The sequence below is a fragment of the Halomonas sp. LMYGS-3 genome (assembly GCF_059509875.1).
Map to the genome: position 1 here is coordinate 224,394 of NZ_JCAKFQ010000002.1, position 56,788 is coordinate 281,181.

At 68.5% G+C, this 56,788-nt stretch carries 48 protein-coding genes (2 of these 48 only partly in view); 32 read left to right on the plus strand and 16 right to left on the minus strand.

The window, feature by feature from the left end:
• From AC5W54_RS03255 to AC5W54_RS03265, 3 genes are all read right to left on the minus strand, one after another.
• Positions 1-882 carry the 5' portion of an MDR family MFS transporter gene (locus tag AC5W54_RS03255; protein WP_495960628.1) on the minus strand. It extends 600 nt beyond the left edge of the window, so 882 of the gene's 1,482 nt are visible here — the first part of the coding sequence; the start codon lies at positions 880-882; its stop codon lies off the left edge, out of view.
• Positions 883-1,107: 225 nt separating this feature from the next.
• The gene (locus AC5W54_RS03260) at positions 1,108-3,246 is read right to left on the minus strand and encodes a TonB-dependent receptor (RefSeq protein ID WP_495960629.1); all 2,139 of its coding nucleotides are present in this window, start codon (positions 3,244-3,246) and stop codon (positions 1,108-1,110) included.
• A gap of 202 nt (positions 3,247-3,448) precedes the next feature.
• Entirely contained in the window at positions 3,449-5,545 is a 2,097-nt protein-coding gene (locus tag AC5W54_RS03265; RefSeq protein ID WP_495960630.1) for a TonB-dependent receptor, read from the minus strand.
• A 263-nt stretch (positions 5,546-5,808) separates the two neighbouring features.
• Here AC5W54_RS03265 and AC5W54_RS03270 point away from each other — a divergent pair, with 263 nt between their 5' ends.
• From AC5W54_RS03270 to AC5W54_RS03295, 6 genes are read left to right on the plus strand one after another with little or no spacing between them, the layout of a single operon-like run.
• Entirely contained in the window at positions 5,809-6,594 is a 786-nt protein-coding gene (locus AC5W54_RS03270; RefSeq protein ID WP_495960631.1) for a DUF3450 domain-containing protein, read from the plus strand.
• The gene (locus AC5W54_RS03275; RefSeq protein WP_495960632.1) at positions 6,591-7,964 is read left to right on the plus strand and encodes a MotA/TolQ/ExbB proton channel family protein; all 1,374 of its coding nucleotides are present in this window, start codon (positions 6,591-6,593) and stop codon (positions 7,962-7,964) included. The genes AC5W54_RS03270 and AC5W54_RS03275 overlap by 4 nt, the downstream gene beginning before the upstream one ends.
• Entirely contained in the window at positions 7,939-8,481 is a 543-nt protein-coding gene (locus AC5W54_RS03280; RefSeq protein WP_495960633.1) for a MotA/TolQ/ExbB proton channel family protein, read from the plus strand. Before AC5W54_RS03275 ends, AC5W54_RS03280 begins: the two co-directional genes overlap by 26 nt.
• Positions 8,474-8,881, plus strand: a complete 408-nt coding sequence (locus AC5W54_RS03285) for an ExbD/TolR family protein (protein ID WP_495960634.1) — start codon at positions 8,474-8,476, stop codon at positions 8,879-8,881. The genes AC5W54_RS03280 and AC5W54_RS03285 overlap by 8 nt, the downstream gene beginning before the upstream one ends.
• Entirely contained in the window at positions 8,878-9,624 is a 747-nt protein-coding gene (locus tag AC5W54_RS03290) for an energy transducer TonB (protein WP_495960635.1), read from the plus strand. Before AC5W54_RS03285 ends, AC5W54_RS03290 begins: the two co-directional genes overlap by 4 nt.
• A 21-nt stretch (positions 9,625-9,645) precedes the next feature.
• Complete coding sequence (locus AC5W54_RS03295; RefSeq protein WP_495960636.1) at positions 9,646-10,737, plus strand: hypothetical protein; 1,092 nt, start codon at positions 9,646-9,648, stop codon at positions 10,735-10,737.
• Here AC5W54_RS03295 and xthA read toward each other — a convergent pair.
• Together xthA and AC5W54_RS03305 are read right to left on the minus strand one after the other, a co-directional pair.
• Positions 10,727-11,554 carry an exodeoxyribonuclease III gene (gene xthA, locus AC5W54_RS03300; protein WP_495960637.1) on the minus strand — a complete coding sequence of 276 codons (828 nt, stop codon included), beginning with the start codon at positions 11,552-11,554 and terminating at the stop codon, positions 10,727-10,729. The genes AC5W54_RS03295 and xthA overlap by 11 nt on opposite strands.
• Entirely contained in the window at positions 11,554-11,808 is a 255-nt protein-coding gene (locus AC5W54_RS03305; protein ID WP_495960638.1) for a hypothetical protein, read from the minus strand. Before AC5W54_RS03305 ends, xthA begins: the two co-directional genes overlap by 1 nt.
• A 170-nt stretch (positions 11,809-11,978) precedes the next feature.
• Here AC5W54_RS03305 and rhlB point away from each other — a divergent pair, with 170 nt between their 5' ends.
• A complete protein-coding gene (gene rhlB, locus AC5W54_RS03310; RefSeq protein ID WP_495960639.1) occupies positions 11,979-13,262 on the plus strand; it encodes an ATP-dependent RNA helicase RhlB in 1,284 nt (427 codons plus the stop codon).
• A gap of 270 nt (positions 13,263-13,532) precedes the next feature.
• Complete coding sequence (dinG, locus tag AC5W54_RS03315; protein WP_495960640.1) at positions 13,533-15,677, plus strand: ATP-dependent DNA helicase DinG; 2,145 nt, start codon at positions 13,533-13,535, stop codon at positions 15,675-15,677.
• Positions 15,678-15,752: 75 nt separating this feature from the next.
• On the opposite strand, the gene AC5W54_RS03320 is transcribed toward dinG, so the two are convergent.
• Positions 15,753-16,832: a 3-deoxy-7-phosphoheptulonate synthase gene (locus tag AC5W54_RS03320; protein WP_495960641.1), complete on the minus strand. Its 1,080-nt coding sequence runs from the start codon at positions 16,830-16,832 to the stop codon at positions 15,753-15,755.
• A gap of 308 nt (positions 16,833-17,140) precedes the next feature.
• On the opposite strand from AC5W54_RS03320, the gene rpoE reads away from it, so the two are divergent.
• The 11 genes from rpoE (at position 17,141) to acpS (ending at position 27,926) form a co-directional block, all read left to right on the plus strand.
• Positions 17,141-17,746: an RNA polymerase sigma factor RpoE gene (rpoE, locus tag AC5W54_RS03325; RefSeq protein WP_495960642.1), complete on the plus strand. Its 606-nt coding sequence runs from the start codon at positions 17,141-17,143 to the stop codon at positions 17,744-17,746.
• 187 nt (positions 17,747-17,933) lie between these two features.
• Entirely contained in the window at positions 17,934-18,632 is a 699-nt protein-coding gene (locus AC5W54_RS03330) for a sigma-E factor negative regulatory protein (RefSeq protein WP_495960643.1), read from the plus strand.
• A 103-nt stretch (positions 18,633-18,735) separates the two neighbouring features.
• On the plus strand, positions 18,736-19,722 hold the full coding sequence (locus AC5W54_RS03335) for a MucB/RseB C-terminal domain-containing protein (RefSeq protein WP_495960644.1): 987 nt from the start codon (positions 18,736-18,738) through the stop codon (positions 19,720-19,722).
• A 214-nt stretch (positions 19,723-19,936) separates the two neighbouring features.
• Entirely contained in the window at positions 19,937-21,367 is a 1,431-nt protein-coding gene (locus AC5W54_RS03340) for a DegQ family serine endoprotease (protein ID WP_495960645.1), read from the plus strand.
• 165 nt (positions 21,368-21,532) lie between these two features.
• Complete coding sequence (gene lepA / locus AC5W54_RS03345; protein ID WP_495960646.1) at positions 21,533-23,350, plus strand: translation elongation factor 4; 1,818 nt, start codon at positions 21,533-21,535, stop codon at positions 23,348-23,350.
• 14 nt (positions 23,351-23,364) lie between these two features.
• Complete coding sequence (lepB, locus tag AC5W54_RS03350) at positions 23,365-24,168, plus strand: signal peptidase I (RefSeq protein ID WP_495960647.1); 804 nt, start codon at positions 23,365-23,367, stop codon at positions 24,166-24,168.
• 98 nt (positions 24,169-24,266) lie between these two features.
• Positions 24,267-24,956: a ribonuclease III gene (gene rnc / locus AC5W54_RS03355; protein ID WP_495960648.1), complete on the plus strand. Its 690-nt coding sequence runs from the start codon at positions 24,267-24,269 to the stop codon at positions 24,954-24,956.
• Positions 24,953-25,852 carry a GTPase Era gene (era, locus tag AC5W54_RS03360; protein WP_495960649.1) on the plus strand — a complete coding sequence of 300 codons (900 nt, stop codon included), beginning with the start codon at positions 24,953-24,955 and terminating at the stop codon, positions 25,850-25,852. Before rnc ends, era begins: the two co-directional genes overlap by 4 nt.
• Before the next feature lie 161 nt (positions 25,853-26,013).
• Positions 26,014-26,715 (plus strand): DNA repair protein RecO, encoded by a 702-nt coding sequence (gene recO, locus AC5W54_RS03365; protein ID WP_495960650.1) that lies wholly within the window; start codon positions 26,014-26,016, stop codon positions 26,713-26,715.
• Between the two features lie 36 nt (positions 26,716-26,751).
• Positions 26,752-27,552 carry a pyridoxine 5'-phosphate synthase gene (pdxJ, locus tag AC5W54_RS03370; protein WP_495960651.1) on the plus strand — a complete coding sequence of 267 codons (801 nt, stop codon included), beginning with the start codon at positions 26,752-26,754 and terminating at the stop codon, positions 27,550-27,552.
• Positions 27,549-27,926 carry a holo-ACP synthase gene (acpS, locus tag AC5W54_RS03375; protein ID WP_495960652.1) on the plus strand — a complete coding sequence of 126 codons (378 nt, stop codon included), beginning with the start codon at positions 27,549-27,551 and terminating at the stop codon, positions 27,924-27,926. Before pdxJ ends, acpS begins: the two co-directional genes overlap by 4 nt.
• On the opposite strand, the gene AC5W54_RS03380 is transcribed toward acpS, so the two are convergent.
• On the minus strand, positions 27,866-30,595 hold the full coding sequence (locus tag AC5W54_RS03380; RefSeq protein WP_495960653.1) for an ATP-binding protein: 2,730 nt from the start codon (positions 30,593-30,595) through the stop codon (positions 27,866-27,868). The genes acpS and AC5W54_RS03380 overlap by 61 nt on opposite strands.
• Positions 30,596-30,711: 116 nt before the next feature.
• Between AC5W54_RS03380 and cysM the strand changes: the two genes are divergently transcribed.
• From cysM to ppc, 5 genes are read left to right on the plus strand one after another with little or no spacing between them, the layout of a single operon-like run.
• The gene (gene cysM / locus AC5W54_RS03385) at positions 30,712-31,608 is read left to right on the plus strand and encodes a cysteine synthase CysM (RefSeq protein WP_495960654.1); all 897 of its coding nucleotides are present in this window, start codon (positions 30,712-30,714) and stop codon (positions 31,606-31,608) included.
• A gap of 1 nt (position 31,609) precedes the next feature.
• Positions 31,610-33,058, plus strand: a complete 1,449-nt coding sequence (locus tag AC5W54_RS03390) for a TRAM domain-containing protein (RefSeq protein WP_495960655.1) — start codon at positions 31,610-31,612, stop codon at positions 33,056-33,058.
• Positions 33,051-35,327 (plus strand): GTP diphosphokinase, encoded by a 2,277-nt coding sequence (gene relA / locus AC5W54_RS03395; protein ID WP_495960656.1) that lies wholly within the window; start codon positions 33,051-33,053, stop codon positions 35,325-35,327. The genes AC5W54_RS03390 and relA overlap by 8 nt, the downstream gene beginning before the upstream one ends.
• Entirely contained in the window at positions 35,324-36,262 is a 939-nt protein-coding gene (gene mazG, locus AC5W54_RS03400; RefSeq protein ID WP_495960657.1) for a nucleoside triphosphate pyrophosphohydrolase, read from the plus strand. The genes relA and mazG overlap by 4 nt, the downstream gene beginning before the upstream one ends.
• A complete protein-coding gene (gene ppc, locus AC5W54_RS03405) occupies positions 36,259-38,907 on the plus strand; it encodes a phosphoenolpyruvate carboxylase (protein ID WP_495960658.1) in 2,649 nt (882 codons plus the stop codon). Before mazG ends, ppc begins: the two co-directional genes overlap by 4 nt.
• A 68-nt stretch (positions 38,908-38,975) precedes the next feature.
• On the opposite strand, the gene AC5W54_RS03410 is transcribed toward ppc, so the two are convergent.
• From AC5W54_RS03410 to AC5W54_RS03425, 4 genes are all read right to left on the minus strand, one after another.
• Complete coding sequence (locus tag AC5W54_RS03410) at positions 38,976-39,635, minus strand: peroxiredoxin (RefSeq protein WP_495960659.1); 660 nt, start codon at positions 39,633-39,635, stop codon at positions 38,976-38,978.
• A gap of 155 nt (positions 39,636-39,790) precedes the next feature.
• The gene (locus AC5W54_RS03415) at positions 39,791-40,366 is read right to left on the minus strand and encodes a hypothetical protein (RefSeq protein ID WP_495960660.1); all 576 of its coding nucleotides are present in this window, start codon (positions 40,364-40,366) and stop codon (positions 39,791-39,793) included.
• 104 nt (positions 40,367-40,470) lie between these two features.
• On the minus strand, positions 40,471-40,689 hold the full coding sequence (locus AC5W54_RS03420; protein WP_495960661.1) for a ketopantoate reductase C-terminal domain-containing protein: 219 nt from the start codon (positions 40,687-40,689) through the stop codon (positions 40,471-40,473).
• Complete coding sequence (locus AC5W54_RS03425; RefSeq protein ID WP_495960662.1) at positions 40,689-42,626, minus strand: DNA topoisomerase III; 1,938 nt, start codon at positions 42,624-42,626, stop codon at positions 40,689-40,691. Before AC5W54_RS03425 ends, AC5W54_RS03420 begins: the two co-directional genes overlap by 1 nt.
• A 133-nt stretch (positions 42,627-42,759) precedes the next feature.
• On the opposite strand from AC5W54_RS03425, the gene AC5W54_RS03430 reads away from it, so the two are divergent.
• Both AC5W54_RS03430 and AC5W54_RS03435 read left to right on the plus strand, forming a co-directional pair.
• A complete protein-coding gene (locus tag AC5W54_RS03430; protein WP_495960663.1) occupies positions 42,760-44,004 on the plus strand; it encodes an ABC1 kinase family protein in 1,245 nt (414 codons plus the stop codon).
• A gap of 62 nt (positions 44,005-44,066) precedes the next feature.
• Positions 44,067-45,899, plus strand: a complete 1,833-nt coding sequence (locus tag AC5W54_RS03435; protein ID WP_495960664.1) for an SEC-C metal-binding domain-containing protein — start codon at positions 44,067-44,069, stop codon at positions 45,897-45,899.
• Positions 45,900-45,929: 30 nt separating this feature from the next.
• Here the strand turns inward: AC5W54_RS03435 and AC5W54_RS03440 are convergent, their stop codons facing one another.
• On the minus strand, positions 45,930-47,297 hold the full coding sequence (locus AC5W54_RS03440; RefSeq protein WP_495960665.1) for an AmpG family muropeptide MFS transporter: 1,368 nt from the start codon (positions 47,295-47,297) through the stop codon (positions 45,930-45,932).
• Between the two features lie 155 nt (positions 47,298-47,452).
• Here AC5W54_RS03440 and rfaH point away from each other — a divergent pair, with 155 nt between their 5' ends.
• The 5 genes from rfaH to AC5W54_RS03465 all read left to right on the plus strand — a co-directional run bounded on the left by rfaH (position 47,453) and on the right by AC5W54_RS03465 (position 50,547).
• Positions 47,453-47,989, plus strand: coding sequence for a transcription/translation regulatory transformer protein RfaH (gene rfaH, locus AC5W54_RS03445; protein ID WP_495960666.1), 537 nt, complete (start codon positions 47,453-47,455; stop codon positions 47,987-47,989).
• A gap of 43 nt (positions 47,990-48,032) precedes the next feature.
• The gene (locus AC5W54_RS03450; protein ID WP_495960667.1) at positions 48,033-48,536 is read left to right on the plus strand and encodes an FKBP-type peptidyl-prolyl cis-trans isomerase; all 504 of its coding nucleotides are present in this window, start codon (positions 48,033-48,035) and stop codon (positions 48,534-48,536) included.
• A gap of 128 nt (positions 48,537-48,664) precedes the next feature.
• Complete coding sequence (gene ccoM, locus AC5W54_RS03455; RefSeq protein ID WP_276316473.1) at positions 48,665-48,778, plus strand: cytochrome c oxidase subunit CcoM; 114 nt, start codon at positions 48,665-48,667, stop codon at positions 48,776-48,778.
• Between the two features lie 201 nt (positions 48,779-48,979).
• Positions 48,980-49,318, plus strand: coding sequence for a hypothetical protein (locus AC5W54_RS03460; protein WP_495960668.1), 339 nt, complete (start codon positions 48,980-48,982; stop codon positions 49,316-49,318).
• Positions 49,318-50,547: a PqqD family protein gene (locus AC5W54_RS03465; RefSeq protein WP_495960669.1), complete on the plus strand. Its 1,230-nt coding sequence runs from the start codon at positions 49,318-49,320 to the stop codon at positions 50,545-50,547. Before AC5W54_RS03460 ends, AC5W54_RS03465 begins: the two co-directional genes overlap by 1 nt.
• 24 nt (positions 50,548-50,571) lie before the next feature.
• Here AC5W54_RS03465 and AC5W54_RS03470 read toward each other — a convergent pair whose 3' ends face one another.
• The 4 genes from AC5W54_RS03470 to AC5W54_RS03485 all read right to left on the minus strand — a co-directional run bounded on the left by AC5W54_RS03470 (position 50,572) and on the right by AC5W54_RS03485 (position 56,390).
• Complete coding sequence (locus tag AC5W54_RS03470; protein WP_495960670.1) at positions 50,572-53,253, minus strand: bifunctional diguanylate cyclase/phosphodiesterase; 2,682 nt, start codon at positions 53,251-53,253, stop codon at positions 50,572-50,574.
• Between the two features lie 34 nt (positions 53,254-53,287).
• Positions 53,288-53,947, minus strand: a complete 660-nt coding sequence (locus tag AC5W54_RS03475; protein ID WP_495960671.1) for a transglycosylase SLT domain-containing protein — start codon at positions 53,945-53,947, stop codon at positions 53,288-53,290.
• 7 nt (positions 53,948-53,954) lie between these two features.
• Positions 53,955-55,676, minus strand: coding sequence for a proline--tRNA ligase (locus AC5W54_RS03480; protein ID WP_495960672.1), 1,722 nt, complete (start codon positions 55,674-55,676; stop codon positions 53,955-53,957).
• Between the two features lie 120 nt (positions 55,677-55,796).
• Positions 55,797-56,390 carry a GNAT family N-acetyltransferase gene (locus AC5W54_RS03485; RefSeq protein ID WP_495960673.1) on the minus strand — a complete coding sequence of 198 codons (594 nt, stop codon included), beginning with the start codon at positions 56,388-56,390 and terminating at the stop codon, positions 55,797-55,799.
• Positions 56,391-56,517: 127 nt separating this feature from the next.
• Here AC5W54_RS03485 and AC5W54_RS03490 point away from each other — a divergent pair, with 127 nt between their 5' ends.
• Positions 56,518-56,788, plus strand: the 5' portion of a protein-coding gene (locus AC5W54_RS03490) for a hypothetical protein (RefSeq protein WP_495960674.1). The gene runs 167 nt beyond the window's last position; 271 of the gene's 438 nt are visible here — the first part of the coding sequence; its start codon is at positions 56,518-56,520; the stop codon falls past the right edge of the window.

The window sequence follows — 56,788 nt, forward strand, 5'->3', positions numbered from 1 at the left end:
CAGCGCATTCTGCATCCAGAGTGGCACTAGAAGAACACAGCCGAACAGGATGATCGACTGCAAGCAGGCGAGGATGACGCTGAGGCGATACCCCTGGTGGGAAAACAGGGAGAGGTCGAGCAGGGGCGTGTTGGCGCGTCGCTCGATGCGCACGAAGAGTGAAAGCGCCAGGAGACCGGCCGTGAGCGGGAGAAGGGCCTGGAAGCCCAGGAGGTTCGTCAGCGTTTCCACCTGGCTGAGAGAGAACAGCACCGCGCCCATGCCCAGGGTGATCAGCGCAAAGCCAGGCAGGTCGAACCGACGTTGCTGATTGGAGGGCTCAGCCGAAAGATAGCGATAGCCACACACCAGTCCCAGCAGCGCAATCGGTATGTTCATCAGAAACAGCGCCCGCCAGTGGCTGACTTCGAGCAACAGCCCGCCGACACTCGGGCCAATGGCCGGTGCGATCATCACGGCGAAGCCCCAGATCCCGCTGGCCCGGCCTCTCTGGTCGCTGGGATAGGCAGAGAAGATCAGTGACAGGGACAGGGGAATCATCAGCCCCGCCGCAACGCCCTGCAGCCCACGCGCGAGGATGATGCCGGCGAGCCCCTGGGCCATGGCGCCGAGCGCGGAGCCTGCCAGAAATCCCCACAGGCCCAGTAGATAGATGCGCTTGCGGTCAAACCTATCGGCCAGGTATCCGGTGAGTGGCATGGTCATGGCCATGGTGATCATGAACAGCGTCACCACCCAACTGACATCCGTGGCACTGACCTGGAAGGTTACCATCAGTTCGGCGACGGCAAGGTTCAGGGCGCTGTTGTTGAGGCTGACGGTAAAGGTACCCAGCAGGACACTGATCAGCACCTTTCCGCCATGCGCGGAAGCATTCGTCATGGACACTCACTCAGCGGGGCACCGAAGGCGTTTGCCTGGCAGAACGCCGCAGGGAAACGCGCCATGGGGGCAGGATGATGACATGATGCAAAAGGTAATGCAAAGCGTTATCAATTGCGAGCGAGTCAGGATGACCCTGGCGCCCCTGCAAAGTCCGATACACCCAAAAAACGGCGCCCGCAGGCGCCGCCAAGCAACGAGCTAATCAGTGGAAAGCGTGCACGCTCAGAAGTCCAGTTGGTAGCCCAGGGTGAGGGTGCGCCCGCGGCCGGTGAAGTAGTAGTCGTCGCTGACCCGGCCCGATTGGGAGTAGTAGGTGACGTAGTCCTCGTCGGTCAGGTTCTCTATCCCCAAACTGGCGCGGCCCACCGGCAGACGATAGGCCAGGGAGGCATCGACCAGGCCGTAGCCGTCGAACTCGAGTTCCGGATCGTCGACGCTGCGGTCGAAGTAGTAGCGGGTCTGCAGGTGGCTGGACAGCTTGTCGTTCCAGTTGGCGCTCCAGGCCAGCTTGAGGGTATCCGGGGCGATGTTGAGTCCGGTCAGCTTGGTGTCGACGCTGCCGTCGCCATCGGTATCCGATTTCCCTTCGGCATGGGTGTAGGAGAGCCGCAGGTCGTGGGCATCGCCGAGGCGCATCTCGCCGGTGACCTCGATGCCGCGGATCTCGGTCTTCTCGCGATTGCCGACCCAGATACCCTTGTCGCTGTCAAAGGCGAGACGCTCGCCGAAATCGGAATCCGATTCGTAGTAGCTCAGTTCGAGGCCATAGCGGTCCCAGTCGAAGCGGGCGCCGATCTCGCGGTTATCGGTGACGATCGGTTGCAGCTGCAGCAGGGTGTCGATGTCCTGGCCGGGCTCGCCGATACCACGCAGCACCCGGCCCACATCGGGCATGCCGAAGCCTTCCGAGTAGTTGGCGTAGAGCTGGGCCCAGTCGGTGACCTGGTAGACCAGTCCCAGGTTGTACAGCGTCTCGTTGAAGCTCGGGCTGCCACCATCGACGGTCACGTTGTCCTGGGTGACATTGCTGCGATCGATGGTCGAGAAATCGTCGACGCTGAGCTCGGCGTATTCGTGGCGGACGCCGGCGTGCAGAGTCAGCGGGTCGGCCAGCTGGAACTCGCCCTGGACGAAGGGCGCCAGGTTGCGGTAGCGGCTCTCCGGTACATAGGTGCGATCGGTATGCACCAGCATCTGGCGGGTCTCGTCCTGCAGCAGGTCCAGGCCGGTGGTCAGGGCGAGGCGGTCGTCGAGCAGGCCGCGGCGGTTCAGGGTGAACTTGGCGCCGACCTTGTCGGACTCGTTGCGGGTCTGGTCGAACTGCGTTTCGTCATTGTCATCCAGGTAGGGGAAGAAGGGCGTGGTGGCGAAGCGGGCGCGGAAGCGCTGACGGTACACCTGGGCATCCAGCTCGTTGCCGAGCCAGTCGGCATGCGAGTAGGCCAGCCGTGCCGTGGTGACATTGTTGAAGCCGGGCTCGCCCTCCGGGTCTCCCTTGCGGGCCGTGGTCGGGATGCCCGCGTCGCGATCACCGGGCACCGGTACATAGTCGTCGCCTTCTTCCAGGTCGAAATGGTTGAGGGAGACCTCGAGGTTCTGGTTATCGTCGAGCCAGTAGCCGAGTTTGCCGAAGAGATCGTAGCTGGTGGAGTTCTGCAGTTCACCAGGATAAGCGATGCCGATGATCTCGTCGTTGCCGTCGTAGAAGACACCGCGCTGCTGGCGAGTGGCGGCGGCGACGTAGTCCCAGTCGCCACTCTGGCCGCTGAGCCGGTAATTCAGCTTGTGGCCCAGGCCCTCGGATTTGAAGTCGTCGTCGCTGGTCAGGCTCACCCCGAGGTGCTGGTTGAACTCACCGGCCTCGGCACGCTTGGTGACGTAGTTGATGATGCCGCCGGTGGCCCCCAGGCCGTGCTCGGCGCTGGCGCCATGAATGACCTCGATGCGCTCGACCATGCTGAGATCGATGGTATAGCTGTCGCGGGCGCTGTCGCGCAGCGGATTGGACTGCGGCACGCCATCGATCATGAATAGGGCCTGGCGGCCGCGGAAGGTCTCGCCGGCGTTGGAGAGCTTCTGGCGGCTGGGCGAGTAGGAGGGAATCAGGTTGCTCAGCACCTGGCCGGGATCGTCGGTGATGGCCAGCTGCTGCTCGATCTGCTCACGGCTGATCACGGTGACCTTCTGGGGCGTCTGGCCGACCCGGCTCTTGTTGCGGGTGGCAGTCACCACCAGCGGTGAGAGGTCGCGGGAGGTCGCGGTCGCGTCGTCGGAGGCCTGGGCGATGGCCAGGGACGGCAGAGTAGCGCCGAGCATTGCCGGAATGAGCCCGGCGATACGCGTCTTGGCGGGATGGGGCATCTCGAGTGGTTCCCTTGCTTGGAGTTCGCTGTCTACGTTGGAGGCTTCGACAAGGCAACGGGACCGGTCAGTCGAAGCGAGGCTAATGATAATGCTTATTATTATCAGTATCAATAATGTTGCCTCTGGCGTTCTCCGCTCATTGGGCCGCCAGGGAGCCGACATGGCGGCGATCCAGGGGCGATGGCATCGCACGAGCCCGTCAGTAGTCCATTGACCAGGTCAGGGTGAAGGTGCGCCCGCGGCCCTGATAGTCGTAGAGGTACTCCGGACCGTAGTAGGGCGAATAGAACATCGCCGCGCGCTGGCCCCACACCGTGGAGTAGCGCTCGTCCAGCAGGTTCTGCACGCCGAGGCTGAACTTGCCGACGTCGGTCTGCTGGCTGAGCGCCAGGTCCAGGGTGGTATTGCCGTCGATCTCGCGATCGGCGTCATCCTTCAGGTCGAAGGTGTGGTTGGCCTGCAGGCGCGCCGAGCGGACATGGTCTCGCCAGCCGACGAAGGCGGTGGCCGAGGAGAGCGAGGCATAGCGGGCATCGCGTTTCTCCCAGTTGCCGTCATCGTTCTCCTGCTCGGAGCGGACCAGGTGCAGGGTGCCGCCGGCCTCGATGCCGCCCGCGAAATAGCGGGTCAGGGCGCCCTCGAGGCCGTAGTCGCGCTTCCTTTCGTCGATCACGTCGACGCTGAGGTCGCCGCTGTTGATCTCGAGTGCCTTGTCGGACCAGGCGTAGTAGGCCGCTGCCTGGGCCACCCAGTCGCCACCGCGGTAGCGCCAGCCGAGTTCGACCTGGTCGGTCTCGATGGCCGACAGCGGGTTCTCGTCGACGCTGATGCCGGGGCGGCCGTAATACTTGGCCGGGTCGGGGAGTTCGAACCCCTGGCTGTAGCGCAACCAGTTCTGGTGGCCGTTGCCGTAGTCGTAGAGCGCGCTGGCGTTGAGCAGGGTGGCATCGTAGTCGTTCTCGCCACCGGGGATGCCGTTGAAGTCGTCAACCTCGACATCGGAGTGCTGGCGGCGGGCACCGGCCGAGAGCTTGAAGGCGTCGGTCGCCTGCCAGTCGGCCTGGGCGAAGGCGGCGAGGCTGTCGACCCGGTAGCCGGGGTAGCGTGGCGCGATGCCGGCCTGCTCCTGGACCAGGCCGCCGGTCGCATCGGACACGGTCTTGGCGAAGGTCATCTGGCTGGCATCGAAGCGTTCACGGTCGAAGTCCAGGCCGTAGGTCAGGCCGACGTGGTCGGTCAAGCGGGCATCGAACAGCGCCTTGATTCCGCTGAGGTCGGTGTTCTGCTTGGAGGCGCGGAATTCGGAGCCGCCGGTGACCGGGTAGGGGAAGGCCTGGAAGCTGGCTTCCTCTTCGCGATGGAAGGCCTGCAGGTAGAAGTTCTGGCCCAGCAAGTCACCATGATGGTACTGCAGGTTGACCATCCGCCGGTCGGTGGTCGGGTCACGATCGGAGCGATAGCCGTCGCGGATTTCGGCGTCGTTCAGGTCGGGCGTGTCGGCATCCAGGTTCGGGAAGTAGACGCCACGGTCGCCCTCGTAGCCGGAGCGGTAGAGCTGGGCGCCGAGTTCGAGGGTCTGGTCTTCTGCCAGGTTGACGGTCAGGTTGCCCAGCACGTCGATGCTGCGGTTATCCTGCAGGTCGGTCTGGGCGATATCCGGGAAGATCTCGTCGCCGCTGGCGTCGAAGTGGCGGCCGTTGTCCTGGAAGGCGGTGCCCAGATAGGCCTGCACCCGCTCGTTGCCGCCGCTGACCGACTGGGCGATGCGCTTGTCGAGATCGTCGCTGTCATTGAAGCCGGTGGTGACGCCGGCCTCGGTACGCCAAGCGGGGCCGCCGGCGCGGCCCTTGCGGGTGATGATGTTGATGATGCCGCCGGTGGCGCCGCCGCCGTAGAGGCTGCTGGCGCCGGAAATCACCTCGATGCGCTCGATGTTGAAGGGATCGATGGCGTCGAACTGGCGCGACAGGCCCCGGGAGCTGTTCATCGACACCCCGTCGATCAGCACCTGCACGGTGCGCCCCCGCAGGTTCTGGCCATAGTTGGTGCGGCCCTGGGGGGCCATGTCGAGGCCCGGCACGAGCTTGCCCAGCGCGGTCTTGAGATCGGTGCCGGTTTCGACCTGCTGCTGCAGTTCCTCCTTCTCGATCACCCAGACCGCGCCGGGAATCTGGCTGATCTGGGTGGGGGTGCGTGACCCCACCACCACCATGGTGTCCTGCACGTCCTGGGCCTGCAGGGCCATGGCGGCCGAGCCGGCGACCATGGCGAGACCTAGGGTGACTCGCTTCTTCATCGTGGGTTTCCCTTGCTGTAAGGCTTGATCGGTTCTGGCCGAAGCGGGGCAAGGATAGCACCATGAAAAATAATCTCAATGAGACTGATTTGTATTCATGTGCATAGGCCGCCAGCCTTGCCACACCAGGCGAGTATTCCGAGGGGGCGTCACTCCATCATGATTGATAATTGTTTTCATCGATGGCATCGTTTGGCCGCTTGCCTTCCGGGCCAGCCACTCGTCCCATCAACGCATCGTGTGAACATCAAGGGAGTCCGGTCGTGGTGACGTTTCGATATCCACTCTTGCGTGGCACGGCCCTCTGGTGGCTCATGGGGTTGCTCGCGGTCGCCCCGGCGATATCCGCCGAGACGCTGCTGGAGGAAGCGAGCCAGGCACAGCGTGCCCAGGCCGAGCTCCAGGCACGCATCGACGCCACCGATGACGAGGCGCGCGAGCGACTGCGGGAGCTGCGCGAGCTCGAGGCCGAGACGCGGCGCCTCGCGGCGCGTAACGCCGAACTCGAACCCCAGCTGGAGCAACGGGCCGAGAGCCTCGCGCGCCGCGAGGCGGCGCTGGACTCCCTGGCGGGCACCCGCGAGGCGCTGCCGTCGATCACCCGGGGGCTGGAGGAGCGCCTGGCGCGGTGGATCGAGCACGACCTGCCGTTCCTGGTGGAGGAGCGCCGGGCGCGCGTCGCCGGCCTGGGCGATCCCGCGCTGTCGGAGGCCGAGCGCCTGGAGCGCCTGCTGGCGGCCTGGCGTACCGAGCTCGACTACGGTCGCGAGCTGGACGCCTGGCGCGGCTACCTGACCCGGGACGAGACCCGGCGCGAGGTGGACTACCTGCGTCTCGGGCGGATCGGACTCTACTACCTGACGCCGGATGGGCGTGGCGGCGGGGTCTGGCTGGCCGACGAGCGGCGTTGGCGATCCCTGGACGATGACGAACGCGGCGAGGTGCGCAAGGGGCTACGCATCGCCCGTGATCAGCGGGCGCCGGAGCTGCTCGAGCTGCCGGTGTCGCAGCCGCTGATATCGGCCGAGACCCGGGAGGAGCGTTCATGAACACACGGCGATTGGCCGGTGGGTTGCTGTGCGGCGTGCTGCTGTGCCTGGCGAGCCTGGCTCAGGCCCAGTCCGAGCCACTGTCCACGCTGCGCGCCGAGCGCGAGGCGGCCGAGGTGCGGGACCAGGCCCGCCTGGTCGGGCTGCTCGAGGATCGGGAGGCGCTGGAGGCCGCCCTGGACGAGGCGCGCGAGGCACACGAGGCGGCCCGGCGGCAACACCGCGAGCTGGAGGCGCGGCAGGCCGAGCAGGAGGCGTGGCAGGTCGAGCTCGACGCCCGCCAGCGAGAGCAGGGGGGCGACCTGGAGGGCATCCTGGCGACACTGGCCCGGCACAGCGGAGACCTGCGCGACGCCCTGGCCGACAGTTGGTTGACGGTGGCGGGGGGCGAGCTTCCTCCCCGGCTCGACGATGCCGAGGTGCTCGAGCGCGAGCACCTCGAAGGGATCGCCGACGGCCTGATGGCGCTGACCGCCGAGACCGGTCGGGTGGTCCGCTTCGAGGCCCCGGTGGCCGGGGCGGACGGCGAGGTCGCGCCGCACCGGGTGATACGCCTGGGCGACCTGGCCGCCTTCACCGAGGGCGAGCTGCTGCGCCGCGGCGCCGACGACGCGGTGCTGTCGGTGGTCGAGCGTACCCCGCGCGAGGTGGCGAAGACCCTGGCCGGTTTCCATGCCGGCGAGGCGCGATCGCTGGCCCTGGATCCGACCGGTGGCCGGGTCGTGGCGGCCCTGGCCCAGCGTCCGGATCTCGTCGAGCGCTTTCACCAGGGCGGTGCCGTCGGCTACGTGGTGGTCGCGCTCGGGGCCTTCGGCCTGCTGGTGGCGCTGGCCCAGTACGGCTACCTGCTGCGGGTCAGCCTGGCCGTGCGGCGGCAACGGCGTGACCTGAGTCGGTTGCGTGGCGACAACCCGCTGGGGCGAGTGCTGGGCCGCTTCCGCGCCCTCGAGGGGCACCAGACGCCGGAGGCCCTGGAGGCCCGGCTCGATGAAGCGGTGCTGGCCGAGCAGCCGCGGCTCGAACGCGGCCAGGCGCTGGTCAAGCTGCTCGCCGCTGTGGCGCCGCTGCTCGGTCTGCTGGGGACGGTAACCGGCATGATCGTGACCTTCCAGGCGATCACGGTATTCGGCACCGGCGACCCGCAGCTGATGGCCGGCGGGATCAGCCAGGCGCTGGTCACCACCGTGCTGGGGCTGATCACCGCCGTGCCGCTGCTGTTCGCCCACACCGCCCTGGCGGGGCGCAGCCGCCACCTGGCCGGCGTCGTCGAGGGAGAGGCGAGTGCCGCCCTGGCGGATCATCTGGAGAATCGCACAGCCGGCAAGCCGGCGGCCATGGGGAGCGATGCCCGTGATGCCGCTCTGGCTTGACCCCCTGCAGCGCCTGGTCGAGGCGGGCGGTGCGGTCCTGGTGGTGATTGCCCTGGTGGCCATGCTGCTGTTCAGCCTGGCGCTGGAGCGCGTCTGGTACTTCCGCATCACCTATCGGCGGGCCCGCCGTGGCCTGATTCGCCGCTGGACGGCGCGTGACGATCACCTGACCTGGAGCGCGCGGACCCTGCGCGAAGTCTGGACCCGTGAGCTGATCGCCCGCCTGCGCCGTCCGCTGCCCTGGCTCAAGCTGCTGGTGGGGCTCTGTCCCCTGCTGGGGCTGCTCGGCACCGTGACCGGGATGATCGCCGTCTTCGACGGCCTGGCCATGAGCGAGACCAGCCAGGCCCGGGCCATGGCCGACGGCGTGGCGCGGGCGACCCTGCCGACCCTGACCGGCATGGCGGTGGCGGTGGTGGGGCTGCTCTTCACCAGCCGCCTGGAGCACATCATCCGGCGCGAGGACCAGCGGCTGCACGACCGCCTGGCCCGCGCCGTGGAGGAAACCGATGCGTAGACGCCGGCTCACCGCCGACACTGGCGAGGCCAGCGAGGTCAACCTGACCCCGATGCTGGACGTCGTCTTCATCATGCTGATCTTCTTCATCGTTACCACCAGCTTCATCAAGGAGAGCGGGGTGGAGATCGAGCGCCCCGAGTCGAGTGCCGCCACACCCCGGCCGGATGCCCAGGTAATGGTGGCGCTGACCCCCGAGGGGGCGGTGTGGGTCGACGGCGAGGCGGTGGACGCCCACCGCGTGGGCGAGCGCGTTGCCGGCCTGGTCAGCGAGGGCGGCGGCGTGGTCATCCAGGCCGACCGCGCCGCCACCACGGGGTTGCTGATCGAGGTCATGGACCGCATCCGCCAGGCCGGGGTGGAAGACGTGGCCGTCGCGGCGACCCGGAGCGGTTCATGATTCGCAGGGGGCTGTCGGCACTCGGCGGCATCTCCCTGGCGCTGCTGCTGTTCTGGCTGCTGGCGCTGCTGGTCACGCCGCCCGAGCAGGAAATCGAGGTGCTCGCGATGCCCATGACCCTGAGCACCATCGAAGCCCCCGAGCCGGTGGAGGAAGAGGTCGCCGAACCATCGGCGGAAGCCGCCGCCCCGCCCGAGGCGGCACCACCGCCGCCCCTGCCGGAGCCTGCGCCTCCCATGGAGAGCCCCATCGCGCTTCCCGAGCCCGAGCTGCCGCCGGAGGCGTTCGCGCCGCTGGAACTCGACACGTCCCTGCCGGAGCTGACCGAGACGGCGCCCGACCCCCAGCCGCAGCCCGCTCCCGAACCCGAGCCGCAGCCCGCTCCCGACCCCTCGCCGGAGCCCGCCCCCGAATCCCGGTCGGCCGCGACTGTGGCGTCTGCCGAGCCGAGCGCTGAACCCGTGAACCAGGCGCCGGTGGACGTGGGCCGGATCGCACCTACCAGTCGGGTGCCGCCCGACTATCCGGCCCGGGCCCAGCGTCGCGGCCTGGAGGGACATGTCGAACTCGAGTTCGTGATTCGTCCCGACGGGCGCGTCGACGCCTCGACGATTCGCGTCACCGACTCCCGGCCGCGCAATGTCTTCGACGCCGCCGCCCGCCAGGCGGTGGCCCGCTGGCGCTTCGAGTCGGCCGAGGGGCTGCGGCGTGCCCGCCAGCGCCTGGAATTCCAGTTGAGATGAGAGCCAGCTGAGGTGAGTGCCATGATCCCGACGCGATTCGCTGCCCTGTGCACCGCCGGTTGGCTGCTGGTCACCGCGCCAGTGGCCGCCTCTCCAGCGCTGCCCGGCGAATTCATCGCCGACCTCGAGGCCCTGCAGCAGCGCCTCGAGCGGGGCGACGTCGACGCCGTGAGCGAGCGTGCCCTGGCCCAGGCGGCACGGCTCGAGGGCGGTAACGCCGCCGACCGCTGGGCACGCGCCCTCTACCTGCAACTGGCGGCCGGGGCGGAGGCGCGACAGGGGCGGGCCGCGGTCGCCGCCGACCTGCTGAGGGAAGCCCGAGGCAGCGAGGCGGCGCCGGCCGACTGGCGGGCGGCGCGTCTACATGACGAAGCCGGCCTGCGCCAGGCGGTGGGGCAGCGCGAGCGCGCCGTGGCGCTGCTCGGCGAATGGCTGACGCAGCATGGCGGCACGCCGGAGGATCACTGGCGCATGGCGCGCGTGCTGGCCGAACTGGAGCGCTGGGAGGGCGCGGCCGAGTGGGTTGCGCGGGCGCTGGACGCCGGCGGTGCGCCGGATGCTTCCCGGCAGGCGTTGGCGGCGGCGGTCTACCAGCGGTCGGGGCGTGGAGAGCAGGCGCTGGCCCTGCTCGAGGCGGAGCTCGACGCGGCTCCCTCGGCGGCAGCGTGGCGTCGGGCCGCGGCCCTGGCCCAGCGACTCGGCGAGCCCGGACGCGCCGCCGCGATCTGGGAGGCCGGCTGGCGCCGGGGCGTGCTGGCGGGGGAGGAGGACCTGCGGCAGTTGATCGAGCTGCACCTGGCCGGGGGCACCCCGGCGCGGGCCGCCGAGCGGCTGGCCGAGGCGCTGGAGGGTGGCGAGCTGGCCGACGGCCTGGAGCATCGCCGGCTGCTGGCCCAGGCCTGGGAAGCGGCCCGGGATCGCCAGCGGGCGCTGTCCGCCTGGGAGGCGGTGGCTGCCCACAGCGACAGTGGCGACGACTGGCTGCGTCTGGGCCAGCTGGCCCACGCCTGGGGCGAGTCGGGCCTGGCAGAGCGGGCGCTGCGGATGGCCAGCGAGCGGGGCAGAGAGGAGGCCGCGCGCTGGCTCGAGGGGCTGGCGGCGATCAGAGACTGAAGTCCGTCCACACCGGGGCGTGGTCCGAGGGTCTCTCCATGCCGCGCAGGTCGTAGTCGATGCCGGCATCGACCACCCGTTCGGCGAGCGGCGCGGTGACCAGGATATGGTCGATGCGCAGCCCGCGCCTGGGGTCGCGTTCGAAGCCCCGGGAGCGGTAGTCGAACCAGCTGAAGCGGTCGTCGACCGCGGGGTGGCGCACGCGATAGCTGTCGGTCAGGCCCCAGGCCTTGATGCCGTCGAGCCACTCGCGCTCCACCGGCTGGAAGCTGGTCTTGCCCTCGCGCAGCCAGCGCCGGCGGTTGGCCTCGCCGATGCCGATGTCGATGTCCTCGGGGGAGATGTTGAAGTCGCCCATCACCGCCAGCCGCTCGTCGGGGCGGTGGTCTTCCTCGAGCAGGCGCTGGAGCTGGGCATAGAACTCGCGCTTGTGGGGAAACTTGACGGGGTGGTCGACGTTCTCGCCCTGGGGAAAGTAGCCGTTCCATACCGTCAAGGGGTCGCCACCGCCGGGCCGCAGGCGCACGCCGATCATGCGGCGCTGGGCCTCCTCGCCGTCGTCGGGAAAGCCGAAGCGTACCGCCTCGGGCTCGCCGCATTGGGTCGTGTCGACCATCAGCGCCACGCCGTAGTGCCCCTTCTGGCCGTGGAAGTCGACCCGGTAGCCCAGTGCCTCCACCGCCGCGACGGGAAATTCGCTGTCCTGGACCTTGGTCTCCTGCAGGCCGATCAGCGCCGGGCGATGGGCCGTGACCAGCGCCTCGAGCTGGTGCAGGCGGGCGCGAATGCCGTTGATATTGAACGAGACGAGCCGCATCAGTCGTTGCTCCCCTCGCCGTTGCCTTCGCCGTTCTGCCTGTCGGGATGGATGGCGATGGTCTCGCCGGCCTGCTGGCGGGCGAGCTTGCGGGCCGCCTGCAGCTTGCGCTGCTGGCGCTTCTTCTGAGTGAAGCGGGCCGACGAGGTCACCTGGTCGGGGTTCTCGTGGCGCCACTTCTTGAAATCCTTGCGCCTGCCGGTGCGGATCTGCACCTTGTCGGCCAGGGAACGTGTCTTCTTGCGGCGTGTCATGACGCATGACTCCTTGCGTGTCTGCGGGCATTCTACCAGCCGGGCCTCCCGCTTCGACAGCGATCCCTGCAGGACGCATGCACGAGGCGGGCCCTCGGCGATGGAGACTGGTACAATGCCCGTTTGTGTCATGCCTCCTAATTCACTGAAACGGACTAGACAGCAAGCCTATGAGCGAGTCGGAACAGATCACATCACCGGCACCGGCCCAGGATCGCAAGCCCAAGCGTCGCCGTCGCAAGCCGCGGCGCCGCCAGTCGTCGAGCTGGGACCTGCGCCAGTTTCAGGTGCCGGCGGTGGCGGGCAAGTGGCGCTTCCATGACTTCGACCTGCCGCTGCCGCTGATGCGCGCCATCCACGCCCTGGGCTTCGAGTACTGCACGCCGATTCAGGCCGAGGCCCTGGCCCACACCCTGCTGGGTGGCGACGTGGTCGGCAAGGCCCAGACCGGTACCGGCAAGACCGCCGCCTTCCTGATCTCGATACTGGCCTACTTCCTCGAGGAGGAGGTCCCCAACGGCCAGAAGCCGGGGGCGCCGCGGGCCCTGATCGTGGCGCCGACCCGTGAACTGGCCCTGCAGATCGAGAAGGACGCCAAGGCGCTGGCGCGCTTCACCGACCTCAACGTGGCCAGCGTCGTCGGCGGCATGGACTACCAGAAGCAGCGCGAGGGGCTGGGCAAGAAGCTCGACATCCTGGTCGCCACCCCGGGGCGCCTGCTCGACTTCCACCAGAAGCGTGACGTCGACCTGACCCAGGTCGAGGTGCTGGTGCTCGACGAGGCGGACCGCATGCTGTCGATGGGCTTCATCCCCGACGTCAAGCGCATCATCCGCCACACGCCGAAGAAGGAGGAGCGCCAGACCTTCCTCTTCTCGGCCACCTTCACCGAGGACATCCTCAACCTGGCCAGCCAGTGGACCCATGAGCCGTCCCACGTGGAGATCGAGGTCACGGTGGAGAATGCCGCCGACATCGATCAGCGTGTCTACATGGTCAGCGACGATGACAAGCAGCGCCTGTTGATCAAGCTGCTGCAGCAGGAGAGCTTCGACCGGGTGATGGTGTTCGGTAACCGCCGCGACCTGGTGCGCCGTCTCGACGACCTGCTGCGCAAGGCCGGCATCAATGCCGCCATGCTCTCCGGGGACGTGCCCCAGAACCAGCGCATCCGTACCCTCGAGCAGTTCCGCGAGGGCGAGATCCAGGTGCTGGTGGCCACCGACGTGGCGGGTCGCGGCATCCACATCGAGGATGTCAGCCACGTTATCAACTACACCCTGCCGGAGGATCCGGAGGACTACGTCCACCGCATCGGCCGTACCGGCCGGGCCGGGGCCAAGGGGGTGTCGATCAGCTTCGTGGGCGAGGAGGATGCCTTCTCGCTGCCCGAGATCGAGCGCTTCATCAATGCCAAGCTGCCCTGCGAGCATCCGCCGGAAGGGCTGCTTTAACGACAGCGATGAGCGGTAAGCTTTAAGCTGTAAGAATACCCCTGAAACGCTCGGGACTATCGCGGTTTGCCATCGTCGAGGGGCGCCGGGGGTAGGTCGCAGCGAGGGTCTTTTTCCAGGGAAGGAAAAAGTAGCGCCCAGGGACGGGTTCACAGCGCCCTCGCGGAGGCCTGCCGCCGGGACAGCCCCGACACCGAGGTGGCAAAGAAATGCCGACAGCGATTGCCCGGCGGCTTACAGAGCCAGCTCCTATGCGATGGACGCGCCAGCATGCTCGATGAGGCCCTGAAGGGCGAGATCCAGGCCGCCTACCGCCGCGTGCTCGAGGGGCTCGACCTCACGCCGCGCTACGGCCAGCGGCTGATGATCGCCGAGATCGCCCGCACCCTGGCGGCCATCGAGAGCGACGAGGCCGGCCGGCGGACCAGCGACGAGCACGTCTGCGTGCTCGAGGCCGGTACCGGCACCGGCAAGACCCTGGCCTACCTGCTCGCCGCGTTGCCGGTGGCCAAGGCCCGCGGCAAGCGGCTGGTGATCGCCACCGCCACGGTGGCGCTGCAGGAGCAGGTGCTGCACCAGGACCTGCCGGCCCTCAAGGCGCACAGCGGCCTCGATTTCGACTTCGCCCTGGCCAAGGGACGGGGGCGCTACATCTGCGTGGCGCGCCTCGACCAGGCCCTCGACGGCGGCGAGGAGAACCCGACCCTGTCGCTCTTCGAGCAGTCGCTGGCGTCCGGCGGCGACGATTTCCAGGCCCTGGCACGGTCGCTGGGCGAAGCCTACGGTAATGGCCGCTGGGCCGGCGACCGCGACAGCTGGCCCGAGGCCATCGACGACGGCCACTGGCGCCGGCTGACCGTCGACCACCGTCAGTGTACCAACCGCCGTTGCGGCCACTTCGGCGCCTGCGCCTTCTTCCGGTCCCGCCGTCACCTCGACAGTGCCGACGTCATCGTCGCCAACCACGATCTGGTGCTCGCCGACCTCGCCCTGGGCGGCGGGGTGGTGCTGCCGGCACCCGGCGACTGCATCTACGTGTTCGACGAGGGCCATCACCTGCCCGACAAGGCGCTGCAGCACTTCACCCACCGCTTCGCCGTGGGCGGGGCGCTGCGCTGGCTGCGCACCCTGAAGAGGTCGCTCACCGAGCTCAACACCGCCCTGGCGGTTCAGCCGACCCTGGCCAGGCTGCTGGCCGGACTGCCCCAGGCCATCGACGCGCTCGAACCGAAGCTGGGCGAGGCCTTCGCCCTCGGTCACCAGCAGGCCGGGTGTCCTCAGGGGCTCGGTGACGGCGAGGAGAGTCGCCACCACCGCTTCGAGATGGGCCGGGCGCCGACGCCGCTGCGTGAACTGGCCGCCGCCCTGGTGGTGATCTTCGCCGAGCTCTCGCGCACCCTGGAGACCATGAACGATATCCTGCGCGAGAGCCTCGATCCGGAAAAGCACACCGGCCTGCCCCGCGACCAGGCCGAGGCCTGGCTGCCGCTGGTGGCACTGCTGCATGGCCGTTCGCTCGAGGCCCACGCCCTGTGGCTGGCCTTCGGCGAGCAGGACGATCCCGCGGAGCCGCCCCGGGCGCGCTGGTTGACCCTCGAGCGCTTCGGGGGCGAGCCGGAACTGACCTTCTCGGCGAGCCCGGTTTCGGCCGCCCACACCCTGGCCCGGACGCTGTGGGGCAGCAGCTTCGGTGCCGTGGTCACCTCGGCGACGTTGACCGCCCTGGGGCGCTTCGAGCGCCTGCAGGAGCGCGCCGGGCTCGCCAACCGCTACCGTTACCAGCGCCTGCCGAGCCCCTTCGACTACTCTCGGGCGGTGCTCAGCGTGCCGCGGGAGGCGGTCGACCCGGCCGACCGCGAGGCCCACGAGTGGGCCATCGTCGACTTCGTCGAGGCCCTCGGCGAGCGGGAGGCGGTACTGATGCTGTTCTCGTCGCGGGCACAGCTGCGCGCCGTGGAGAAGGCCTTGCCGAAGTCCTTTGCCGAGCGGGTACTGGCCCAGGACCGGCTGCCCAAGCGCGAGCTGATCACCCGTCACCGGGCGCGGGTCGATGCCGGGGAGGGCAGCATCATCTTCGGCCTGGCGAGCTTCGCCGAGGGAGTCGACCTGCCCGGCGACTACCTGACCCATGTGGTGATCACCCGGCTGCCGTTCTCCGTGCCCGACGATCCGGTGGGGGCGACGCTAGCCGAGTGGATCGAGAGCCGCGGCGGCAACCCTTTCATGCGCATCAGCGTGCCGGACGCTTCGATCAAGCTGGTCCAGGCCTGTGGTCGACTGATCCGCAAGGAGGCCGACAGCGGGCGCATCACGCTGCTCGACCGCCGGGTGCTCACCCGCCGCTACGGCAGGGCGCTGCTCGACGCCCTGCCGCCCTTCGTGCGCGAGATCGACGGGGTGCGCCAGGACGTCTGAGCGCTTGCCCCCAGGCAACGCAATGGGCCCGGCCGGATCGGCGGGCCCGTTGTGAGGTGGCTGGGGTGTGAGTGGTCAGGCGGCCCGGGTACGGGCGGCCAGTACCGGGGTCAGCTTGTCGTTCATCCGCTTGAAGGCGTCCACGGTGGTGTCCCAGTCGATGCAGGCATCGGTGATCGAGACGCCGTACTTGAGCTGGCTGCGATCCTCGGGAATCTTCTGGTTGCCCCAGCCGATGTTGGACTCCACCATCAGGCCGATGATCGAGCGATTGCCCTCGAGGATCTGGTTGGTGACGTTCTCCAGGACCAGCGGCTGCAGCGCCGGGTCCTTGTTGGAGTTGGCGTGGGAGCAGTCGATCATGATGTTGGGCTTGACCCCGGCCTTCTTGAGTTCCTGCTCGGCCAGTGCCACGCTGACGCTGTCGTAGTTGGGCTTGCCGTTGCCGCCGCGCAGCACCACGTGGCCGTAGGCGTTGCCACGGGTGCGGATGATCGCCACCTGGCCGGCCTGGTCGATGCCGAGGAAGTTGTGCGGGTGAGCCACCGACTGCAGGGCGTTGACGGCCACGTCCAGGCTGCCGTCGGTGCCGTTCTTGAAGCCCACCGGGCAGGAGAGGCCCGAGGCCATCTCGCGGTGGGTCTGGGACTCGGTGGTGCGGGCACCGATCGCCGACCAGCTGATGCAGTCCTGCAGGTACTGGGGCGAGATCGGGTCCAGTGCCTCGGTGGCCAGGGGCAGGCCCATCTCGGCCAGTTCCACCAGCAAGCGGCGGGCGATGTGCAGGCCCTCCTCGATCTCGAAGGAGTCGTTGAGGTGCGGGTCGTTGATCAGCCCCTTCCAGCCCACGGTGGTGCGGGGCTTCTCGAAGTAGACGCGCATCACGATATAGAGGCTATCCTTCACCTCATCGGCCAGCCGACGCAGGCGGCGGGCATAATCCAGGGCCGCATCGACGTCATGGATGGAGCAGGGGCCCACCACCACCAGCAGGCGAGGGTCGCGGCCCTCGAGGATCCGCTGGATGGTCTCGCGACCCTCGATCACCGTGCGCTCGGCGGCCTCGGTGAGAGGAATCTCGTTCTTCAGGGCCTCGGGGGAGATCAGGACGTCCTGGGCGAGGACGTTGAGGTTGTTGACCTGCTGCTCTGACATTGTGCTACCTGTATCGTGTCTGCGCCGATGGCGAATATAGAGTGGGCCCTACTATCGCCCGTGGGCATGGCAAAAATCAATCGCGCCGGGAACCGTAGGGTCCTTGGCGTGTCCCAGCGCGGGCATCGTCGGCAAGGGATTCGGCTTGATGCATGCGCCAGAAACGGGAACACTTGCCTCTTTTGGCTCCGGCCTTCCAACTCCCAGCTGCCTCAGGGCTTCAGGTTGACATTATGCATGCTTTACTAGTCCGTTCGCGGCAACTCATCGGAACCCCGTCACGCCTTCCTCGGCCGGGGAGGGCGTGAATGGGCACCCGGGAGACCGATCAACAACTCGTCGAGCGCGCCCAGAAGGGTGATACCCGTGCCTTCGACCTGCTGGTGAGGAAGTACCAGCACAAGATCATCGGGTTGATCGGCCGCTACGTGCACGACCATGCCGAGGTCCAGGACGTGGCCCAGGAGGCCTTCATCAAGGCCTACCGGGCGTTGGGCAAGTTCCGCGCCGAGAGTGCCTTCTATACCTGGATGTACCGGATCGCCATCAACACCGCCAAGAACTACCTAGTCTCCAAGGGGCGGCGGCCCCCGGGCAGCGATCTCGATATCGTCGATGCCGAGATCGTCGATCACAGCGGCCGCCTGGCCGACATCGAGTCACCGGAGGCGGCGATCGCCCGCGACCAGCTCGAGGCGGCCGTCTTCGAGGCGATCGAGAACCTGCCCGACGACCTGCGCACCGCCATCACCCTGCGTGAGCTCGATGGCCTCTCCTACGAGGATATCGCCCATATCATGCAGTGTCCGGTGGGCACGGTGCGCTCGCGTATCTTCCGGGCGCGGGAAGCGGTGGATCAGCATATCCAACCGCTGGTGACCACCTCGCGCAACCGCGAGCCGATCCCCGAATGAGAGGGGCGATCAAGGTTTTTGACGATTTGCTGAACTGTCCGGCGCTTGCGGCGTCAGAAGCAGTGACCGACCCGCCGCCGGCGGGTCCTAACATGTCGGCATCGCCAGGCTGTGACCGTGAATGCCGACCTCCCAGGCTGTCAATGGACGCAAGGCGGGGTGCCTTGCGAGTGCGAGGGTGTGAAGAATGAGTCAGAACGCACGGGAATCGCTTTCTGCCCTGATGGACAATGAAGGTGACGAACTCGAGTTGCGTCGGGTATTGAAGTCGCTGGGCGACGCTCCCGATGCCGCCGATGCCTGGCGACGCTACCATCTGATGCGCAGCCTGATGCGACGCGAACCGGGTGTCGATGTCGCCACCGACCTTTCCGCCGGCATCATGGTGCGACTCCGGGACGAGAAGGCGCCACACCTGGAGCCCGAGATGGCGGTAGCCCGCCGCTCACTGCCGTTTGCCCGCAGTGCAGGCATCGCCGCCGCGGTGACGTTGATGGTGATCACCGGTGCGCAGTTCTACCAGAGCGGCAGCGACGAGTCTGGTATGGTCGCCGGCTCCGACAGCCAGCCGGCGCCGGTCTCGCTGGCCACGACCGAGGGCGCCGGTAGCGGTGCCACTCGTCCGTCACTGGTCGACTTGCCGCTGTTCCAGGCCCCGATAGGGGCCTCCGGCGGTGGCCAGGGGCTGATGACCGTCGGTGCGGGAGGCGAGTCGCCCATGTTCATGGCGCCCAATCCTCGACAGTCGCAGCGGGCCGACGAGGAGCAGGCTCGTCTGCTGCAATCCTATCTCGACCGCCACGCCGAGGGGGCCGCCTACCGTAGCGGTGACGCCTGGATGCCGCTGCTGCGCGCCTCGGGCAGTGAGTCGCTGGGGACGCGCTGATGCCGGGGTTGTGCTGATGCGAGCTGACCCATTACTCGTTGGCAGGATCCGGTGCCGCAGGCCTCCCGCGCTGGCGGCAGCGCTGCTTGCCGGGGCCGGCCTGATGATGGGTGTCGATGACCCGCTGCGGGCGGCCGACGCCGCTACCGAGAGCGGCGACCGCTTCGATTGCCGGGAACTGGCCACTCGGGAAGCTCCGGAATCGGCCCTCGACTGGTTCGAGCGGAGTCTCTGGGCGAGCCACTGCTACGTGTTCGAGGCGCGTGCCGTGCGGATCGGTTTCGACGGCATCAGGACCCTGGCCCTTTCCCACCACATCGAGGATGGCGTCGAACGCGAGGTGGCCAGCTTCCTCGATGGTCCCCCTGTGGTCTTCGAGCGCCGTGGCCGTATCGGTCGCCTGAGCTGGGCCGACGAGGACGGCGAGGTGCCGGCCTCGCCGGCCGGAATCGCCGCGCATCTCGACGCCTTCTATCGCCTGCAGCTGGGTGGCGAGGAGCGCATCGCCAGTCGTCGCACCGTACGCTTGAACATCGACCCTCTCGACAGCTTCCGCTTCGGCCATCGCCTGTGGCTCGACGTGGCCACGGCCCTCCCGCTCAAGCAGGTCCTGCTGGACGAGACGGGGCGGGTGGTCGAGACCTTTCAATTTACCGAACTCGATCGACCGCGCCTCCACGAGGGCCACGTGATTCTCGACCGACACCGTGAGGCGCCGGCCGACCCTTGGGTCGTCGGCTGGCTCCCCGACGGTTTCGTTCCCCAGCCGGTGGCCACCCGCAGCTCGCGGCACGGCGACACGGTCGATCATCGACTCTACAGCGATGGACTCTCCACTCTCAGCCTGTTCGTCGAGCCCATCGAGGGCGAGGGTGACGATCTGCTGGCCCCGGGCATGCACCGTCTCGGTGTCTCCCATGCTGCCGTGCGTCATCGCGAACTGGGCGGGCGTCCCAGGCAGGTGGTGGTGATGGGGGAGTTGCCGCCCCGCGTACTGCTGCGCGTGGCCGACACCCTGGAGTGGCGCGTCGAGGACGCCGCCGTATCGACGGTGATCCACGACGCTGACGTCGCGGAGGACGGACCATGACCCTGCCCCTGGCAGCCCCCATCGGTCGCGGCGGGCCGGGGCGCCCCGCTGCCCGGCTGGTGCCGGGGCTTGGTTTCGCGCCGAGGCGCCGCCATCTTCGACGATACGACGAGCCCTGTCGTCTGCGACGGCCGGCCGGGTCCGCAGCGTCGGCCTGAGTCGGCAGTCGCCGAACCCACGAGTATGTCCCCTTGATCGTTCGCAGGAGCACTCCATGAAGCGCATGACTCGACATCTTTCCCTGTGGATGCTGCTGGCCGCGACCCTGCTGGCCTGGCAGTCGGCCATGGCACGCGAACTGCCGGACTTCACCGAGCTGGTGGAGCAGGCGGCCCCCGGGGTGGTCAACATCTCCACCAGCCGGGTGGAGCGGAGCCGTGAAGATCCCTTCGGGGGGTTGGGTGGCCAGGAGATCCCGGAGATCTTCCGTCACTTCTTCGGTGACCGCTTCCCGATGCCGCCGGGCGGTGGTGGTCAGGGGCGTCCCCAGGAGCGGGAGCGTCAGTCTCTGGGCTCCGGCTTCATCATCAGCGAGGACGGCTACATCCTGACCAATGCCCATGTGGTCCAGGGAGCCGACGAGATCCTGGTGCGACTCAACGACCGCCGAGAGCTTGCCGCCGAGCTGATCGGGGCCGACGAGCGCACCGACGTGGCCCTGCTCCGGGTGGATGCCGACGACCTGCCGGCCCTGACCCTGGGTGACTCCGATACCCTGAAGGTCGGTGCCTGGGTGGCCGCGATCGGTTCGCCGTTCGGTTTCGACTCCTCGGTGACGGCGGGCATCATCAGTGCCATCAACCGCACCCTGCCGCGGGACGCCTATGTCCCTTTCATCCAGACCGATGTGGCCATCAACCCGGGTAACTCCGGCGGACCGCTGTTCAACCTCGACGGCGAAGTGGTGGGCATCAACTCCCAGATTTTCACCCGCAGCGGCGGCTTCATGGGGCTCTCCTTCGCCATCCCCATCAACGTCGCCATGGACGTGGCCGACCAACTGCGCGACGACGGCCGTGTGAGCCGTGGCTGGCTCGGGGTGATGATCCAGCCGGTCTCCCGCGACCTGGCCGAGTCTTTTGGTATGGAGAGCCCCAGTGGCGCGCTGATCGCCGACCTGGACCCGGAAGGCCCCGCGGCCCGTGACGGCCTGCGGGCCGGTGACGTCATCCTCGAGGTGGATGGCGACGAGGTCGAACGCTCCAGCACCCTGCCGCGCCTGATCGGCCGGACGAGCCCCGGCAGCGAGGTGGAGCTGGTGCTGCTGCGCGATGGCGAGCAGCGCCGCCAGACCGTGACCGTGGGCGATTGGCCCGACGCCGAGGGCCGTGAGGTGGCTCGTACCGAGGAGAGCGACCGCCAGGCCCGGCTGGGGCTGGCCGTGGGCGAGCTCGAGGCCAGCGAGCGCGAGCGCCTCGGCATCGAGGGTGGCGTGCGGGTCCGTGAGCTCGACCCGAGCGGTGCGGCCGCCGCCGCCGGGATCCGTCCGGGTGACGTTTTGGTCAGCATCGATCACCAGGCCGTGGAGAGCCCCGAGCAGTTGCTCGAGGTGGTGGAGGCGCTGCCCGCCGATCGCGCCGTGCCGGTGCGTCTCTATCGCGATGGGCGGTCGTTGTTCGTCGCCCTGCGCCTCGCCGCCGACTGATACCATCGTCGGCAGGCTCTCCGGAAACCGCGACCCGACGGCCCGCGCCGTCGGGTCGCTGTTCCTGTCAGGCGCATCCCGCTACAATAGCGCCCATTCTCTTGCCCGCTCGCCGGCGTCACGACGCCCGGCCGTGGCCCGACACCAACCAGGCAGAAGCACTCGATGTCTCAAGACACCCCCTCCGATCAGCTCAAGCACATCCGCAACTTCTCGATCATCGCCCACATCGACCACGGCAAGTCGACCCTGGCCGACCGCCTGATCCAGAACTGCGGCGGCTTGAGCGAGCGCGAGCTCAAGGAGCAGGTGCTCGATTCCATGGACCTCGAGCGCGAGCGCGGCATCACCATCAAGGCCCAGTCGGTGACGCTCGACTACCACGCCCGGGACGGCAACACCTACCAGCTCAACTTCATCGACACTCCGGGGCACGTGGACTTCTCCTACGAGGTCTCCCGCTCGCTCTATGCCTGCGAGGGGGCGCTGCTGGTGGTGGATGCCGGCCAGGGTGTCGAGGCCCAGTCGGTGGCCAACTGCTACACCGCCATCGAGCAGGGGCTCGAGGTGCTGCCGGTGCTCAACAAGATGGACCTGCCCCAGGCCGACCCCGACAAGGTCGCCCACGAGATCGAGGAGATCATCGGCCTCGATGCCACCGATGCCTGCCGGGTCTCGGCCAAGAGCGGCCTGGGCATCGACGAGCTGCTCGAGCGCCTGGTGCGCGACATCCCGCCGCCCAAGGGGGATCCGGGGGCACCGCTGCAGGCGCTGATCATCGACTCCTGGTTCGACAACTACCTGGGGGTGGTGTCGCTGGTCCGGCTGTTCGACGGCACCCTGAAGAAGGGCGAGAAGATCCGTATCAAGTCCACCGGGCGGGACTGGCAGGCCAACGAAGTGGGCATCTTCACGCCGCTGCGCCGCGAGACCGGTATCCTGCGTGCCGGTGAGGTGGGGTTCATCGTCGCGGGCATCAAGGACATCCAGGGTGCCCCGGTGGGCGATACCATCACCCACGCCAAGACGCCCGACGTGCCGCGTCTGCCCGGCTTCCAGAAGGTCAAGCCACAGGTCTATGCCGGCATGTTCCCGGTCAGCGCCGACGACTACGAGGACTTCCGCGACGCCCTGGAGAAACTGGCGCTCAACGACGCCTCGCTGGAGTACGAGCCCGAGAACTCCGACGCCCTGGGCTTCGGGTTCCGGGTCGGCTTCCTCGGCACCTTGCACATGGAGATCATCCAGGAACGCCTCGAGCGCGAGTACGATCTGGACCTGCTCACCACCGCCCCCACCGTGGTCTACGAACTGGCCATGAAGAACGGGGAGGAGATGTACGTCGCCAACCCCTCCAAGCTGCCCGACATGGCCGACGTGGAGGAGATGCGCGAGCCCATCGTACGCGCCAGCATCCTGGTGCCTCAGGACTTCGTCGGCAACGTCATCACCGAGTGCGAACAGCGCCGTGGCACGCAGCGCGACATGCAGTTCCTCGGCAGCCAGATCCAGCTCACCTACGAGTTGCCGATGAGCGAAGTGGTGATGGACTTCTTCGATCGCCTGAAGTCCATCTCCAAGGGCTATGCCTCGCTGGAGTACAACTTCGAGCGCTTCCAGGCGGCCAAGCTGGTACGCCTCGACGTGCTGATCAACGGCGACAAGGTCGACGCCCTGGCGGTGATCATCCATCGCGATCATGCCCACGGCCGTGGGCGGATACTGGTCGAGAAGATGAAGGAACTGATTCCGCGTCAGATGTTCGATGTGGCCATCCAGGCCGCCATCGGCGGTCAGGTGGTGGCCCGCTCCACCGTCAAGGCGCTGCGCAAGAACGTGACCGCCAAGTGCTACGGCGGCGACGTCACCCGGAAGAAGAAACTGCTCGAGAAACAGAAGGCGGGCAAGAAGCGCATGAAGCAGGTCGGCCGGGTCGAGATACCCCAGGATGCCTTCCTCGCCGTGCTCAAGGTAAACGACTAGGAACGGATGACCGCATGGATTTCTCTCTTCTGCTGGTGGTGGCGGTCGCCGTCACCGGCCTGATCTGGCTGCTGGATGTGGTCTGGTGGCGACCGGCTCGCCGCCAGCGACTGGTGGCCGCCGAGGCGGGCACCACCGAAGGCCTCGGTGAGCGCGCCCGCGAGAAGGCGCTCAAGGAGCCGTGGCCGGTCGACTACTCCCGGTCGTTCTTTCCGGTGCTGCTGGTGGTATTGCTGCTGCGCAGTTTCGTGGTCGAGCCCTTCCAGATCCCCTCGGGCTCCATGCGCCCGACCCTGGAGGTGGGCGACTTCATCCTGGTCAACAAGTTCACCTACGGCCTGCGACTGCCGGTGACCCATGCCCGCATCCTCGAACTCGACATGCCGGAGCGTGGCGACGTCATGGTGTTCCGCTTTCCCAACGAGCCCTCGGTGAACTTCATCAAGCGGGTGGTGGGGCTGCCGGGCGACCGGGTGCGCTACGAGGGCAAGCAGCTCTATATCAATGGCGAGCCGGTCTCCAAGCGCCTGCTGGCGGAGACGGGGGGAGCGGCCCCCGGCGAGCTGCTGCTCGAGGAGCGCCTGGGCGAGATGGCCCACCGTATCTACAATAACCCTCGAGATCCGGGCCCGCAGATGCGCGAACTGGTGGTTCCCGAGGGCCACTACTTCACCATGGGCGACAATCGCGACCACTCCAACGACAGCCGCTACTGGGGCTTCGTCCCGGAAGAGAACATCGTGGGTCGTGCCTTTGCCGTGTGGATGCACTGGGACGGGGGACTACCCAGTTTCAGCAGCATACGCCGCATCCACTAGTCCAGGCCCAGAGCGGCCCGGGCACGGCGTCCCGGAGTGCCCGCCCCGGCTCGCTTTCCCGAACCTTTCCGCCCCGACATCGATCATTCAGGAGCTTCGTGAGCAACTCCCTCAACGCCTTCAGCCGACGCATCGGCCACGCCTTCGGCGACGCCGCCCTGCTGGAGCTGGCCATGACGCACCGCAGTTTCGGCGGCCAGAACAACGAACGCCTCGAGTTTCTCGGCGATTCGATCGTCAACTTCGTGATCGCCGAGGCGCTCTTCCAGCGCTTTCCCGAGGCCCGTGAAGGCCAGTTGTCGCGGCTGCGCGCCCGGCTGGTCAAGGGCCAGACCCTGGCCGAGCTGGCCCGGGAGATGGGCTTCGGCGAGCATCTGCGCCTGGGGTCCGGCGAAATGAAGAGCGGCGGCCACCGCCGCGAGTCGATCCTCGCCGACGCCGTCGAGGCGGTGATCGGCGCCATCTACCTGGACGCCGGGATGGATGTCGCCCGTACCCGGGTGCTCTCCTGGTATGCCGCACGGCTCGAGAGCATCAGCCTGCAGGATACCCAGAAGGATCCCAAGACCCGGCTGCAGGAGTTCCTGCAGTCGCGCCAGTCGCCGCTGCCGCGCTACGAGGTGGTCTCGGTGGAGGGCGAGGCCCACGCCCAGACCTTCACCGTGGAGTGCCATATCGAAATGCTCGACGAGCACACCACGGGGGTCGGTGCCAGCCGTCGCCACGCCGAGCAGCAGGCCGCCGGGAAGGCCCTGGAGCGGCTCGAGCCCAGAGGAGCACGCTCATGACCCGAACCTGTGGTTTCGTGGCCATCGTCGGTCGTCCCAATGTCGGCAAGTCGACCCTGATGAACCGCATCCTCGGCCAGAAGATCTCGATCACCTCGCGCCGCCCCCAGACGACCCGCCATCAGGTCATGGGCATCAAGACCGAGGGCGAGGCGCAGTTCGTCTATGTCGATACCCCGGGCATCCACATCATGGCGAAGGATCGCAACAAGGCGATCAACCGCTTCATGAACCAGGCGGCCACCCAGGCCCTGCGCGATGTCGACTGCGTGGTGTTCATCATCGACCGCACCCGCTGGTCCGACGAGGACCAGGTGGTGCTGCAGCGTCTCGAGCACGTCGAGGCCCCGGTGATTCTGGCGGTCAACAAGGTCGACCGCCTGCAGGACAAGACCAGCCTGCTGCCCTGGCTCGAGGAGGTCGGTGCGCGGCGCGAGTTCGCCGCGATCGTGCCGATCTCGGCCAAGCATGGCACCAACGTGCCGGAGCTGGAGGCCGAGGTAGCCAAGCACCTGCCCGAGAGCCTTCACTACTTCCCCGAGGACCAGGTTACCGACAAGAGCCAGCGCTTCCTCGTCGCCGAGCTGGTGCGCGAGAAGGTGATGCGCCAGCTCGGCGACGAGTTGCCCTACCAGATGACCGTGGAGATCGAGGAGTTCCGCGACGAGGGCCGGGTGGTGCATATCAGCGCCCTGATCCTGGTCGAGCGCACGGGGCAGAAGAAGATCCTCATCGGCGAGAGCGGCGAGCGCATCAAGAGCATCGGCCGCGAGGCGCGCCTCGACATGGAGCGTGCGCTCGATGCCAAGGTGATGCTCAACCTCTGGGTCAAGGTCAAGCGTGGCTGGTCCGACGACGAGCGGGCGCTGAAGAGCCTCGGGTACAACCTGGACTGATGGCGGCGTGTCCTCCAGGGGGGGGCGGCGCCTATGGGGTCAGACCCCAGCCGGGTCGCCATCGCTGCCCTGGTGCATCTTGCCTGCGGTATCGACACCGCCGGGGTCTGACCCCATAGGGGAACCTCGGCGCTTTCTGCATCGAACCTCACGGAAAGGCCATGCAGCCAGAGCCGGCATTTCTTCTCCATAAGCGCCCCTACCGCGAGACCAGTGCCCTGGTCGAGCTGCTGACCCTCGAGCACGGTCGGGTGCGAGCCGTGGCCCAGGGCGTGCAGCGGCCCGGTTCGCGAGCCCGTGCCCGGTTGCAGCCCTTTGCGCCGTTGCACGTCACCTGGTCCGGCACGGGGGACCTCAAGCGCCTGCGCCTGATGGAGAGCCACGGCGCGGCGGCACTGCTGGCCGGTGAGGGCTTGCTCTGCGGTCTGTATGCCAACGAGCTACTTACCCGGGTGCTGCCGGTTGAGTTTCCGGTGGCCGAGGTGTTCGCCTTCTATGCCGCGCTGCTCGAGGCGCTGCCGCGCCCGGAAGGGCGCGCCGCGGCGCTGCGTCGCCTGGAGCTGTCGCTGCTCGAGGCGCTGGACGCCGCGCCACGCTTCGCCGAACCCGATGGCCGTGGGCTGGACCCCCAGCGGCGTTATCGCTTCGATGTCGCGTCGCGCGCCTTCGCTCCCGGTGAGCCGGGCATCGACGGTCGCACCCTGCGGCTGCTTGCCGCCGGGGACTGGGGTGAGCCGGGGCTCGCAGGCCCGGCCAAGGCGGTGACCCGGGCGGCGCTGGCGCCACTGCTGGGCGCCAAACCGCTGCGCTCGCGGGAATTGATGCGCCAGCTTGCCGAGAGGCGCCGCACCGGCCCACACTAATATTCCCTTTCGCCCTACTGCTGCTGGAGAGAGCCCATGCACCCCCCGCGCATCCTGCTCGGCGTCAACATCGATCACATCGCTACCCTGCGTCAGGCTCGGGGCACCCGCTATCCGGACCCGGTGCAGGCCGCGCTGCTGGCCGAGGAGGCGGGTGCCGACGGCATCACCGTCCACCTGCGCGAGGACCATCGCCATATCCAGGAGCGCGATGTGCGCCTGCTGGCCGAGGTGCTCAACACGCGCATGAACCTGGAGATGGCGGTCACCGACGAAATGATCCGCCTCGCCGAGGAGGTGCGCCCGGCCCACGTCTGCCTGGTGCCGGAGAAGCGCGAGGAGCTGACCACCGAAGGCGGGCTCGACGTGACCGGCGGCTTCGACGCCGTTGCCGCCGCCTGTCGCCGCCTCGCCGATGCCGGCTGCGAGGTATCGCTGTTCATCGACCCGGAGCCGGCGCAGATCGAGGCGGCGGCGAACGCCGGGGCGCCGGTGATCGAGCTGCACACCGGTGCCTATGCCGAAGCCTCGGGTGAGCACGCCCGCCGTGAGCATGCCCGACTCTCCGCCGCAGCCGAGATGGCCGGCGAGCTGGGGCTGGTCGTCAACGCCGGCCACGGCCTGCACTACCACAATGTCGAGGCCATCGCAGCGATTCCCGGCATCCACGAGCTCAATATCGGCCACGCCATCATCGCCCGGGCCCTGTTCGTCGGCCTCAAGGAGGCGGTGGCCGAGATGAAGCGGCTGATGATCGCCGGCCAGGAAGCCGGCCTGCTGGCCGCCCTCGACGACCCTGATCACGAGCACGACGCGGCGGGTGGCTGCTGCCGATGATCATCGGGGTCGGCACCGACATCGCTCGGGTCGAGCGCTTCGAGCGGGCCCTGGCCCGCCACGGCGTGCGCTTTGCCCTGCGCCTGCTGGGCGAGACGGAACTGGAGCGTTTCCACGGGCATGGCCAGCCTGCGGCCTTCCTGGCCAAGCGCTTCGCCGCCAAGGAGGCCTTCGTCAAGGCGCTGGGTACCGGGCTGCGGCGCGGCATGCGCTGGACCGAGATCCAGGTGGTCAACGACGCCCTGGGGCGTCCCTCGCTGGTGCTGAGCGGCAAGGCCCACGAACTGGCCGGGGTCGCCGGGGTGCGCTCCATTCACCTGTCATTGACCGACGAGGCGGAACTGGCGGTGGCCTTCGTCGTGCTCGAGGCTTGATTCGCCTGCCAGTCGCGCAGCCCCGCCATGGCAGCGAAGAGGTCATCGAGCAGCGGGGTGACACCCTCGCGTCCACGTGAGCGCAGGCGCGTCTCCAGGGTCTCGGCGAGCAGTGCCAGACGCGGCGCCCCGCAGTAGCGGCAGGCGCCGTTGAGGGCGTGAATGGCATCCAGCAGCGCCTCGTCATCCTCCCGCGCCAGCGCCCCGCGGATCGCCGCCTCGCTCTCCGGCAGCGATGCCGCCAGGCGCGCCAGCAGCTCCCTGGCGAGGGCCTCGCGCCCCCCGGCGAGTCGCGTACCGAGGGTCAGGTCGACGATCGCCAGCTCGCCATCGTCGTCTCTCCATCCGCCGGCCGGGTCGCCGGCCCCCGGCAGCAGGGTGGGCAGGTCGAGGTGGCGCTGCAGCAGCTCTGTCAGTCTGTGGGTATCCAGCGGCTTGATCAGGACGTCGTCGAGGCCGCTGGCCAGCAGGTGCTGGCGCTCATCCTCCAGCACATGGGCGGTGACCGCGACGATGGGCAGGTGGCTCCAGGCCCCCTGCAGGCGACGCAGCACCCGGGTGGTCTCGGCGCCATCCATGCCCGGCATGCGGATGTCCATCAGTACCAGGTCGTAGCGCCGCTCCTGCGCCATGGCCAGGGCTTCCTCGCCACTCGCCGCGAGATCCACCTCGATCCCCGGGCGCTGGATCAGTTCGCGCAGCAGCAAGCGGTTGGACTCGGTGTCATCCACGGCCAGCAGGCGCAGCGGCACCGCCTGGGACGCGTCTTCGACGGGCGGCGGCGTGGCCGCCAGTCGCCCTCCCAACTGCCGCTGTATCGCCTCGACCAGGGCGACCCGGGAGAGGGGCTTGCTCAGCATCTCGCCGCCGTGGGACGGTACCAGCGGCGGCAGGTCCAGGGGACTGGTGTTGACCAGCAGCAGGGCGGGGCAAGCGAGGGCGTCGAGGCGGCGTTGCCAGCTCGCCACCCCATCGGCATCGAGGGACTGGTCGGGAATGCCCGCCACCAGTAAAGCGGGGGAGGTCTCGTCAGGCGCCAGCGGTGCGCCGTCGATCACGCGGGCCCCCCAGCGGTTGAGCAGATGATGGAGTGCCCGGCGAGTGGCGGGATGCGGCTCGTCGAGCAGTATCGCCTCGCCGGCCAGCAGCAGTTCGGGGGGGCGCTCGCGCTCCTCGTCGCCCTCCAGCGGCAGGGTGAAGGCGAAGCTCGAGCCCTGGCCGGGCTCGCTCTCCACGCCGATCTCGCCGCCCATCTGCTCGACCAGCTGCCGACAGATGGTCAGGCCCAGGCCGGTGCCGCCGAATTCGCGGGAGTGACTGGGGTTGGCCTGACGAAAGGCCTGGAACAGCCGCTGGCAGCTCTCGGTGGAGAGGCCGATACCGGTGTCGCTGACGCTGATTCTCAGGGTCACCCGGCCGGGCTCGGCCTGTTCCACCATGACCCGCACGATCACCTCGCCCCGTTCGGTGAACTTGATGGCGTTGTTGACCAGGTTGGTCAGCACCTGACGGATGCGCAACGGGTCGCCGCTCAGGGTGACGGGCACATCGTCATAGACCAGCCCGAGCAGTTGCAGGTCCTTCTGATGGGCCTGGGGCGCCTGCAGCGCCAGCACCTCGTCCACCAGCGCCACCATGTCCAGCGGAACGTGCTCGAGCTCCAGTCGGCCGGCCTCGAGCTTGGAGAAGTCGAGCACGTCGTTGACCAGCACCAGCAGGTTGTCGCAGGCGCGATGGACGTGGTCGAGCCATTCGCGTTGGCGCGGCTCGAGCCGCGAGCGGCCAAGCAGGCGACAGAAGCCGATGATGCCGTTGAGCGGCGTGCGGATCTCGTGGCTCATGTTGGCCAGGAACTCCGACTTGATGCGATTCGCCTCCAGTGCCCGGCGGTGGGCCATGTCCAGCTCGATGTTCTGGACCTCGATGGTCTCCATCGACTCCTGCAACTCGGCGGTGGTCTGTTCGATCTGGCGCTGCACCTCATCCCGGGCGCGGTCGAGATGGTCGGACAGGGCGTTGACGCGCTGGGCCAGCCCGGCCAGCTCCGGGGGCGACGCGACGGCCAGGGGCGGCGGGTTGTCACCGCGGGCCAAGCGTGCCAGGGCTCGGTCGGCGGCCTGTACCGGGGCAATCAGGCGGCGGCTGGTGGCATAGGCGACCAGCCACAGCAGCAATCCGATCACCAGCAGGCCCAGCCCGGCACTGGCCAGGCGTCGGTAGTGGTCCAGTGCCAGGGGCATGGCGTCGATATCGAGCTCCAGCCAGGCCGGGGCGAGGTGATCGGTGGGGGCGGTGTCGAGCGGGACCCGCAGGCGCCACAGGCGGCCATCGGCAGCCAGGCGGATCCCTTCCCCGCCGGTGGGGAAGGGGGCCTCGCGCAGCCGCCCGAGCTCGAGCCACGGCATCCCGGCGGCGTCGCGGACACCCACCGCGCGGACCTCCTCCAGGTCGAGCAGGCGCCCGGCCAGGGCTTCCAGGGCGGGGCGGTCATCCTCGGCGAGGGCGCTGCCCAGCTCCGGGGCGAGCAGGTCGGCGGCTGTGGCGAGACGCTCGTGCAGGGCCTGCCGGCGGTGTTCGGACTCCAGGTGGAGGGCGAGGCCGGCGAGGCCGGCGAGCAGCAGCAGTGGCAGGCCCAGCAGCAGCACGAACAGTCGGTTCTTGAGCGTCATAGGCGGGCTCTTGGGCGTTGATTCCAGAACAGTATGACACAGGGCACGCGGATGCCTGTCCACTCAGGGGCGGCCCGGATATAATGCCGAAAAGACGTTTCCACAAGGAAGGTTGCATGCATTTTCCGACCATCGAGGAGGTCATCGGCCATACGCCGCTGGTCCGCCTCAAGCGTATCGCCGCCGGGCGCAACAATACCCTGCTGGCCAAGCTGGAGGGCAACAACCCGGCCGGCTCGGTGAAGGACCGACCGGCGCTCTCCATGCTCGAGCAGGCCGAAGCGCGCGGTGAGATCGTCCCCGGTGACACCCTCGTCGAGGCCACGTCCGGCAACACCGGTATCGCACTGGCCATGGCCGCCGCCATCAAGGGCTACCGGATGGTGCTGATCATGCCCGAGAGCGCCTCCGACGAGCGCAAGCAGGCCATGGCGGCGTTCGGCGCGCAGTTGATCAGCGTCAGCAAGGAGGGCGGCATGGAGGAGGCGCGCGACCTCGCCGAGGCGATGGTCGCCCGGGGGGATGGCAAGCCGCTGAACCAGTTCGCCAATCCCGACAATCCCCTCGCCCACTATCGCGGCACCGGTCCGGAGATCTGGGAGCAGACCGGTGGCACCATCACCCACTTCGTCAGCTCCATGGGGACTACCGGCACCATCATGGGGGTGTCGAAGTACCTCAAGGAGCGCAGCCCCGAGGTGCAGATCGTCGGCCTGCAGCCCGAGGACGGTGCCAGCATCGCCGGCATCCGCCGCTGGCCGGCAGAGTACCTGCCCAGCATCTTCGATGCCTCACGGGTCGATCGGGTGCTCGACATCGGCCAGTACGAGGCCGAGGAGCACATGCGGCGCCTGGCCCGCGAGGAGGGCATCCTGGCCGGTGTCTCCTCGGGCGGGGCGCTGGCCGGTGCCTTGCGGCTAGCCGCCGAGGTCGAGAATGCCGTGATCGTGTTCGTCGTCTGTGACCGGGGAGACCGCTACCTCTCCACCGGTCTCTTCGCCCCGGGGCTCTGAGGTGACGGGGCTGGGCAAGCGACGCCCCTCGCGGGCGCGCTCCGGCGTGTCCGGGCTGCAGGGGCGCCAGACGCCGCAAGCGTCGGTCACCGTCCCCCGCGCGACCGATGACGAGCCGGTGACCATCGAGCGGCTGGCTCATGATGGCCGGGGCGTGGCGCATACGGCGGCCGGCAAGACGCTGTTCGTCGCGGGGGCGCTGCCCGGCGAGCGCGTCGAGGTGGCCGTGCACCGGACCCGCAAGCGGTTCGACGAGGGACATGTGCGCACCGTGCTGGAGGCCTCGCCCGACCGCGTGACGCCGCCCTGTGCCCATTTCGCCCGCTGCGGCGGCTGCGATCTCCAGCACCTGGTCCTCGACGCCCAGCGACGCCACAAGGTGGCGGTGCTGGGCGATCTGCTCGCTCGCCAGGGCATCGGACCGCCACCGGCACCGCAACTGCTCACCGGGGCCGGCGAGGGCTATCGCCGCCGCGCGCGGCTGGGGGTCAAGGTCGATAGCGAAGGGGGCGTGCACCTCGGCTTCCGCGCCCGCCACAGCCACCGGCTGGTGGACATCTTCGAGTGCACCATCCTGGTGCCGTCACTGAACGTCCTGCTGGCGCCGCTGCACGACCTGGTGGCAAGCCTCGAGGCACCGCGTCAGGTGGGACACCTGGAACTGCTCGAGAGCGACCAGGGCGTGACCCTGGTGGTACGCCAGCTGCGGGACCACGCCGCCGATGCCGAACGCTGGCGGGACTTCGCCGGTGACAACGCGCTGCATCTGGCACGGCTGCTGGGACGCGAGGCCCCCACGCTCGAGTGGCTGACTCCCGAACCGGCGCTGAGCTGCGCTGTGCCGGCCGCCGAAGGCGAGCTCGTGCTGGGCTTCGCCCCCGGCGACTTCCTCCAGGTCAACGCCGAGGTCAACCATCGGATGATCGCGACCGCACTCTCCTGGCTCGGCGTTGTCGATGATCTGGAGCTGCTGGATCTCTTCGCCGGGGTCGGCAACTTCAGCCTGCCGCTGGCGGCCGCCGGCGCACGGGTCACCGCGGTGGAGGGCAGTCCGAGCATGGTCGAGAGGCTGGCCGGGAACGCCCGAGCCAGTTCGCAAGGGCGGGGCCTCGTCGTGACTGCCCGCCAGGCCGACCTGGGCGAGGCCGGGGCCATCGCCGACCTGCTGGCCCGCGGGCAGCCCGACGTGGTGGTGCTGGATCCGCCGCGCGACGGTGCCGAGGTCGTCTGCCGGGCACTCGCCGAGCATCCGGTATCGCGGGTGCTCTACGTCTCCTGCGACCCGGCGACGCTGGCGCGGGATGCGGCATGGCTCGTGCATGGGGGGTATCGGCCCAGCCGCCTCGCGGTGGCCGACATGTTTGCCCATACCTCACACCTGGAATCCATGCTGCTGTTCGAGCATCCGCGGACTGGACGGCAGCCGCTAGGAGCAACACCCGATGGTTAAAGTCCGTGAAGACCAGCCCCTCGGCGCGAGCGGGGGAGTCGACGTCGATCAGTGGATCGAGCGCCTGCAGGAAGACGTCAAGCTGCGCGACACGGCCGAGATGCGCGAGGCCTGCCGGCTGGCCCAGCGGCTGGAGCAGGAAGCGGACCGCCCACACCGGACCTGGCTGGCCGACGGTTCGAGCTTTCGCATGGGCCTCGAGATGGCCGACATCCTCGGCGAGCTGCGTCTCGACCAGGCCGCGCTCGAGGCGGCGGTGCTCTACCGCGCCGTGCGCGAAGGGCTGATCGAGCTCGAGGCGATCGGCAAGCAGTTCGGCGAGGAGGTCGCCGCGCTGATCGGCGGCGTATTGCAGATGGCAGCCATCAGCACTTCGCAGCTGCCCAGCCATGGCCTGAGCCAGCACGACCAGCAGGACAACCTGCGCAAGATGCTGGTCACCATGATCGACGACGTGCGGGTCGCCCTGATCAAGATCGCCGAGCGCACCTGCGCGCTGCGCCAGGTCAAGGACGCCCCCCGGGAGAAGTGCCAACGGGTCGCCCGCGAAGTGTTCGACATCTATGCCCCCCTGGCCCATCGTCTCGGCATCGGCCAGCTCAAGTGGGAACTGGAAGACCTCTCCTTCCGCTACCTGCACGAGGACGACTACAAGGCCATTGCCCGGCAGCTGGCCGAGAAGCGACTCGATCGTGACCGCTATATCCATGACGTGGTGGAGACCCTCAAGGGAATGCTCGATGCCCAGGGCATCGCACGCTACGACGTCGACGGTCGCGCCAAGCACATCTATTCGATCTGGCGCAAGATGAAGCGCAAGCGCATCGACTTCTCCCAGGTCCACGACATTCGCGCGGTGCGCATCCTGGTGCCCGAGGTGGCCGACTGCTACACCGTGCTGGGGCTGGTGCATTCGCGCTGGCACCACGTGCCCAACGAGTTCGACGACTACATCGCCAACCCCAAGAAGAACGGCTACCAGTCGCTGCACACCGCGGTGATGGGCCCCGAGAACAAGGTGCTGGAGATCCAGATCCGCACCTTTGCCATGCACGACGAGGCCGAACTCGGCGTCTGCGCCCACTGGCGCTACAAGGGCCACGATACCCGGGGCAAGAGCTCGAGCTACGAGGAGAAGATCGCCTGGCTGCGCCAGGTGCTGGAGTGGCAGGAGGAGGTCGGCGACTTCGGCGACCTGCGCGAGGGACTCTCCAGCGACGTGGCCCCGGATCGCATCTATGTCTTCACGCCCGACGGCCACGTCATCGACCTGCCGCGCATCGCCACGCCCATCGACTTTGCCTACCGGGTGCACACCGAGGTAGGACATCGCTGCCGCGGGGCCAAGGTCAACGGCCGCATCGTGCCGCTTACCTACAAGCTCAAGACCGGCCAGCAGGTGGAGATCCTCACCGCCAGCAAGGGGGGGCCGAGCCGCGACTGGCTCAACCCGAGCCTCGGCTATGTGCGTACCTCCCGGGCCAGGGCCAAGATCCAGTCCTGGTTCAAGCACCAGGCTCGGGACCAGAACCTCGAGGAGGGCCGGGCCCTCTTCGAGCGCGAGATGAAGCGGCTCGACGTCGAGGGCATGGACCTCGAGACCCTGGCGCACAAGGTCAACTACGCGTCTCCGGACGACATGTACGCGGCGCTCGGTGCCGGCGACCTGCGTATCGGTCAGGTGCTGCACCAGGCCCAGCAGCTGTTCGGCGAGAGCGACGACCAGGAGCAGCTCGACCGCTTGCTGGCCAAGCCGCGCAAGACGTCCGGCAAGGGCAGTGGCAGCGACATCACCGTGCTCGGGGTGGGTAACCTCAAGACCAGCATGGCCAACTGCTGCCACCCGGTACCGGGTGAGGCCATCGTCGGCTTCATCACCCAGGGGCGCGGCGTCACCGTGCATCGCCAGGACTGCCCCAACATCCTGCAACTTCGCATGGACGAGCCGCAGCGCATCATCGAGGTGGAGTGGGGCGAGCGGGCGCGTACCCAATACCCGGTGGATATCGAGATCCAGGCCTGGGACCGGGCGGGCCTGCTGCGTGACGTGACCGGCGTGCTCAGCCATGACAAGGTCAACGTGCTCTCGGTCAATACCCTGACCGATACCGACGACGGCATCGCTCGTATGGTGATCACCGTCGAGGTCGACGGCCTCGAGACCCTGGGGCGGCTCTTCTCGCGTATCCAGCAGCTACCCAATGTCATCGAGGTGCGTCGGCTGCGCAGCGGTGCCAAGCCGGGCAAGCGCAAGAGGAGGTCGACATGAGCGAACCCCGTTTCGATCTCGATGACCTGCTGACGCTGATGGCGGTGCTGCGCGATCCCGCCGACGGCTGTCCCTGGGACCTCAAGCAGGACTGGAACAGCATCGTGCCCCATACCCTGGAGGAGGCCTACGAGGTGGCCGATGCCATCGAGCGCCGTGCCTTCGACGAGCTGCCTTCCGAGCTCGGCGACCTGCTGTTCCAGGTGGTCTACTATGCGCAGTTCGGCGCCGAGGAGGGGCGCTTCGATTTCCATGACGTGGTGCATGCCCTGACCGCCAAGATGGTGCGCCGCCACCCCCATGTCTTTCCCGACGGTACCCTGGCCTCGCGACGTGAGGGTGTGAGTGCCACCGAGGTGGAGACTCGCCAGGTCAACAGTCGCTGGGAATCGCTCAAGGCCGAGGAACGCGCCGAGCGCGCACGTGCGGGGGACGAGCCCCACTCGGTGCGAGACAGCGCCGTGACTTCGGTATTGGATGATGTCCCGCGTGCCCTCCCGGCGCTGTCCCGTGCCGCCAAGCTCTCCAAGCGCGCCGCGCGGGTCGGCTTCGACTGGCCGGATGCCCGCGGGGTGTTGGCCAAGATCCGCGAGGAGCTCGACGAGGTCGAGCAGGCCCTGGCGACAGGCGATCGCGACCATGCCGCCGAAGAGGTGGGGGACCTGCTGTTCGCCGTGACCAACCTGGCCCGCACCCTCAAGGCCGACCCCGAGCAGTGTCTGCGCGCCACCAACGCCAAGTTCGAGCGCCGTTTCCGCCATGTGGAAGTGGCCCTGGCCGCCGAGGGGGTGGCACTGCCGGACGCCGGTCTCGAGGCCATGGAGCACCACTGGCAGGCCGCCAAGGGGGGAGAGGCCTCGACCGATTCGATGCCCGTCGGCCACGGCGCCATTCCCACACAACGCAACGACAACCCCGGAGACCGCCGGTCATGAGCCACGACCTGCACGAATCACTGCGTGACAACGTTCGTATCCTGGGCGACAGCCTGGGCCGTACCATCGCCGACGACCTCGGCACCGGGTTCGTCGACAAGATCGAGACCATCCGCGGCTTCGCCAAGCACGGCCGCCAGGGCGACCAGCAGAGCCGTCGCGAGCTGATCGAGTACCTGCGTCGCCTTCCCGACCGCGACCTGCTGCCGGTGACCCGGGCCTTCAACCAGTTTCTCAACCTGGCCAATATCGCCGAGCAGCACTATCGGGCACGCTTCCGCCGCGTCGAGGACTACAAGCCCGGTTCCCAACCGGTGCTCTCCGAATTGCTCGAGCGCGCCCGCCAGTCTGGCCACTCGCCGCGCAAGCTGGTCGAGTGTCTCGCCGGCATGCGTGTCGAGCTGGTGCTCACCGCCCACCCGACCGAGGTCATTCGGCGCACCCTGATCCAGAAGTACGACGCCATCGACGACTGCCTCACCGCCATCGAGTCCTCCGTCGACTATCCGGAGCGCGGCGTGCGCGCCCAGGGGCGACTCGAGGAGCTGATCAGCCAGGCCTGGCACACCGACGAGATCCGTCATGAGCGGCCGACCCCCGTGGACGAGGCCAAGTGGGGCTTCGCGGTGATCGAGAATTCCCTGTGGCAAGCGGTGCCGGATTTCCACCGCGATCTCGACAACCTGCTGCTCGAGACTGCCGGCGAACGGCTGCCGCTGGATGCCGCACCGATCCGCTTCGCCTCCTGGATGGGCGGTGACCGCGACGGCAACCCCAATGTCACCGCCCGGGTCACCCGGGAGGTGCTGCTGCTGGGCCGCTGGATGGCCGCGGACCTCTACCTGCGCGACCTCGAGCAGCTCAAGGCCGAGCTCTCCATGTGGAAGGCCAACAGCGCGCTCAAGGCCGAGGTGGGCGACGTCGCCGAGCCCTACCGGGAGCTGCTCAAGCGGTTGGTGGCGCGGGTCGAGGCCACGCGCGACTGGGCCAAGGCCGAGCTCGACGGGCGTAGCTTCGAGGGGGGGGCGATCATCGAGAACCGTGACCAGCTCTACGCGCCCCTGTTGACCTGCTACCGGTCGCTGTGTGACGCGGGGCTCGACACCATCGCCAATGGCGCGCTGCTCGACACCCTGCGGCGGGTCGCCGTGTTCGGCGTGACCCTGACCAAGCTCGACCTGCGCCAGGAGGCGAGCCGCCATGCCCAGGTGATGGAGGAGCTCACCGACTGCCTGGGGCTTGGCCACTACCGCGAGTGGAGCGAGCCGCAGCGCCAGGAGTTCCTGCTCGAGGAGCTTGCCTCCCGCCGGCCATTGATCCCGCGTCGCTGGGACTGCTCCACCGAGTCGCGGGAGGTGATCGATACCTTCCGTGTCATTGCTGGCGAGCAGCCCGAGGCGCTGGGAACCTACATCATCTCGATGGCGGGTCAGCCGTCGGACGTGCTCACCGTGGCCCTGCTGATGAAGGAGGTTGGCGGCGATGTGCGCCTGCCCATCGCGCCGCTGTTCGAGACCCTCGATGATCTCAACCAGGCCGGCGAGGTGATCGACCGATTGCTGTCGCTGCCCGGTTATCGCACGCTGGTCGGCGATGGTCAGGAGGTGATGATCGGCTACTCCGACTCCGCCAAGGACGCCGGTCAGCTGGCGGCCGCCTGGGCCCAGTACCGCGCCCAGGAGACGCTGGTGGAGGTGTGTCGCCAGCACAGCGTCGACCTGACACTCTTCCATGGCCGGGGGGGCACCGTGGGGCGTGGCGGCGGCCCCGCCCATGCGGCCATTCTCTCCCAGCCGCCGGGTTCGGTGAACGGTAGCCTGCGGGTGACCGAGCAGGGGGAGATGATTCGCTTCAAGTTCGGCCAGCCCGATATCGCCCTGCGCTCCATGGAGATCTATGCCTGTGCGGTGCTCGAGGCGACCCTGCTGCCGCCGCCGGCGCCGCGTCCCGAATGGCGCGAGGAGATGGATCGACTGGCCGAGGTCGCCCATGGCGCTTATGTGGGAGTGGTGCGCGAGGATCCCGACTTCGTTCCCTATTTCCGTGCAGTGACCCCGGAGGGGGCGCTGGGCCGCTTGCCACTCGGCTCGCGGCCCACCAAGCGCCGCCAGGATGGAGGCGTGGAGACCCTGCGGGCGATCCCCTGGATCTTTGCCTGGACCCAGACCCGGCTGATGCTGCCGGCCTGGCTGGGTAGCGGCGAGGCGTTCGCCCGGCGTCTGGAGGAAGAGGGCGGGCTCGAGGTGCTGCGCGAGATGCGCGACCAGTGGCCCTTCTTCGGCACCTATCTGGACATGCTCGAGATGCTGCTGGCCAAGGCCGACGTAGGCATCGCCGCCTACTACGAGAATCGCCTGGTCGACGAGCCCGCACTCAAGGCGCTGGGCGAGAAGTTGCGCAATCGCTTCACCCGGCTGCACGAGGTATTGCTCGAGGTCCTCGACCAGCAGGAGCTGCTCGAGAACACCCCCTTGATTCGCCAGGCCATCGAGGTACGCAACCCCTACATCGACCCGCTCCATGGCCTGCAGGCCGAGCTGTTGCAACGCAATCGGGATGCCGACGGCGCCATCAGCGCCGATCTCTCCCGGGCGCTGATGGTGACCATGGCCGGCATCGCCGCCGGGTTGCGCAATACCGGTTGAGGGCCGGAACCGCAGCGCCCCGGCCACTGGCCGGGGCGCTCGCTTGGCGCGGTTCGCATCTGCGGCCGTCAGGACGGCTGCTTGACCGTGCGCAGGTAGGGCTTGATGGTGGTGAAACCTTCCGGATATTTCTGCCGCGCCTCTTCGTCACTGACGGCGGGCGGGATGATGACGTCCTCACCGGGTTTCCAGTTCACCGGCGTGGCGACGGTATGCCTGGCCGTGAGTTGCACGGAATCCAGCAGACGCAGCACCTCGTTGAAATCACGCCCGGTGGTCATCGGGTAGACGAGCATCGCCTTGATTCGCTTGTCCGGCCCGATGATGAAGACCGAGCGCACGGTGGCGTTGTCCGCCGGCGTGCGTCCCTCGGCGGTACCCTCGAGCTCGGCAGGCAGCATGTCGTAGAGCTTGGCGACCTCCAGCTTGTCGTCGCCGATCATCGGATAGTTGGGCGCCGCGCCCTGGGTCTCCTCGATGTCCCTCGACCAGGCGGTGTGATTGTCGACGGGGTCCACCGACAGCCCGATGATCCGGGTATTGCGCTTGTCGAACTCGGGTTTCAGCTTCGCCATGTAGCCCAGCTCGGTGGTGCACACCGGGGTGAAGTCCTTGGGGTGCGAGAAGAGAATGCACCAGCCGTCGCCGATCCATTCGTGGAATTTCAAGGTGCCTTGCGTGGTCTGGGCCGTGAAATCCGGCGCGATATCACCGATTCTGAGGCTCATCGTGGTGACTCCCTGTGCGGGTGAATGTGTCGTGGGGGCGAGGCTTCTCGGAGGGGAGAGCGCCCGTCGGTTGATTGAATATAGAGTATGGCTGTCGATACCGCCGCCCGGTCAAGACCCGCGTTGTTCGAAACGTCGGTGCTCTCGGAGTCAGCCTAGAAGGGATAGTGCAGTGAGGCGGTGATCAGGTTGAGGTGTGTCATGCTCGGCGCGTCGATCTCCTCGAACTCCAGCCGGCTGACCAGCCGGTTGACCTGCAGCCGGGCGCCGAAGCCCTGCACGCGGGCGGTGCCGGTGGTGGGCATGGCAAAGGGATCGGGACGGCTCACCGGGTCACCCTCCCATTCGGCGAAGCCCGACTTGGCATAGAGGCCCAGTTGCCCGAGACGCACACCGGCAACGAGGCTGCCGCCCAAGCTGGTGGTGTTGAGGAGCAGCGGCTGGTCGCCGAGACGGGTCGGTACCTCGTCGCTCTCGCGGTAGGTGAACTCGGCGCCGAGATCGAGGCGCGGCAGGGCGAATGGCGAGAAGCCGGCCGTGAGGCGGAATCCGCTGGTATAACCGTCCGGCGTCTCGAGGTCACGCCCTTCGAGGATCACACCGTTGTCGAGGTGCATCAGGTCGGTGGCCTTGCCGGCATAGGAGGGTGTCTCGTCGTCCGCCTGCAGCGGCGACGAGAAGAGAATCAGACTGGTTGCCAGGGCGATGGCAAGTGGGAAGCCCGGTTTCATGTTCCCTGACCCTGAGCGCGTGGCTCACAGCATCCGCTTGGCTCGTTACATGACGTGGATCGTCTCAGGTTAGCAGGAGACCCACCGGCCTGCCAGGCGGCGGGTCAACGCCGGCCGTCGGGCTCGCGAGGCGCCAACCCCGCGTCGAGCGCGGCAAGATGGGGTGCCTCGATGCCATGGTGTTCGGCGGCCGTCAACAGGGGGCCGAGGATCGCCTCGCGCTCGGTGGGCCGGCCGGCCAGCGTCACCGGGCCAACCTTCGCCAGGCTCAGGGCCACCAGGCGACCCAGAGCACCGGGACCGACGATCAGATGGGCGCTCATCAGCGGGTTCCCTTCCTGCGCGAGGCACCAGGCGAGCGACGGCGCCCCTTGGCGGGGGCGCCGCGCCGACGGTTGCCGGGCTTGCCGCGGCCGGGGGGCGGGGCCTCCTCGCCGCGGGCCTCCGCGAGGGCCCGGCGCAGCAGCCCGGCATCGGCGGCGGCGAGCAGGCCACGCAGGTCGTCGACCAGGCTGCCCAGGAAGGGCTCCGGGGCGTCTCCCTGGTCGGCGATGGCCACCAGGCGCTGCTCCCACAGGGCGGTGCGCTCCGGGCGACCCACCGCCTCGGGCAGCGAGGCAATCAGCGCGCTGCCGAGCCGGGTGGCGCGTAGTGCCTTGGCTCGGCGCACCAGGTAGCCGCGTTCCAGCAGGGTCTCGATGATGCCGGCGCGGGTGGCCTCGGTGCCCAGGCCGTCGTGCTCGCGCAGGGTGCGCCTGACCGCCGGGTCCTCGACGTAGCGACCGATGTTCATCATCGCCTTGATCAGGCTGGCGTCGGTGAAGGGCTCCGGTGGCCGGGTCTCGCGGTCCTCGACGCTGGCCTCCGTGACCCGGCACGTCTCGCCCTCGCTGAGCGGCGGCAACGGCGGTGCCTCGTCGCGGGTGGTGAACAGCGGCTTCCAGCCCGGCTCCAGCACCTCCTGGCCCCGGGCGCGGAAGGACTCGCCGAGGAGGTCGAACTCCGCCTTCACCTCGCGGGTGGCCAGCGCCGGGTAGAACTGGGCGAGGACGTTGCGCGCGACGAGCCGGAAGACATCGGCCTCGGCCTTCTCCAGCCGCGAGAGATCGGCGCGCTTGCCGGTCGGCGCCAGGGCATGGTGCGCGCCGACCCGCTTGTCGTTCCAGGCCTTCGAGCGCCGCGAGAAGTCGGCGCCGGACAGCCAGTCACGCAGGGTCTCGTCGGCGCCGCAGGCCCCCTCCAGGGTGGCCCCGGCCGTGGCCCAGTGCTCCTCGGGCAGGTAGCGGCAGTCCGAGCGTGGGTAGGTGATCAGCTTGTGGCGCTCGTAGAGGCGCTGGCAGATATCCAGCACGGCCTTGGCCGAGAGCCCGTAGCGGCGGGCGGCGTCGACCTGCAGCGCCGACAGCGAATAGGGCAGGGGGGCGGCCTGGCGCTTGTCGCGGCTCTCCAGCGTGACCAACCGGCCCTCGGCGCCGGGCAGGTGTTCGGCCAGGGCGGCGGCGGGTTCCCTCGCCAGCAGCCGGCCCTGGCTGTCCAGCGGGTGGGTATCGCCGGGCACCCACCAGGCGCGCAGCTGCGCGCGGGCCACGGCGAGATCCGCCCACAGCACGAAGAAGGGCCGGGGCTCGAAGTCGCGGATCTCGGCATCGCGGCGCACCACCAGCCCGAGCACCGGCGTCTGCACCCGGCCCACCGAGAGCACCCCGTCGTGGCCGGCCTGGCGCCCGGTCAGGGTCCAGGCCCGGGTCAGGTTGATGCCGTAGAGCCAGTCGGCGCGAGCGCGGGACTGCGCCGCCCGGTAGAGCGGCTGGTAGCGGGTGTTGTCCTCGATGCGCGCCAGGGCGCGCTGCACCGCCGGGCGGTTGAGGTCGCTGACCAGCAGCCGCGACACCGGGCCTCTCCAGCCCAGGTACTCGATCACCTCCTGCACCAGCAGCTGACCCTCACGATCCGGGTCGCCGGCGTGGACGACCTCGCCGGCGCCCTTCAATAGCCGGCGGATCACCGCCAGCTGGCTCCGGGCCCTGGGACGCGGGGTGAGCTGCCACTGGCGGGGCAGGATCGGCAGGTGGTCGAGGCGCCAGCCCTTGAAGGCCGGGTCGTAGGCATCCGGCGGGGCCTGTTCCAGCAGGTGCCCCAGGCACCAGGTGACCGTGGTGTCGCCGGCGACGATAGCGCCGTCCTCGCGACCCCGGCGACCGGGCAGGGCCTCGGCGATGGCGTTGGCCAGGCTGGGCTTTTCGGCGATGATCAGTCGCATCCTGGTTCTCGTCGGTTCATGATCTGGAGATTCTTCCAGTATTCCGTGGTCATCGCCAGATATAACACCACTCTGCTCGCGTACAATTCTTGTATCGAATATCCTGTGCCAAAGGGTCCAGGAGGGCGACGACATGCGCGAACGCGGCCGTACCCGGCGCCTGCTGGGGTTGGGAGCACGAACCGGCGGCGCCCTGCTGCGCACGCGCCTGGGCGGTCAGGCCGACTGGCGGGCCCTGGGCGAGACCCTGTTCGAGGGGCTCTCCGAGCTCAAGGGGCCGGCCATGAAGCTGGCCCAGATCATGGCCCAGTGGGACGACCTGCTGCCGCCGGATCTCGCCGATGAACTCGCGCGTCTCCAGCGCCAGGCCGAGCCGATGCCCTGGGAGAGCATTCGTCGTACCCTGGTCGAGCAGTACGGCGACCTCGACCGCTGCTTTCGCGAGATCGAGCGACGCCCCTTCGCCAGCGCGTCCATGGGGCAGGTGCACCGTGCCGTGACCGATGACGGCGAGACGCTGGTGCTCAAGGTCCAGTACCCCGGACTCGTCGATCTGCTCGAGAGCGATCTGGTGCAGGTGCGCCGACTGATGCGGCTGGGACGCTGGCTCAGGGTGCCGCAAGTGCGGCTCGACGCCCTGTTCGAGGAGCTGGCCGCGAGCCTGCGCGGCGAACTCGACTACCATGCCGAGGCCAAGGCGCTAGCCCGCTACCGGGCTCGCTATGCTCATCTCGAGACACTGGTGATTCCCGAACCCTTGCCCGAGTTCTCGGGTCCCAGGGTACTGGCCATGCGTTACGTGGCCGGCACGCCGTTGCGCGAGGTGGATATCGCCGATGTCGAGGCGCGTCAGCGCCTGGCGACGACCCTGGCGGACTGGCTCACCGAGGAGCTCTTCACCCATGGCGAGTTGCACGCCGATCCCCACGCCGGCAATTTCGCCGTCGACGAGCGGGGTCGGCTGGTGATCTACGACCTGGGGGCGGTGATCCCGGTGCCCGAGGCGCGTCTGGTGGCGATGATGCGGTTGCTCGAGGCCACGCTGGCCGGCGACCCCATGGCCATGGACGAGGCGCTGCTGGCCCTCGGCGGGCGCCAGGGGCAGGGCGCGCCGCTGGCGCTCTACCGCGAGGCCGCCGAGGCCGTCGCTCCCCTGTTTTCGCCCGGCGAGCAGGACTTCTCCGATGTGCGGGTCCATCGCCGGCTGCGTGAACTGAGCCCCAAGGTGTGGGCGGCGATGGACCGCTTGCAGCCCCCGGCGGATACCCTGCTGCTCTCGCGCACGCTCAATGGCCACTACTGGAACCTGGTGCGGCTCGGCGCTCGGCTGGACATGCACGCCCGCACCCGCCCACTGCTGGCCTGGGCGAGACGCTGAGCGCCTGCCCAGGACGGCGCCGGACTGGTAGACTGTGCCGTTTTCTGGTTGCGGAGGCTGCGATGCTGGCAGCATGGGTGGAACAACTGCTGGGCTTTGCCTCGGGTGCCCTGGCGGCCATTCGCGAGGACGAACGCTATCCGACGCTGATGGCCTGGGCCCGGGAGGAGGGCGTCGGCCTGATGGGCGGCAATCTGGCCCAGGCCCAGGCGCTGGCACCGGAGCTGTGGTCGCAGACGCCGCTGGAGCGGCTCGACTTCGCCTGCGAACCGCTCGCCCGACCGGGGCGCAACGAGCCCTGCTGGTGCGATTCGGGCCGCAAGACCAAGCACTGCTGCGGTGCCGTGTCGCTGCCCGGGCATGTGCCCGGGCACCTGATGTGGATGCTCTCGCTGCGTGACTGGAAGGGCGAGGCCCTCAAGGCCGCGCTCGAGAGCGGCCGCGCCCCGGCTCAGGCGCTGCTCGAAGCCGGGCTGATCGCCGCGGAGAGCGGCCAGCGGGGGCGCGCCCAGCAGATCCTCGAGTCGCTGTTCGAACGTGCCGACTGGTCGCGCCTGCCCGAGCAGGCCGAGCCGGCCTTCGAAATCCTCGTCGATCTCTACCAGGAGCGCGGTTTCCATCGCAAGCGTGCCGCCCTGCTCGACGAGGTGCTCGATCGCGGACCGCTGTTCCTGCGTGGGGTGGCGCTGGAGCGCCTGTGCCTGATGCACCTCGACAATGACGACCTGGACAGCGCCCGGGCCGCTTTCGTGCGCGCCCAGCAGGCGCTACCCGATTCACCGACCCTGGCCTACATCGAGGCCATGCTGCTGCTCCACGAGGGGCACGAGCGAGAGGCCGCGGAGCGGGCCCGCTTCTGGTTCCGGCGCCTGGCGCGCCAGGGAGAGCTGGAGCCGGACCAGCTGCAGTTCCTCGCCGACCTGGCCGACAACCCCGGTGCGACCCTGGCCGAGCAGCTGCTCAATGCCGAGGAGGACCTGGCCGCACCGCTGGCCTCGCTGCAGGCACTGCTCGAGGCGTTACCGACGGCACCGCGGCTGACGGTCCGGTGTTCCGACGAGGGGCGTCTGGAGTACCATGCCAGTGCCCGCGAGGACACGCTGTTCGCCGCCTGGTTCGAGCACTTCCGGGTACAGGTGGTGGGCGACGCCCCGATGGGCTTCGACGACGACCCCTGGCCCCATGCCGCCGATTGGCTCGCCGCGCTCTGTTCTCACCCGGAGTGGCTGGATTCGCCACGGGTGGTACAGGGGGTGGCCCTGGCCCTGACCAGCCGTTTCGGCAGCCTGCCGTGGATGGCGCCGAGCCTCTTCGCCCCCCTGGCCGATCGTCTCGAGCGCTGGCTCGAGCAGGTCCAGGCCGCCGGGGATGGCACCTTGGCCTGGGACGACGCCGACAATGCCGTGCTGCTGCGTACCGGCCTGGCCCTGGTGGTGGGAATGGAGCGCGGGGCCCGGCAGCGCTCCCGCGAGCTCGCCGAGCGGTTGCTGGCGCTGGACGATCGGGACGGCCTGGGGTTGCGGGAACTGGTGCTCGACCAGTTGCTGCGCGAGGGGCGTGACCGCGAGGCACTCGCGTTGAGCGAGCGGGCCCTCGACGAGGAGGCCGAGGAGCCCGCCCCGTTGCTGGGACTGCTGATGGGGCGCGTGCTGGCGCTCTACCGCCTGGAGCGCCGTCAGGATGCCCTGGAGGCCCTCGCGGAGGCCCGGCGTCACAACCCCCATGCCCTGGCGATGCTGTGTGCCGACAACCCGAGGCCGGTGAGCGCGAGCGGCGACGGTATCGCCGAGCCCGGCTCCCGTGCCGAGGCCTGGCAGTACCGCACCCTGATGCGCGACCAGTGGCGGGCCAGCCCGGGGGCGCTGGCGTGGCTGCGGGAGCAGTTGCCCGGCTGAGTCCTTGACCTCTCCGGGCCTTCTTCCGGCTCAGGCCGGCCGGGTGGCGGGCGGCGGCACCAGCGCGCGGTCACGACTGATCCAGATCGCCAGGGCGATGGCCGGCAGGCCCAGTGCTGTGGCGATCACGAAGAAGGTGGCATAGCCCTCGGCCGCCACCACAAGCCCGCCGAAACCGCTGAGAAACTTCCCCGGCAGGGTCATCAGCGACGAGAAGAGCGCGTACTGGGTCGCCGTGTAGGCCCGCGAGGTCAGGCTCGAGAGGAAGGCGATGAAGACCGCACTGGCCAGGCCGTTGGCCAGGTTGTCGCCGACGATCGCCATCACCAGCATCGGCAGGCTCTGGCCGGCGAGTGCCAGGGCGGCGAACAGCAGGTTGGTGAGGGTCGCCGCCGCCGCGCCCAGCACCAGGATCGGGCCGATGCCGTAGCGAGCGACCAGCAGCCCGCCGAGGATGCCGCCGCCGATGCTCATGGCGATGCCGAAGACGTTGGTGACGTTGGCGATGGTGGCAAGCGAGAAGCCCAGGTCGATGTAGAGCGGGTTGGCCATGGAGGCCATGGCCAGGTCGCTGATGCGGAACACGGCGATGAAGACCAGCAGCCACAGGGCCTTGAGTCGATGGCGGCCGATGAAATCCGTGAAGGGACAGATCACGGCGCCGATCAGCCAGGCCCCCAGTCGCCGGGCCGGCTTGGCTCTGCCGCGGCTGGCGCGCAGGAAGGCACGCACCTTCGGTTCATGGATCAACTGGGTATTGAGCGACAGGCGCGGGGGTTCCGGGCGCAGCAGCACGGTGATCACGCCGACCGCGACCAGCGCCGCCATGGCCAGGTAGGCGGCTTCCCAGGAGAGGGCCGAGGCGACGTACAGGGCCCCTGCGCCGGCGGCCAGCAGCCCGCCGCGATAGCCGATGATATAGGTCGAGGCCATGGCCGCCTGGACGTCGTCGGGCGCCGACTCGATGCGGAAGGCGTCGATGGCGATATCCTGGGTCGCCGAGCCGAAGGCGACCAGCAGCGCGAAAGCGGCGACCAGCCCCAGGTTGCCCACCGGGTCGACACCGGCCAGCCCCACCAGGCCCGCGGCAATCATGGCCTGGGCCAGCAGCATCCAGCCGCGGCGCTGGCCGAAGGTGCGGGTCAGCAGCGGCAGCGCCAGGCGGTCCACCACCGGTGCCCAGAAGAACTTGATCGAATAGAGGATGCCGATCCAGGAGAAGAAACCGATCGCGGCCACCTCGACCCCGTCGCTGCGCAGCCAGGCCGAGAGGGTGGAGAACACCAGCAGGAAGGGCAGGCCGGCGGAAAAGCCCAGGAACAGCATGGTGATGACCGGCGCGCGCAGGTAGATGGCCAGGGCGGCGCGCCAGCTGCGATGGGCGGTGGGGGTGGGCATGGCGGGGTGCACTCCTTGCGGACCTCGGGCGACGGGGGCACACGACTCGCCCCCAACGATGTTAGACTGGAAAATCGGCGGCCGGGCCGCTTCCCGTGGGGATCGATTGTTGCAGAGCCCCGTCAGTGATACCAGCATGCCCGATCAGGAGTCCCATGAGTGAAGTCGACTTGAATCTGGAACAGGGCGATGACGCCGTGCCTCGCTGGTACGTGATCCAGTGCAAGGGCGGTGAATCCTTCCGCGCCGCGGAGCATCTCGACAATCAGGGCTACGAGGTCTTCCACCCGGTGCTCGAGGTGCAGAAGCGTCGCCGCGGCAAACTGGAATGGATCACCGAACCGCTTTTTCCCCATTACCTCTTCATTCGTCTCGATCGCCTGGTCAGCAACTGGCGGCCGATCCGCTCCACCCGTGGCGTGCTCCGGCTGGTCGGTTTCGGCGATGTACCGTTGGCCGTGGACGATGCCCTGGTCGCGACCCTTCGCTACCACGGCGCCGACCGCCAGGACACCACGGTCAATCTCTACTTCCGGTCCGGCGACGTGGTGGAGATCACCGAGGGGCCGTTCAAGGACCTGCAGGCGGTCTTCTCCAGCCACAAGGGCGAGGAGCGTGCCATCGTGCTGCTCAACATGCTGCACAAGCAGCAGCGCCTGGAGATGCCGATCGCTCAGTTGCGCCGCTCCTGAAGCGCGCTCCCGCCAGCCGTGCCCCCATCGACAGGAGAGCCCCATGACGATCGCCCCCCAGCGGGTCGTGACCCTGCACTATGTCCTCCGCGACGCCGACGGCAACGTTCTCGACGATTCCCGTGCCAGGCAGGCGCCGCTGGAGTATCTCCATGGCCATGACAACATCGTGGCCGGTCTCGAACGCGCCCTCGAGGGGCAGGTCGCGGGCGCCGAACTCAGCGTGACCCTGATGCCGGCGGACGCCTATGGCCCGCGCAACGAGGCGCTGGTTCGGGAGGTGGGGCGATCGGCCTTTCCGGTGGATGACCTGGCTCCGGGCATGCGCTTCCAGACCCCGGGAGACGACGGCCCGCAGGTCGTCACGGTGGTCGAGGTGCGTGGCGACAGCGTGTTGATCGACAGCAACCACCCACTGGCCGGCCGCACCCTGCGCTATCGCCTCGAGGTGCTGGGCGTGCGGGACGCCACCCGCGCCGAGCTGGCCAAGGGACATCCGCTACCGTCGGGCACCGAGCCCGCCAGCGTGGAAGACCGGAAGCTCTAAATCTGACCTGGATCAAGGGAAATCCCGCGTCGCTGGCTGACCCGGCGGCGAACTTGACTCAGGTCAGAAACTCCCCGGCGGCGACGGGCTACAGTCCTCTCAACACATCGAGACGGGAGGACAGCACCATGTACTGGGATGACGCCGTAATCTTCGGGCTGGTCACCGTCGCGATGATGATCGCCTTCCTGGGTGGCTGGATCGGATTCATCATTCGCGACCATCGCAAGAAGAAGCACTGAGCCAGCCGCTCACCGAGTCGTCAGGGGAGGGGGGTACGACCCCCCAGTCGCCGACCCGCAAGGGTCGGCTTTTTTTCGGTTGCGTGAATGTGCAGGCCCCGAGGAAATAGCGGGCAAGTGTCGGCCGGGTGCCGTCGGCAACTGGAGCGACGCGGGCGCGGCGAGTATCATGAACACTGTTCGATAACAGGAGGCAGTGTCATGAAAGCGCAACGTCACGATACCACCCCCGACGAAGGCAAGCGTCTGAGCCGTCGCCGCCTGCTCGCCACCCTGGGTGTCGGCATCGCCGGTGCCTATGTGGCCCCGACCCTCGTCAGCCTGGGCCAGGCCCAGGCCTGGCATGACGAGCCGCGCGACCGTCGATACGGTTACAGCCATCCCCGCTACTCCCGACCCAGTTTCAGTCGCCCCAGCTACTCCCGGCCCAGTTACTCGCGACCGAGCTACAGTCGCCCCAGCGGCGGCTACCATCGCCACAGCTACCATTACCATCCGCATGACCATCGTCCCGACTACCGCGGGCCGAGTCGCTGGTGATGTCGGCGCCGGTTCCATCCGACGGCGCGTGGGTGCAGGACCTGGGCTACGAAGGGCTGGGAGCGGCACTCCGACTGAACGACGCTCCCGAGCTGCGGCGCCTGCTCGGCGAGGTCACGCCCGGGTGGCGGTCGTTTCCCCTGTCGGCCCGCGGGCCGACACCGGCGATTCGTCTGGCTCGCGACGCGAGGGCCACCGGGCCAGGGTATCGCCAGCACTCTCCCGAGCTGCCTCACGGGTTGCACCTGCCCACCCCGGTGGCCGCGGCCTGCAGCCTGGTCGCCGACCTCATCGGTGCCTACTTCACGCGCCATCCCGACCTGATCGGCCTGCACTGCGGGTCGGCGGAAATCGATGGGCGACTGGTGCTCTTTCCCGAGTCCCACCGCGCCGGCAAGAGTACCCTGACCGCCGCCTTCGCGGCTGCCGGCCACCGTGTCTTCGGCGATGACGTCCTGGCGCTCACGCCGGAGGGCGTGGGCATGGCGCTGGGGATCGCCCCGCGTCTTCGTCTCCCGCTGCCGGTCAGCCTCGATCCCGCCCTGCACGCCTTCGCCGAGCGATACGCCGGCCCCGAGGACGAGCGCTACCGCTACCTTGCCCTGCCGGAAGGCCGCCTGGCACGGCACGGCGAGCGTCGCCCGTTGGGGGCCGTCGTATTGATCGAGCGGGACGCCACGCTGACCGCACCGGAACTCGTCGAGCTGGCACCGGGGGAAGGACTGTTGCAGTTGCTGTGCCAGAACTTTGCCCATGCGACACCCAGCGAGACGCTGATGGCACGCTTCCTGCCACTGATGGCGTCGTTGCCTTGCCTGCTGCTGCGCTACGCCGAGCCGTTGGCGGCGGCGCGCCGCCTGGCGGCGTATCTGACCGGCCCTGCGCCCGCCCGTGGTGGGGCAGCGGTCTCCTTGACCGGCCACCACACCGTGTCCTGTGCCGGGGCCAGCGTGCCGGCCTGTCACCGTTGGCGGGCGGGGGAGGGGGTGCGCGATTACCCGCTCGGCGACGAACTGTTCCTGATCCACACGCCGAGTGGTGCTATCCACCGGCTCAACGGCAGCGGGCGAGCGGTCTGGACCCTGTTGGCCGTCGAGGCGCTGACGGCAGGCGAAATCGCCGACCTGCTGAGCGAGCACTTCGCCGGCGTGCCGGCAGCCAGGATCGAAGCCGACGTGATCGCCTTGCTGGGCCTGCTGGTAGAGGCACGGCTGATACGGCCCGCCTGAGCGTCTGCCAGGGGGTGGTGGGCCTCAGACATCGAGGCCGCCCGCGACCCGGCGCAGGAAGGCCTCCGCCGGCTCGGGACGTGCCAGGTGGTAGCCCTGCATCAGCCCCACCCCCTGTCGGCACAGGAAATCGACCTGGGCAGCGGTCTCCACTCCTTCGGCCACCAGGCGCAGGTCCAGGGCCCGCGCCAGAGCGATGATCGAGCGTGCCAGGGGAGCGTCTGTCCGTGTCTTGAGCGGGTCGAGGAACACCTTGTCGAGCTTGATCTCGTCGATCTCCAGCTCATGCAGGTAGCGCAGCGAGGAGTAACCGGTGCCGAAATCGTCCAGCGCGATCGACAAGCCCAGGGCGCGCAGTGCCGCGAGACGCGGCATGATGCCGGGCGTCACCAGCAGCGACTCCACCACCTCCAGCACCAGGCGATGCGGCGGCAGGTCATGCGCCTGCAGCAGGGCGCTGACACGCGCCGGGAAGCCAGCGTCGCGCAGCTGCTGCACCGAGACGTTGACCGCCAGCACCAGGCCGGTGTCGCGCAGTGGGCCGGCCAGCAGCGCCAGGGTCTCCTCGAGCGCCCAGTCGCCGATCGGCTGGATCAGTCCGCTGTGCTCGGCCTGGGCAACGAAGTCGCCGGGATCGAGCAGGCCGCGCTCGGGATGCAACCAGCGCAGCAGGGCTTCGGCACCGTGCAGCCGGCCGTCAGCGTCGAACTGGGGCTGGAAGTACAGCCGGAACTCGCGTCGGGTGATGGCGTCGCGCAGCTCCCGCTCGAGCCGGCTCTGGTGGCGCTGCCATTCGCCCAGGGCATCATCGTAGCAGGCCAGGCGGTGGCGGGCCTCGCTGCGAGCCTTTGCGAGTGCCAGTTCGGCCCGCTGCAACAGGCGGTCGATGTTCCGTGAGTCTTGCGGGTAACCCGCCAGGCCCAGCGAGAAATGCAGCGTGGCCGGGGCGTTCTCGTTGAGCCAGGGGTGGGCATCGAGCTCGTCGAGCAGGGCCGCCAGGCAGATGTGCAGGCCGGCCTGGTCGTCGCCCGGCAGCAGCAGGCAGAGGCGGTTGGCTGGAAGGCGTGCCGGCACTCCCCGCAGCTTCGGGGTGGCGAGCCATCGTTGCAGCAGCTCGCCGATCTCGTGCAGGGCGGCATCGCCGAAGGCCTTGCCCAGGCTGTCGTTGATCTGGTTGAGCCCCTTGACATGGAGGATGCCGACCTGGAAGGCGCCCTGCCGGCGCAGTGTCTCGATATGCTCCTCGAGGCCGCGCAGGGTCGGCAGCCCGGTGACCTCGTCGTAGTGGAGCTGGCGGTGCAGGGTCAGCTCCACTTCACGTCGGCGCAGCGATTCGGTGAACTGGCAGAGCAGGCCGGCGATGCTGGTCAGGGCGTTGATCTCGTCGGTGTGCCAGCATCGCGGCCGGGTGGACTCGCAGCACAGCACGCCGCGCAGCTCACCGGCCACGAACAGGCCGAGATCGAGCGTCGAGGCGACCTCATGGTGGTCGAGATAGTCGCGCAGGCTGGCCAGTCGCGGGTCCGCCGGAGCGTCATCGGCCACCAGGGCGGGGGTATGGTGCAGCTGGCGCAGGTAGGCCTCGAGGCCGGGGCCGTGGAGCTCTTCGCCGATGATCTCCGGCACGAGGCTGGCGTGGCAGACCAGGTGGCCATCGTCGCCGTCCAGCAGCCACAGGCTGATCCGGGGGATATCGAGCAGTCGCGAGCTGCGTTCGAGCAGGGCGGTCAGGAATTCATCCTCGCTGGCATCCCGCAGGTGCATGTCGCGCAATTCATGCCAGGCACGTTGCTGGGTTGCCAGCCGCGACTGGGTCTGGCGCAGTTCTTCGACGGTTGCCAGGCTGGCCCGGGCCTGATGGCGCAGGCGCCGGAACAGTAGCGCGGAGAAGCCACCGAGCCCCAGCAGGGTGAGCAGCAGCCAGGGAATCGACTGGTACAGCATCACGCTGCCGGGCTCGGCGGGTGTCCACTCGAGCCAGGCCAGGGGCTCCCCGGCCCGGGAGCGCAGGGGCAGGCGGCCGGGGCGCTCGGGAGCGTCGGTCAGGTGCAGGTCGGTGAGATGGGTGGCTTCGCGCAACACCCGTGTGAGGCCGTTGCCGACTTCGAAGGCAAACAGCAGCCGATGAGGTGAGGATGCCTGGGCGAGATGGTCGCTTTCCGGCAGTACCGGTGCGGCAGCGAACAGCACCGGTCGCTCCTGCCAGAGCGTGAAGCCCGATACTGCGGGGTTCACCGCGGAACGACTCTGGGCCATCAGGGAGGCATGGTCCGCCGAAGGGGGGCGTGGCTCGCCGCGATAGACCTCGTAGAGGACTTCCTGTTCGGCCGAGATCAGCAGTGCCAGGTCGATACCCAGGTTGTCATGCAGGTTGGCGCCCATCTCCAGCTCCAGCCACTCGCGATCCGGGCCGTCATCGCCATGGATGGCCAGGTGGCTGAGGTCCCAGGTCGCGTAGTCCAGCACCTGGCCTACCAGTCGACGGCGGACCTGTTCGAGCTGGCTCTCGATCTGCTGGTGGGTGTGGTGGCCATGCTGGAGATTCTGCTCATGGGCGGCCCACAGCAGGATGCCCAGCATCACTGCCACGGCCAGTGCCAGCAGGGCGGCGAGCCCCAGGCGCAGACGCTGGTAGTCGCGTTCGGTGCGGCTCAGGGCCCGTGCGAGACTGGCGGTCGGGTCGACCTGACTCGTATCCTTGTCCATGGCTTCGGGCATCCTTGTTCCGCCGTTGTCGGTCTCAACGCTGCGCCGCGGCCCGCGAGCCGCCATCGCCGGATTGGCGCCAGTGGCGCTGCCAGGCGCGCATGACCCGCTCGGGGTACCAGGTCTGCCCCAGGCTGCCGTTGTAGCGTGCCAGGGCGCGAGTCAGGTCGCCGCTTTCCACCGCCAGGTAGTGGGCGAGGATGGTGCAGCCGTAGCGCAGGTTGCGCCACGGATTCTTGAGGTCGTCGGCAGGCAGGCCCAGCTCGCGGATCCAGAACGGCATGATCTGCATCAGCCCCACGGCCCCGGCCGAAGAGACGGCCTCAGCCTGGAAGGCGCTCTCCACCTGGATCACCGCCAGCACCAGCTCCGGTGGCAGGCCGGCCAGACGCGCTTCGTGGTAGGCACGCTGGAGCAGCTCGGTGCGCCGCGCCGGGTCCTTCACGAAGCGGGTCAGGCGAGGTTCCATGTCATTGAGCCACTGGCGGGCGGCCCAGATCTCGGCCGGAGAGCGCGAGGTCTCCAGCGAGGCGTTCAGGGTAGTGCGCAGCGAGGCGGGGATCTCTGGCAGGACGCGCACGCCCTGGCGCTGCTCCACGGCCGGCGGGGCCTCCAGGGCGCCCAGGAAACCGTCGCCCTCGTTGGCGAGGGCGGGGGGCAGTCCGGCGGCCGCCACCAGCAGGGCGGCGGCCATGATCCGCTCAGCGGCCGACGCGGTCACCCAGGAAGTCGAGGATCTGCTCGGCCGGCACCATGGTGGCGTCACTGTCACGGCGTCCCTTGTATTCCAGTTCCCCCTTGTCCAGGCCGCGGTCGCCGACCACCAGGCGATGGGGGATGCCCATCAGCTCATGGTCGGCGAACTTGACGCCGGGGCGCAGGTCACGGTCGTCGAGCAGGACCTCGAAGCCTGCGGCGGTGAGCGCCTGGTAGAGCCGCTCGGACTCCTCGCGTACTCGCTGCGACTTGTGGGCGTTCATCGGCACCAGGGCGACATGGAAGGGCGCGATGGCATCGGGCCAGACGATCCCGGCCTCGTCGTGGTTCTGCTCGATGGCGGCGGCCACGACTCGCGTCACACCGATACCATAGCAGCCCATCCAGGGATGCGTGGCGCGGCCGTTGTCGTCGAGCACGGTGGCGTTCATCGCCTCGCTGTACTTGCGGCCCAACTGGAAGACATGGCCGACCTCGATGCCGCGCTTGATGGCGAGCACGCCCTTGCCGTCCGGTGAGGGGTCACCCTCCACCACGTTGCGGATATCGGCGACCCGGGGCAGTGCCGCATCGCGTTCCCAGTTGATGCCGAAGTAGTGCTTGCCGTCGACGTTGGCGCCGGCACCGAAGTCGCTCATCAGCGCCACCGAGCGGTCGATGACGAGCGGCATGTCGAGCCCCACCGGGCCCAGCGAGCCGGGGCCGGCACCGACCACGGCGCGGATCTCCTCCTCCGTGGCCATGGTCAGCGGCGTGGCCACCTCCGGCAGGTGCTCGGCCTTGATCTCGTTGAGCTCGTGATCGCCGCGCACCAGCAGGGCGATCAGGCCGCCCTCGGCGGCGTGCACCATCAGCGTCTTGAGGGTCTTCTCGATGGGCAGGCCGTGCTGCTCGACCAGGGCGGCGATGGTACGGGCATCGGGGGTATCGACCAGACGCAGCTCCTCCGTCGGCGCGGGGCGCTCGACGCTCTCGCCGGGGGGGGCCGGCAGTGCCTCGGCCTTCTCCATATTGGCGGCGTAGTCGGACTCGGTGGAGAAGACGATGGCGTCCTCGCCGGAGTCGGCCAGCACGTGGAACTCGTGGGAGTCGGTGCCGCCGATGGCGCCGGTGTCGGCCAGTACCGGGCGGAAATCCAGGCCCAGGCGGGTGAAGATGCGCACATAGGCATCGTACATCGCCTGGTAGGTCTCCTGCAGGGAGGCCTGGTCGATATGGAAGGAGTAGGCGTCCTTCATGATGAACTCGCGCGAGCGCATCACCCCGAAGCGCGGGCGGATCTCGTCGCGGAACTTGGTCTGGATCTGGTAGAAGTTGGCCGGCAGCTGCTTGTAGCTCGACAGCTCGCGGCGCATCAGGTCGGTGATCACCTCTTCGTGGGTGGGGCCCACGCAGTAGTCGCGCTCGTGGCGATCCTTGAGGCGCAGCAGCTCCGGGCCGTACTGCTCCCAGCGGCCGGACTCCTGCCACAGTTCGGCGGGCTGTACCGCCGGCATTAGCACCTCCTGAGCCCCGGCGCGGTCCATCTCCTCGCGTACGATGCGTTCCACCTTGCGCAGGGTGCGCAGGCCGGTCGGCAGCCAGGTGTAGAGGCCGGAAGTGAGGCGGCGGATCATGCCGGCACGCAGCATCAGCTGGTGGCTGACGATTTCGGCGTCGGCGGGGGTTTCCTTGAGGGTGGCGATCAACAGTTGGGTGGCGCGCATGGGTCCGGCGTTTCCTTCCAGCATGGGCTTGACATGAGTAGGCGTGCCGCGGTGGGCGGCGTTTGGGGCATTGTACGGCCAAGCGTCAGATGCGGCAAAAGGCCGTGCTCGCCATGGGGCTCATGCCAGCGACTTCAGCCAGAACACCATCGGCTTGTCGGTCTCGTCGGGCTCGCCGACGTCCTTCCAGTGGAAGGTGGTAGCGAGTTCGGGGTGGCGTTCGTAACCCAGTGCGCGCCAGAAGCCGTGCAGCGGCGCATAGCCTTCGGGCCTCAGCGGGTGGTCGTCGGGGCGCTCCACGGCACAGAAGGCCACGGTCGAGAAGCCACCCTCGGCGGCATGTCGTTCGCGGGTCTCCATGAAGGCCTTGCCGATACCGCGGCCGCGGTACTCGGGCAGCAGCACCGATTCGCCGTAGTAGAAGATCTGGGCGATGTCGTAGCCCGCCTGTTCGAAGGGGGCGCGGAACTCCTCGACATCATCGGTGAGCGGCATGCCCGTGGAAGCGCCGACCAGGGTATCGCCGTCGAAGGCGAGCACGAAGAGACTGTCGGGACTCTCGGCATAGCGGCGCAGGTAGCTCGCCTCGTAGTCGAAGTCGCCGTCGTAGAGGTAGGGAAAGTCCTGAAAGACGCGAATGCGCAGTCGTGCCAGGTCGTCCAGGTGAGGGCCGATGGCCTGTCCCTGGCGGGTGGTGAGTCGTGTATCGCCCATGCAGACCTCCGTAAAGGAAAACGCTCGTACGAACCTCGGCTATGGTAAGCTCTGGCCGATTTTGCCTGCCGGGACGTGTTCGGACAATGTCCACCGCCGGCTGCTCGTTCACCCAGGAGGTTCCTGCATGACCCCTGCTCTTCGTCGCGGCCTGACCGGCCTGGTGCTCGGCGTGTCGATCACCGCCCTGGTGGGCTGTGGCACCCTGTTCCACCCCGAACGCAAGGGACAGCTCAGCGGGCGCATCGACCCGGCGGTGGCCATCGCCAATGGCGTGGGCCTGCTGTTCTTCATCGTGCCGGGGGTGGTCGCCTACGCGGTCGACTTCTCCAACGGCACCATTTACCTGCCCAGCGACCACGCCTCCAGCGGTGTCGACACCCTGCGCCTGGAGGTGG

Bases quoted from the DNA above. Each gene is read 5' to 3' on its own strand.
- AC5W54_RS03410 (WP_495960659.1), bottom strand. From the start codon at position 39,635: ATGAGCCTCAGAATCGGTGATATCGCGCCGGATTTCACGGCCCAGACC.
- AC5W54_RS03440 (WP_495960665.1), bottom strand. From the start codon at position 47,297: ATGCCCACCCCCACCGCCCATCGCAGCTGGCGCGCCGCCCTGGCCATC.
- dinG (WP_495960640.1), top strand. From the start codon at position 13,533: ATGCTCGATGAGGCCCTGAAGGGCGAGATCCAGGCCGCCTACCGCCGC.
- AC5W54_RS03430 (WP_495960663.1), top strand. From the start codon at position 42,760: ATGCGCGAACGCGGCCGTACCCGGCGCCTGCTGGGGTTGGGAGCACGA.
- era (WP_495960649.1), top strand. From the start codon at position 24,953: ATGACCCGAACCTGTGGTTTCGTGGCCATCGTCGGTCGTCCCAATGTC.
- ccoM (WP_276316473.1), top strand. From the start codon at position 48,665: ATGTACTGGGATGACGCCGTAATCTTCGGGCTGGTCACCGTCGCGATG.
- mazG (WP_495960657.1), top strand. From the start codon at position 35,324: ATGAGCGAACCCCGTTTCGATCTCGATGACCTGCTGACGCTGATGGCG.
- AC5W54_RS03435 (WP_495960664.1), top strand. From the start codon at position 44,067: ATGCTGGCAGCATGGGTGGAACAACTGCTGGGCTTTGCCTCGGGTGCC.
- AC5W54_RS03275 (WP_495960632.1), top strand. From the start codon at position 6,591: ATGAACACACGGCGATTGGCCGGTGGGTTGCTGTGCGGCGTGCTGCTG.
- recO (WP_495960650.1), top strand. From the start codon at position 26,014: ATGCAGCCAGAGCCGGCATTTCTTCTCCATAAGCGCCCCTACCGCGAG.
- AC5W54_RS03480 (WP_495960672.1), bottom strand. From the start codon at position 55,676: ATGCGCGCCACCCAACTGTTGATCGCCACCCTCAAGGAAACCCCCGCC.
- AC5W54_RS03285 (WP_495960634.1), top strand. From the start codon at position 8,474: ATGCGTAGACGCCGGCTCACCGCCGACACTGGCGAGGCCAGCGAGGTC.
- pdxJ (WP_495960651.1), top strand. From the start codon at position 26,752: ATGCACCCCCCGCGCATCCTGCTCGGCGTCAACATCGATCACATCGCT.
- AC5W54_RS03485 (WP_495960673.1), bottom strand. From the start codon at position 56,390: ATGGGCGATACACGACTCACCACCCGCCAGGGACAGGCCATCGGCCCT.
- AC5W54_RS03340 (WP_495960645.1), top strand. From the start codon at position 19,937: ATGAAGCGCATGACTCGACATCTTTCCCTGTGGATGCTGCTGGCCGCG.
- AC5W54_RS03425 (WP_495960662.1), bottom strand. From the start codon at position 42,626: ATGCGACTGATCATCGCCGAAAAGCCCAGCCTGGCCAACGCCATCGCC.
- acpS (WP_495960652.1), top strand. From the start codon at position 27,549: ATGATCATCGGGGTCGGCACCGACATCGCTCGGGTCGAGCGCTTCGAG.
- relA (WP_495960656.1), top strand. From the start codon at position 33,051: ATGGTTAAAGTCCGTGAAGACCAGCCCCTCGGCGCGAGCGGGGGAGTC.
- AC5W54_RS03305 (WP_495960638.1), bottom strand. From the start codon at position 11,808: ATGACACGCCGCAAGAAGACACGTTCCCTGGCCGACAAGGTGCAGATC.
- lepA (WP_495960646.1), top strand. From the start codon at position 21,533: ATGTCTCAAGACACCCCCTCCGATCAGCTCAAGCACATCCGCAACTTC.
- AC5W54_RS03470 (WP_495960670.1), bottom strand. From the start codon at position 53,253: ATGGACAAGGATACGAGTCAGGTCGACCCGACCGCCAGTCTCGCACGG.
- xthA (WP_495960637.1), bottom strand. From the start codon at position 11,554: ATGCGGCTCGTCTCGTTCAATATCAACGGCATTCGCGCCCGCCTGCAC.
- AC5W54_RS03330 (WP_495960643.1), top strand. From the start codon at position 17,934: ATGAGTCAGAACGCACGGGAATCGCTTTCTGCCCTGATGGACAATGAA.
- AC5W54_RS03320 (WP_495960641.1), bottom strand. From the start codon at position 16,832: ATGTCAGAGCAGCAGGTCAACAACCTCAACGTCCTCGCCCAGGACGTC.
- rpoE (WP_495960642.1), top strand. From the start codon at position 17,141: ATGGGCACCCGGGAGACCGATCAACAACTCGTCGAGCGCGCCCAGAAG.
- cysM (WP_495960654.1), top strand. From the start codon at position 30,712: ATGCATTTTCCGACCATCGAGGAGGTCATCGGCCATACGCCGCTGGTC.
- rhlB (WP_495960639.1), top strand. From the start codon at position 11,979: ATGAGCGAGTCGGAACAGATCACATCACCGGCACCGGCCCAGGATCGC.
- AC5W54_RS03335 (WP_495960644.1), top strand. From the start codon at position 18,736: ATGATGGGTGTCGATGACCCGCTGCGGGCGGCCGACGCCGCTACCGAG.
- AC5W54_RS03265 (WP_495960630.1), bottom strand. From the start codon at position 5,545: ATGAAGAAGCGAGTCACCCTAGGTCTCGCCATGGTCGCCGGCTCGGCC.
- ppc (WP_495960658.1), top strand. From the start codon at position 36,259: ATGAGCCACGACCTGCACGAATCACTGCGTGACAACGTTCGTATCCTG.
- AC5W54_RS03280 (WP_495960633.1), top strand. From the start codon at position 7,939: ATGCCCGTGATGCCGCTCTGGCTTGACCCCCTGCAGCGCCTGGTCGAG.
- AC5W54_RS03475 (WP_495960671.1), bottom strand. From the start codon at position 53,947: ATGGCCGCCGCCCTGCTGGTGGCGGCCGCCGGACTGCCCCCCGCCCTC.
- AC5W54_RS03465 (WP_495960669.1), top strand. From the start codon at position 49,318: ATGTCGGCGCCGGTTCCATCCGACGGCGCGTGGGTGCAGGACCTGGGC.
- AC5W54_RS03290 (WP_495960635.1), top strand. From the start codon at position 8,878: ATGATTCGCAGGGGGCTGTCGGCACTCGGCGGCATCTCCCTGGCGCTG.
- AC5W54_RS03415 (WP_495960660.1), bottom strand. From the start codon at position 40,366: ATGAAACCGGGCTTCCCACTTGCCATCGCCCTGGCAACCAGTCTGATT.
- AC5W54_RS03460 (WP_495960668.1), top strand. From the start codon at position 48,980: ATGAAAGCGCAACGTCACGATACCACCCCCGACGAAGGCAAGCGTCTG.
- AC5W54_RS03260 (WP_495960629.1), bottom strand. From the start codon at position 3,246: ATGCCCCATCCCGCCAAGACGCGTATCGCCGGGCTCATTCCGGCAATG.
- lepB (WP_495960647.1), top strand. From the start codon at position 23,365: ATGGATTTCTCTCTTCTGCTGGTGGTGGCGGTCGCCGTCACCGGCCTG.
- AC5W54_RS03450 (WP_495960667.1), top strand. From the start codon at position 48,033: ATGACGATCGCCCCCCAGCGGGTCGTGACCCTGCACTATGTCCTCCGC.
- AC5W54_RS03295 (WP_495960636.1), top strand. From the start codon at position 9,646: ATGATCCCGACGCGATTCGCTGCCCTGTGCACCGCCGGTTGGCTGCTG.
- AC5W54_RS03380 (WP_495960653.1), bottom strand. From the start codon at position 30,595: ATGACGCTCAAGAACCGACTGTTCGTGCTGCTGCTGGGCCTGCCACTG.
- rfaH (WP_495960666.1), top strand. From the start codon at position 47,453: ATGAGTGAAGTCGACTTGAATCTGGAACAGGGCGATGACGCCGTGCCT.
- AC5W54_RS03420 (WP_495960661.1), bottom strand. From the start codon at position 40,689: ATGAGCGCCCATCTGATCGTCGGTCCCGGTGCTCTGGGTCGCCTGGTG.